Raw genomic sequence first — 57,671 nt, 5'->3', positions numbered from 1 at the left:
ACACGGAGATCGGATGTCCTGGCAACCAGACGCTTCAGGTCAACTACACGCTGCGGCTCGTGTACGACGCCGGGATATGGAACGGCTACTAGACGTGAGGTCAGGCAGGCGCCTGCCTTTCATCCGCATCGTGAGGGGCGCATCGAACGACGGGCCGGGTAGACTCGCGCCGGTTGTTGGAACGCGTGTGGCGAGCGGCGTCGGTGGGCGTTTCATGGTTGCGGGTCGGTCGACGCTGGCGTGACAGGACAGTGGGAGCGTATGGAAATGGCGGACTTTGCGTTTGAAACGGAGCGCTTGCGGGTTCGCCGCTGGCGGTCGAGCGACCTCGCTGCACTGGTTTCCGTCTATGGCGATGCCGACGCCATGCGTTGGGTCGGTGACGGCCAAGCCATCACACGCGAACAGTGCATGCGCTGGCTGGACGTGACGGCAGCCAACTATGAGCGTCGCGGCTACGGCATGTTTGCCGTCGAGCAGCACGCAACGCCCGGTGTCATCGGCTTCTGTGGGCTGGTCCATCCCGACGACCAGCCCGAGCCCGAGATCAAGTACGCGTTCCTGCGTTCCCATTGGGGCCAAGGCTTTGCCACAGAAGCCGCGCGTGGACTCATGGCTTACGGCGCATCCACCTTCCGAATGGAGTTGATCATCGCCACGACGGCACCTGCCAATACGGCCTCGCATCGCGTTCTGCTCAAGGCAGGCATGACACGTGGTGACTTGCGTTGCGACGAAGATGGGAGCCAGACGCAGGTGTTCCACTGGCATGCGACGCTACCTTGAGTGTGCGCGATCCGTACCGATGCCTGGGTCGCTCTTGACCCCGTCTTCCTTGAATCAACCAGAACAACCTCGGTCATTCCGCGCTGGCACGCCTTCGCAAGCCAGCTTTGCTCAGGAACCAAACGCGATGTTCAAGACGCTTGCCCTGCTCGTCCTCGTGCTGCTGCTGGCATTGGCGCAGGGCTACTTCATCTACGCCATGCAGCAAGGTGGCGCCGGCGCGCTCGGCAGTGTCTGGAGTAGTTTCGACATCGCGCAGTCCGGCTACTCGGTGTTCGTGCTGGACTCCATCCGCTGGTGGTGGGCATTGCCGGTGACGGGCCTGCTGCTCGCCGGCCTCTCCGTCTGGAAAGGCAAGCGACGCTACGCCGTGATGGCGGTCGTCCTCAGCCTGCTCGGCACCGTTGCCCTGTATGGGTCGGTGTACGCGCCGTCGCTGTTGATCCAGGTCTGAGGGCGCTCACCTGTTCCGACGGTGGACGCGGACGGCCGCCGGCGGACGGTGACGTCACGATGCGCCGGCATGGATCCGCTCGACGTCGTTCGGTCTCGCGTGGTCTGGGCGTCGGTCTGGGCGACAGGTTGCACCGCGCTGCCTGCGCTTGCCGGGTCGCATGACGCCGCGATGCGATCGCGGCGTCATGCCCAGCCATGTCATTTCGGCCACGCCATTCAAGCCAGGCCATTCACCCGCCCGTCCACACGAAGCGCGGTCAGGCGCTGGTGGCGCCGCTGCCGCTCCGCAACTCTGCCAGCAACTGCTGGGCACGATCGAGGCGGACGTGTCCGTCTGCGACCAGGCGTTCGACCAGGGCGCCGATTTCGTCTTCGTTCGCGCCGGCATTGGCGGCGACGTTGCGGGCATGCAAGGACATGTGGCCGCGCTGGATGCCTTCGGTCGCCAGCGCGCGCAGGGCGGCCATGTTCTGCGCGAGGCCGACCGCGGCGGTGACTTCGGCCAGTTGCACGGCACTGCGGACGGCCAGCAGTTTGACGGCGGCCTGCGCGGTCGGATGGGTCTTGGTGGCCCCGCCGACCAGGCCCAGCGCCAGCGGCAGTTCGATGGTACCAACGAGGTTCCCGTCGGCGTCCTTCTCGTAATGCGACAGCGAGGTGTAGCGGCCATCGCGACAGGCGTGACAATGGGCGCCGGCTTCGATCGCGCGGGTGTCGTTGCCGGTCGCCAGCACGACGGCGGAGATGCCGTTCATGATGCCCTTGTTGTGGGTGGCGGCACGGTAGGGATCGGCGGCGGCGAAGCGGTAGGCCTCGACGATGCCGTCGACGACGGCGGCGCCACCGAGCTTGTCGGCGTCGAACACGGCGCGCGCGCGCACCAGGCGCAGGTCGGCCTTGTTGGACAGGATGCGCAGCAGGCTGCGGCCGCGCGCGATCGCAGCGATGCGCGGAGCCAGCGCCTCGGCCATGGTGTTGACGGCGTTGGCGCCCATCGCGTCGCGGACGTCGACATGCAGGTGCACGACGACACTGCGGAAATCACCGGACTCGACCAGGCGGACGTCGATGTCGCGTGCACCGCCGCCGAGCTTGACCAGCAGCGGGTCCTGCTCGTCGGCAAGGGCCAGCAGTTCATCGCGCACTTCAAGCAGGCGCAGGCGGGCGCCGTGCGGGTCGGCGACGTCCATGACCTGGATCTGCGCGATCATCACCGGCGCCGTCGCCGAGGTGCGGAAGCCGCCATGCTCGCGTGCGACCAGCGCGGAGTTGCTGGCCGCGGCGATCACCGACGGCTCTTCGGTCGCCATCGGCACCAGGTAGTCGACGCCGTTGACCAGGAAGTTGGCGGCCACGCCCAGCGGGATCGAGATGGTGCCAACTGCATTTTCGATCATGCGATTGGCGATCGCGTCCATGCCGGCTTCAGGGCGCTGCAACGGCCGCAGCTGTTCGGCCGGCAGGCCGCTGAAGTCGACGAGCTTCTGGAAGCGGGCTTCGGGATCGAGCTTGTAGAAGCCCGGAATGCGGCTGCTGTTGGTCATGTGGGGCCTGCGGGTGGAGATGGATCGAGACGGGTTGATCGAACGGGTTTGATCAATCGGGAAGATCGGTGGAAATGGCCAAGTCGGAACGCACCCACCAGGCCTGTCCGCTAGAAGACGGGCGTCCGCTTGCTGGCGAAGGCGGCCAGGCCCTTGCGCGCGTCGTCGCTGGTGAAGGCACGCTGGCCCAGCCGCGCTTCCTCGGCGAAGGCCTCGGCCTCGGGCAGATGCACCAGCCGCTGCACGGACTCCTTGATGACGGCCAATGCGGTCGGGCTCAGCGCCTTGATGCGCTCGGCGAGCGCCAGCGTGGTCGGCATCAGGTCGGCCTGCGGCACGACGCGGTTGATCAGGCCCTTGGCGAGCAACTCATGCGCGCTGAAGCCGTTCGCGGTCAGCAGCAGCTCCATCGCATGCGCGTAGGGGATCTGCCGGACCAGGCGCACCAGCGTGCCGCCGGCCGGCACGATACCCAGCGAGGCTTCGGGCAGCGCGAACTTGGCGGTCTCGGAGGCGATGCGGATGTCGGTGCCCAGCATGATCTCGAAGCCACCGCCCAGGCACAGGCCGTTGATCGCGCACAGCACCGGCTTGTACAGGCGCAGGTTCTTCAGATGGGCGTCGTCCCACTGCGAGATGTCGAACTGGTCTTCCATCAGCGCGGGGATCGATTCGCCGAGGTCGGCGCCGACACAGAACGCACGCTGGCCGCTGGCGGTCAGGATCACCACGCGCACGCGCTGGTCGTCGCGCGCCGCGATGAACGCATCGCCAAGCTCGCGGTACATCGACAGCGTCAGGGCGTTGAGTTTGTCCGGACGGTTGAAGCGCACCATCGCGATGCCGTCGGAGACGTCGTAAGAGATTGCCACTACACCACTCCCAGGTCTTTCATCCGCTGCAATCCATCGGCGTCGATACCCAGCAGTTCGGCATAGACGGCCGCGTTGTGCTCGCCGACGCCGGGCGCCTGCCCCTTGGCCTGCGCCTGCGTGCGTGACAGCTTGATCGGCGTGCCGAACATGCCGATCGTCCCTTGCGGGTAGTCGACGTCGACGATCATGTCGCGCGCAGCGATATGCGGATCGGCGACGACCTCGGCGATGTTCTTGACCGCGCACAACGGGATGTCGTCACCGGCCATGGCTTCCAGCTCGGCCTTGCTGCGCGCGCGGAACCAGTCCTCGATGACCGGCAGGATGCGGCGCGCATAGACCTCGGCGTCGAAGCGCTTGGCCATGGTGTCGATCTCGGGATCGGCGATCAGCTCGGGCGTGCCGAACTTGCGGCACGACAACGCCCACAGCTTGTCGTTGTAACCGCCGAAGAAGACATGGCCGTCCTTGCACGGGAACTGCCCGTACGGGCGCACGAACGGATGATCGTTGCCCAGGGGCCCCGCGATCTCGCCGTCGACGGTGTACTTGACCACCGCGTTCTCGGTCAGCGCCAGCACCGCGTCCTGCTGCGAGACGTCGACCATCTGGCCCTGCCCGGTGCGCTCGGCCTCGCGGACGGCGGCGAGCACGCCGATCGTCGCGAACAGCGTCGCCGAAACATCGCCAACGATGGTGCCTACGCGGACCGGCGCGCGATCGGGGTAGCCGTTCATCGACCACAGGCCGCCCGTGGCCTGGCCGCTGTTGTCGAAGCCGGGCTTCAGCGCATTCGGCCCGGTCTGGCCGAAGCCGCTGATCGCGGCATAGACCAGCCTGGGGTTCACGGCGCGCAGGTTCTCGTAGCCGACGCCGAAGCGCGCCATGGTGCCGGGGCGGAAGTTTTCGACCAGCACGTCGGCACGCGCGACCAGCTGTCGCAGCAGCGCGCGGCCTTCCTCATGCTTGAGGTTCAGCGTGATGCCTTCCTTGTGGCGGTTGTACTGGGCGAAGAACGCACTGAAGCGGTCGTCGCCCTCGCCGATGAAGGGCGGGAAGCCGCGGACATAGTCCGGGTCGTCGGGATGCTCGATCTTGATGACGCGCGCGCCGAGGTCGGCGAGGATCATCGAGCAGTACGGACCGGCAACGACGCGAGTGATGTCCAGTACCACCAGCCCGTGCAGCGGGCCGCGTCGTTGCGCGGTGGCGGCCGGAGCTGTGGCGTCGCCGGTGTCGTCGGCGGGCAGGATGCCAGGTGCGCTCATGCTGGCGCACCCGTGCCGGCGGCGGGAATGCCGTCCGCGCGGTCATCGCCGCGCACGGGGACGGTCGACGCGCGACCGTGGCCGCGCGAGGCTTCGATCAGCCCGGCGGGCCGCCCGGCGTCAGCGGATAGCCTTCGAAGGACTTCATGTCCTCCATCAGGAAACTGGAGACGATCTTCTCGACACCGAAGTCGCCTTCGGTCATCTCGCGCATCACCCGCTTCCAGTCGTGCACGTCGCTGACCACCACGCGCAGCATGTAGTCGTAGTGCCCGCTGATGCGCACCGACTCCACCACTTCGGGGGTCCTGCGGGTCCAGTCGTCGAAGCCCACAAAGCGGCCCACCGAGTGCCGCTCGAACGAGACCTGCGCGATCACGATGGTCACCGTGCGGATGCGATCGATCGCCACGTGGGCGCGGTAGCCGGTGATCAGACCGCGCGTCTCCAGGTCGCGGATCCGCCGCAGGCAGGCGCTGGGCGACAGCGCGACCCGGTCGGCGAGCACGCGGTTCTTGATCTGGGCGTCCTCCTGCAGGGCCTGCAGGATCTTGAGGTCGATCCGATCGAGGGCATCTTTCTGGGTCATGTGAACGGGTACCGGGCGCAGCGACTGCCCGGAGTGTCGCCGTTGCGTCGGCGTCCGACAACAATCCGGGCGCCGTGGCCGCCGGAACCGGGCGGCCCGCCACGGGAATGGCTCGGCGAATTTGCGCGTCTTGACGCGTCGCACGCGCGTTTGCGCCCGCGCCGATGCCGAATTGTTGCGTCGCCTCCGCCGCTTGCCTTTTGAAAACAGGGACATAGCCGAAATCCGCCCGCGCTGGCCGCCACTGGACAGCGGACCGGCGCCGGCCTTTCATGACGGCATGGACTGAGGAAATGGTTGCCAAGGGCTGACCTGTCGATAGGACGTTTTTCGAGCGTAGCCTCGGGACCCCGCGACGGAGATGCCGATCAGGGCGGCCACTTAGCCGAAGCGGCCGGGGCACGCGAAGCGTTCACCTGCAGGCAGGGCCTTCGCTCCCGTCCATGGCCCCTGCCGTGTCACGGCAAGGGCCCGCGTACGCCGCCACAGGATGCTGGCAGCCCCGGGCACGACGCGGACACGATGTCCGTGCTCGCGCAAGCCGTGTCGGTGCCATCGCGCCGGTGCGTGTCGCACCCACCCAGACGCCACAAGACGCGTCGATGCAGACAACAAGGTGAAGCCGGATGATCCTCGACGATCGCACCATCGAAGAAATGCTGGACTGTGCCGGGCAGCCGGGCGAGGCGGCGCGCTGGCGCGGCCCGACCGTCAACGAGGGCTGGCGCGAGCCGCTGGTGTCCGGCCACGGTTTCCGCCACCACTACGACGAGTCGGTCGGCGATGGCGGCTGGGTGTTCCACCAGCTCAACGACGCCATGTCGATGGCCGTGGTCGACTTCCGCGCGACCCGGCCGCTGACGCGCTCGCACCGCTGCGACGACCACCTGGTGTTCTGCGCCTGGATCGAAGGCAAGAGCACGATCTCCGCCGACGGCGACCTGTCGGACGAAGAACTCGCGCACGGCTTCTGCACGTTCTACGGGCTGTCGAGCGGCGAGTCGGTGCATACGGTGTACGAGCCCAACCGGCCACTGCGCTGGGTGTCGATCTTCCTGCGCCGCGACCGCGTGCGCGACGTGCTGGGGCTCGACGTCGAGGCCTTGCCGGCGATCTTCCGCGACTACATTGTCGACGGCACGCCGATCGGCCTGCGCCATGTGCCGCTGGGCAGCGGTGCCAGCATCGCCGCGAGCCAGGCCTTCGATTGCCCGTACGAGGGCGAGCTGCAGCGGCTGTACCTGAGCGCCAAGGCGATCGAGATCGTCTGCGCGGTGATCCAGGCGCATGCCGAATCCAACGACACCGACGGCCCGGTGCTGCGCCGCGCCGACGTCGAGAAGGTGCGGCTGGCCCGCCAGGTCATCGAGGAGAACCTGGACGAGCCGCTGAGCGTGGCCGAGCTGGCGTCGGTGGTCGGCATGACGATCAAGAAACTGCAGTACGGCTTCCAGGTCCTGTTCCGCGGCAGCGTCGCACAGGTCTACAAGCAGGTGCGGTTGTCGAAGGCGATGGTCTTGGTCAGCAAGAGCGACATGTCGATGATCGACATCGCCATCGAATGCGGCTACGAATGCCCCGGCAGTTTCACGCGCGCGTTCAAGCTGGCGTTCGGTTCCAGCCCGACCCTGGTGCGCGCGATGGCGATGCAGGGCGTGCTGGCGGAGCTGCCGCGCGAACGTGGCAACCCGCCGTCGGCCTTCGCGGGCGCGGCGCGGGTGAACTAGGTGCCCATGTCCAACCGCGCATGCGCTGCATGGGCGTCACTACCCTGAGAGGAACCATGCCGATGCGACTGACATTCACCACCCTGGCGCTGGCGACCTGGTCGATGGTCGCGACGGCCTCACCGCCCGCACTGCCGGCTGCGGATGGGCCGTATGCCGTTGGCGTCCGCACGTTCGCGTTCGTCGATGCGACGCGGACGCTGGACGGCGATGCCGTCGACGGCAGGCCGCGCACCGGCGACGCGCCGGCCAGTGGCCCCCGGCGACTGCCGGCGATCGCCTGGTATCCGGCCGAGCGCGGGGCAAGTGGGGATGCACCTTACCTGGCCGGCGAGGCCGCGACGGTCACCTTGCCCGCGATCGCACGCAACTTCGGCTATGCGCCCGAGGACCTGCAGGCGATGCGCACGCTGCGCATGGCGGTCCACGCGGACGCGCGACCGGCACGGGCCGCGCGCGGTTTTCCGGTCGTGGTCTTCAGCCACGGCTTCTTTCTCTATCCGCAGCAGAACAGCGCACTGGCCGCGCGACTGGCGAGCCATGGCTACATCGTGGTATCGATCGCGCATCCCGGCGATGCCGCGGACCTGCCGTTGCCGGATGGCCGCATCGCGCCAACACGGCTGGCCGTCGAGGGCGACGATCCGCGCTTCGCGGAGGCCTTGAACGTGCTGGTGACGGGGCAGGATCTCGCGGCGCGCCGCGAGGCGCTGACCACGTATGCCGCCACGCTGCCGGCCACGCGCATCGGCCGCTCGTTCGCGCAATGGCGCGACGATACGCTGGCGGTCGCGCACGCCATCGTCGACGGAAACGAGCCCGAGGCCCTGCGCACGGCGCTCGCCAGCGCCGACCGCAGTCGGTTGGCGTTCGCCGGCATGTCGTTCGGCGGCGCGACGTCGGCCACCAGCTGCCGGCTGGTCGACGCCTGCCGCGCGGCGGTGAACCTGGACGGCCAGAATTTCGATCCGGCGCTGTATGACGGCGCGGTCGAGCGGCCGCTGCTGCTGATGCTCAGCGACTGGACGCAGTTCAGCCTGTTCCCTGGCCAACCCAAGGACGCGGACTTCAGTCCCAACGATCTGGCGTATGCGCCATGGCGCGAGGCCGGGCAGGACACCGACGTGCTGCGCGTGCGCCTGGGCGGCATCCGCCACCTGGGATTCACCGATTTCGTCAGCCTCTTGCAGGGGCCGAAGCGCGATGAGCGTGTCGGCGACATCGATGCCGGCGAGGCGACCGCGGCGATCGGCGATCTGGTGCTGGCGTTCCTGGACACGCATGTGCGCGAAAGCAACGGCGATGGCGCGCGCGATGGCATCGAGCACGCGATCGCACGGCATCCGGCGCTGACGCGGCACGTGCCGACGCGCGTGCGGACGTGGGTGCAGAGCGAGGGTGGGACGCCGTAAAGCGCGACACGTTTGCAGGCGCGCATGCGGTGGGAGCGCTCATAGCTTTGTGGACAACGCCTTGAAAGGATGCCCCTTGCGGGGCATCCACACGTCACCTCAGAAGCGCCAGTCGATGCTGACAGCGTACTCGCGCGGCGGACCGTAGTAGCTCACCGAGTACAGGCTCTGGATGTACTTCTTGTCGGTGATGTTGTTGAGGTTGGCACGCAGGGTGACATCGGGCGTGATGTCCCAGGCGGCGAAGGCGTTCAACAAGGTGTAGCCACCCTGGCGGACCGGTGCGCTGGTGACGTAGCTCTCGTAGTTGGAAATGCGGCCCTGCCAGCGACCACCGACACCGAACGACAACGCCGGGTTGCTGGACAGACGCGTGCTCAGCAGCAGGTTGGCGGTGCGGCGCGGGACCCAGCTGTAGGTGTTGCTGCCATCTTCGCCATCCATCGACAGCTGCGTGTAGCCGAACAACAGGTTGGTGTTGTCGCTGAGCTTGCCGCTGGCTTCGAACTCGAAGCCCTGGGAATCGATGTCGACGGGCCTGGAGTAACCGTAGGCGTAGCCTTCCATGAAACGCGTGCCGACGTACGTCGCCAGACCATCCTGCTTGGCGCTGAACCAGGCCAGCGTGGTCAGCAGGCGCGCATCCAGCCATTCGGCCTTGACGCCGATTTCGTAGTTGGTGCCCTTGCTGGGATCGATGTAGACACGGTCGTAGTCGACGGCGTCCTGCGGCTGGTAGATGTACGAGTAGTTGGCGTAGCCGGTGAAGCGATCGCTGAAATCGAAAGTCACGCCCGCGTAGGGTGCCAGGTTGCGGTCGGTGATGTCGGAGGTCGCGCCGGCATTGTCGACGCTGTCGCGCTGGTACTCGGCCCAGTTGAAGCCGAGCACGCTCTTGAAGCGCTCCGTGAACGCGATGCGGGTCGCACCAAACACGCGGGTCAGGCGCTGGTTCAACGTGGTGTAGACGGCGCGCTCGCCCCAAGCCGGCTGCGGGATCGCGTTGCCGGCATACGGGAAGCCCGGCAAGGCGCCGAAGATCTGCGGATTGCTGGTGTCGGTGGGGTGGTACCAGTCCGTGCCTTCGCTGCGCGCCGTGCTGACGCCGAACATCGCTTCCTGTTCCAGTCCGAAGAGATCGAAGCGGCCATTGACGGTCACGTCGCCCAGGTGCGCCTTGGTCTCATACGGGCTCTTGTAGGCCCAGCCGTACAGGCCGGTACCGGTCACCGGATCCAGGCCGAACAGCGAGTAGCCCATGAACAACTGCGAGTCGTGGTCGTAGACGCGGTAGTTGTACGAGGCTTTGGCCTGCCAGTTGTCGCTGAGCCGGTGGGTGTACTCGACGAAGCCGGCATGCGTGGTCGAGTTCCAGTAGGTCCAGTCCTGCGTGGTCGACGCGCTGCGGTCCCACTCAAGCTGGTTGCCGTTGGTGTCGATGAAGCTCAGCGCGCCCCACATGTTGCCGCTGGTGTCGGCCTTCTGCCAGGAGTAGCCGAAGGCCAGCGTGCCGTTCTCGCCGACCTGGCCGTCGATGACGCCGTACAGGTAGGTGCGGTCGCTCTCGAAATCGCGCAGGTAGGAATCGCTTTCCTCGCGCGCGACAACGACGCGTCCAGCCCAGGTGCCGTCTTCGGTGAAGGGCGTCGAGTAGTCCGCCTCGATGCGGCGGCGACCCTGCGAGCCAATGGTCAGGCCGGCCTGGCCCTGTGCTTCGTTGGTCGGGCGCTTGCGCACGTAGTTGATGGTGCCGGCGGCATTGCCGACACCGGTCAGCAGACCGTTGGCGCCACGGATCACTTCAAGCTTGTCGAAACCGAACGCATCCATCGCATTGGTGACCACGCCCCAGCCGTTGGGCAGGCCGACACCGTCGATCTGGGTGTTCTTGATCTCGAAGCCGCGCGCCAGGTACTGGGTCTGGTTGGTCGAGGTTTTCTCGACCTGGATGCCGGTGGCCAGGCGCAGCGCATCGTCGAGGCTGTCGGCGCCGAACTGGTCCATCTGCTCCTTGGTGATCACGCTGATCGACTGAGGGGTCTCCTTGATGTCGAGGTCCAGGTTGGTCGCGCCGTTGCTGACGCGGCTGGCGCGCTGGCCGATGACCATGATCTTGTCGAGGTCCTGGACACTGGCCTGCGCGGCGGTGTCGGTGGACGATGCCTGGCCGGCCTCGCGAGTGGTCTGGGCGAACGTCGGCGTCGTCATCAATGCGATGCAGATCGCGGTGGGCAACAGCAGGCGAGCGGGTGTCTGTGTCATGCGGGGCTTTCCTTCACAAAGGTGCTTGTCGTCCGGCGGTGGTGACGCTTGTCCCGGTTGTCAATGAACGTACTGCAGCGCCCTGCCGGTCTTCTTGACCGGTCGGAGCGGTTCCTTATCCATTCGATGCCGTTGCTGCCTCGCGTGCGCCGATATCAGCACGCAGGTGGCGCGCGGCCATGACGAAGCCGAAGACCGAGACCGCCGAGCCGGCCGTCGCCGCCAGCATGGCGTAGCGCAGGGAGTCCTCTCCCAGCGCCGGCTTCCACAGGTCGCTGGCCAGGCCGACGAACTGCGGTCCAAGGCCCAGGCCGACGATATTGTCGATCAGGATCAGGGTCGCGACGGCGGTGGCGCGACTGCGCAACGGTACCAGTCGCTGCACCACGGTGATCGTCGGGCCGATGAACGCAGCGGTCAACGACAGCGGCACGATGGCCGCGGCCAAGGCGATGCCGGTGTCCTGGGCGAGGAAGCAGATCGGTGCCAACGGCAGCGGCGCCAGCGCAGCCAGCGCCGGGATCCAGGCGTACCAGCGCTGGTCCCGGCGGCCGAAGCGGTCGGCCAGATGGCCCGCCATGTAGGTCGCCAGCCCGCCGCAGACGCCCATGATCAGCGCCATCGCGATGCCGATCTCGCCGGTCGACATGCCATGGCTGCGCGACAGGAACAACGGGAAGAAGCTGCCCAGCGCATAGGCGGTGAAGCAGGTCGAGCAGGCGCCCAGCGCGGTGTAGCGGAACGCGCGGCTCTGCCAGAGCTGTCGCATGACGGCGCCGAAGGGCGGGGCCTCGGCCTGGGCGACGCGGGCATCGCTGGCGCCCCGCTGCGGATCGCGCACAGTGGTCAGCATCACCACCGTCAGCACCAGGCCGGGCAGGCCGGCGGCGATGAACGCCGTGCGCCAGCCCCAGGCTTCGGCGATCGCGCCGCCCGCGGCGAAGGCGACCAGTACGCCCAGGTTCGCGCCGGTGGCGTAGATCGCCTGCGCCCGGCCGCGCCGTTCCGGCGGATACAGGTCGGTAATCATCGTCTGCGAGGCGGGCCCGGTCCCGGCTTCGCCAACGCCGGTCAGGATGCGCGCGACCGCCAGCTGCCAGAACTGCACGACCAGTCCGCAGGCGATCGTCATCGCCGAGAACAGCGCCAGCGACGCCGCGATCAGCCGACGCCGGTTGACGCGATCGGCGAGCAACGCCAGCGGCAGGCCCATCGTGGCGTAGAACAGCGCAAAGGTCGGGCCGACCAGCAGGCCGAGCACGCTGTCGGACAGGCCGAATTCGGCCTTCACCTGCGGCAGCAGGATCGCCAGGATCTGGCGGTCGATGAAGTTCACCAGGTAGATCGACGTCAGCACGCCGAGCACCCAGCCACGGCTGCCGACGATACGCCCGTGGTCGGTCTCGCGGGCGTCGTGGCTCATCGGCACAGCGCTTCGACCAAGCGGTCCATGAAGGCTTCGCCGGCGGCGAGCTGGTCGAGCGCGATGTACTCGTCGGGCTGGTGCGCCTGCGCGATCCAGCCGGGACCGCAGATCACCGTCGGCATACCGGCGCGTTCGAACAGCCCGGCTTCGGCGACATAGGACGCGGCTTCGCAGTCGGACGAGCCGGCCAGCCGGTAGACCAGCTCGCGTGCCGGCGCCAGTGCATCGCCGGTCAGCGGCGGCACGTCGGACAGGATCTCGGTGGCGATGCCGCAGTCGGCGAAGCGCGCATGGATGTCGGCATGGAGTTCGCGGGCGTAGGCCTCGACCTCGTCGTAGACCGCGCGCGCCTGCGTCGGCGATGGCGAGCGGATATCCCAGATGAAGCTGCACTCGCGCGCGAGGATGTTGGCGGCGGTGCCGCCGTGCACGACGCCGATGGTGACCGTGGTGTGCGCCGGCTGGAAGCCATTGGGGTCACTGGCGACGGCGGGCGAGGCGGAGGCGAGGCGGTCGGCGATCCCGACGATCTTCGCCATCAACCGCGTCGCGACGATGTTGGCGCTGACGCCCAGGTGCGTCTGGCTGGAATGCGCCTCGTGCCCGAGCACCGTGGTGCGCAGGCCCATGATGCCCTTGTGGCGATCGACCACGCGCATGCCGGTGGGCTCGCCGACCACGACCAGCGCCGGTCGCGGCACGTCGGCCATCAGCACCTCGATCAGCGACGGCGCGCCGAGCAGGCCGACCTCCTCGTCGTAGGACAGCGCGAAATGCACGGGCCGCTTGAGGTCGGCCGCCAGCATCGCCGGTACCCGCGACAGGCCGGCGGCGAGAAAGCCCTTCATGTCCGCTGCGCCGCGCCCATGCAGGCGCCCGTCGCGCTCGGTCAGCGTCCAGGGATCGCTGCGCCAGTCCTGGCCATCGACCGGCACGACATCGGTATGACCGGACAGCACGACACCGCCAGCGACCTTGGGGCCGATCGAGAACAGCAGGTTCGCCTTCCTGCCATCGGCGCCCGCGATCCGCGTCGACGGCACACCGAGCGCGTCGAGCCAGGTCTCGACAGCCTCGATCAGCGCGAGGTTCGAATTGCGGGACGTGGTATCGAACGCGACCAGGCGGGCCAGCCACTCGCGCGCGCTGGCAGCGACGGCGGGGGATGCGGGGACGGAGGACGTGGTTGCCAAGGTCTGACCTGTTGCAGGAACGTGTCCCGAGCCTAGCCGCCCCATCGCGCGGCCGGCATGCCGATCAATGCACGGGCTTAGCCGAAACGTCCCTGAAAGCATCGTCAGGCACCAGCAGAATGGACGGGCATGCCGGCAAACTGCCATGCGTGGCGGAGATCGAACACCCGCGCGACAAGCCTTTCCGGCGCATTCCGGTACCGCTTTGGTCAAGAGTGCCTGCGTGGCCATGCCTAAGCTCGGGCCATGAATCGACTCCCGTGGCTCCTCGCCAGCCTTGCCGTACTCGGCATGCCCGCCATCGCTTCGGCCGAACAGCCGCAGGGACCCTTCCACTGGAGTAACGGCGCCGCCGTCGCCACCGAGTACGTCTGGCGTGGCCAGTCGCTGACCGATGGCAAGCCGGCGCTCATCGGCGAACTCAAGCTCAACCACGACAGCGGCGCCTACGTCGGCGCATGGGCCGGCAATCTCGATCTCGGCCCAGGGAGCGATACCAGCATCGAAGTCGATTACTTCCTGGGCTGGGCGAAGCGGATCGGGAAGCTATACGTCAACGCCGGCTATCTCTACCGGCAACGTCCTTCCGACACGCTCTCGCTCGACTTCGAGGAAGCCACTGTGTTCGTTTCGTACGACTTCGGCGTCGCCCGCCTCGGCGCCGGCAGCTACTACGCCTGGGATTACTTCCAGGGTGGGAACTCGACCTATCACTACACCAACCTGAGCGTGCCCCTTGGCAAGCCAGGCGGCGTGCCGGTGTCCGCCGTCGTCGCCGCCGGCCGTCACGACTTCAGCAACCGGAGCATCGGCAACTACGACAACGTCGACCTGCGCCTGGTCGCACAGCACAAGGCCTGGTCCTACTCGATCGGCTACAGCGACACCGATATCGACCCCGAACGTTCTGGCCTGCTGACGCGCAACCAAAGCGACGCACGCTGGCGGGCGCAGGCGCTGGTGATGTTCTGAGCACCACGCCTGCAGGTGCGCAGATTGCTTCTGTGGGAGCGTACCCGGGCGCGATGAAGTGTTCCCATGAAAGCCCGTTCGCGCCCGGGTGCGCTCCCACAGAAGTGAGGCGTGCTGTTGCGGAAGCGATCCGCGCTCCGGACGCCTGACGGACAGACCGATCCTCGAATGTACCGTTGGACCAAGGCGGGCCAGAGCATGTTTCAATGCAGGTCACGCGCGACCCGTGTGCAAGGGGATATCGCCGGCCGCGTGCCGCGGTTGATACGCAACGGGGCACGGCCCGACGGAGGTTCGCCGCATGACAGACTACAGGAGCCAGAGATGATGAAACGCTGCAGGACGATGATCCACGCCGGGGCGATCGCCATCGGCTTCTCGCTGGCCACCGCACCCGCTTGGGCGCAGCAGGCCGGCACGCCTGCATCGGCCGCGACGCCGCCGCCCGCACCGGGCTACACGATGCCGTCCACGCAGGTCTGGGACCTGGCCTCCGACAGCGGCGAGATCTATCGCATCTTCGTGTCGTTCCCCAGCAGTGGCGAGGCGCCGGAGGATGGCTACCCGGTGTTGTACGTGCTCGACGGCAATGCGAGCTTCGCGTCGTTCGCGGAAACGCGGCGGTTGCAGGAATCCTCGCCGATCGGGCAGTCGATCATCGTCGGCGTCGGCTATCCCGGCGAAGATGCCTACGACGTGCGTCGCCTCAACGACTACACCGCGCCGCTGCTGGATCCGCCGCCACGGCAATGGCGCGCGCTGGCGCAGTACAAGAGCGGCGAGCGCAAGCAGTTCCTGGATTTCATGACCGGCAGGCTGCGCCGCGAGGTCTCCAGCCGCTTCCGCACCGATCCCGAGCGCCACTCGCTGTTCGGCCATTCGCTGGGCGGACTGTTCGCGCTGTATGCGTTGTACGAGCGTCCGCAGGCCTTCCACTCGATCGTCGCCGCCAGCCCGTCGATGGAGTGGAACGAACAGGGCATGCTGGAAGACGAGCGCGTGTTCACCGCCAGGTTGACCAGCGGCAAGATCGGCAAGACCAGCCGCCTGATGGTGGTCACCGGCGACCAGGACATCGACGACGATCCCGAACCCGCGCGCGCCCTCGTCGACCGCCTGGACCGGCTGTCGGGCCATGGCCTGCGCGTCCGCCTGCGCCAGTATCCGGACGAGATCCATATCACCGTGCCGGCGCGTTCGGTGACCGACGTGCTGCGGTTCGCGTTCGAGATCCGCTGAGCAACATACGTAGGTAGGAGCGCGCAGGCTCTGTGGGAGCGCCGACAGGCGCGATGGGTTTTCATGGGAAGGCTTCATCGCGCCTGTCGGCGCTCCCACAGGACAACCCGCGCTCCCGGATCGACGGCAACATCCCGAGGGTACGTTCGGCCAAGTCGCGGGGCGGGATGGCGAAGCATCGTGCGGTCGGCATCGACAGCATGAAGCCGACATGATCGATCCCCGACTTCAGCCTGCCGCTTGCGCGGACCCTTCCGCCTCCCTCCCGCCGCTGCGGGCGATGGCGGTGCACCTGTGAGCGGCGCTGACACGCCCGACTTGGACGGGCCTGGCTTGAACAGGCCCGGCCTGAAGCTGGGGCTGGGCTGGCAGTCGCTGCTGGTGCTGGGCGTGGCCAACATCCTCGGCGCCGGGGTCTATGTGCTGATCGGCACGGCCGCGTCGCTGTACGCCGGCCCGGCGGTCACGCTGTCGTTCGTCATCGCCGGGGTCGCCTGCCTGCTGGTCGGCCTGTGCTACGCCGAGCTGGCCTCCAGCGTGCCCGAGTCCGGCTCGGCCTACAGCTACTGCAAGCACATGCTCGGCATCGGCCCGGCCTGGGCGCTGGGCTGGTTGCTGTTCCTCGAGTTCAGCGTGGCCGCCTCGCTGCTGGCGGTCGGCTTTTCCGGCTATTTCGGCAGCCTGCTCGCGGACCTCGGCATCGTGCTGCCGGCCGCGATCTCGACACCGGCGATCCAGTTGCTGTCGGTCGATGGCGAGAAGGCGCTGGCGGTCAGCGGCCACGCCAATCTGGTGGCCGCGGGCGCCGTGCTGGCCGCAGGCGCGATCGTCGCGCTCGGCACGTCACGCTCGTCGCTGGCCAACACTGTGCTGGTCGTGGTCAAGGTGCTGGTGCTGATCAGCTTCATCGTCGTCGGCGCCACCGCCGTCGATCCGGCCAACTGGACACCGTTCGTGCCGCCCAACGAGGGCGGCTTCACGTATGGCTGGGAAGGCGTGGCGCGCGCCGCCGCCCTGCTGTTCTTCGCCTTCCTCGGCTTCGAGACCGTGTCGACCGCGGCGGCGGAAACCCGCAACCCGCAGCGCGACGTGCCGATCGGCATCCTCGGCGCGCTGGGCATCTGCGCGGCGCTGTACGTGCTGGCCGCCGTGGTGCTGACCGGCCTGGTGCCGTTCCGCCAGCTCGACGTGCCGGACCCGATCGCGCTCGCGGTCGACCGCATCGGCTGGCCGCAGTTCGCAGTGGTCATCAAGATCGGCGCGCTGGCCGGGCTGGCATCCGTCCTGCTGGCCAACTCTTTCGGTCACTCGCGCGTCTGCTATGCGATGTCGCGCGACGGCCTGCTGCCGGATGTCTTCAGCCGCCTGCATCCCACGCGCAACAGCCTGTGGATCGCGAACCTGCTGCTGGCGGCGCTGGCGGCGATCAATGCGGCGCTGCTGCCGATCTCGGTGATGGCCGACCTGATCTCGTTCGGCGTCGCCTTCATGTTCGCGATGGTCGCGGTCAGCCTGATCCGCATGCGCAGCACACAGCCCGAACGGCTCGGTCGCTTCCGTGTGCCGTTCGGCGGCGTGCGCATCGGCGGCACCTGGTACGGCGTGGTGCCGGTGCTGGCGATCGTCATGAGTTTCGCGATGACGCTGCCGGTCGCGCTCGACATCTTCAACCAGGCGCGCAACGGCGAGCTGTTGCCAGTCGTGCTGCTGGCCGTATACGCCGCGATCGGCGCGCTGCTCTACGTCGGCTATGGCCGCGCGCGCGCATTGCAACGCGGCGGCTGACACGCCGCACTCCCTTTCCTGCAGCAACACGATGGATCACTGCATGTCCCGCAACACCCTGACGCGCCCGGATGCCTTCACGATCGGCCAGCTCGATGCCCACGACCAGGCGGCGTTGCTGCAGTCGGGCGATATCGATGCCCGCGGCCTCACCGAAGCTGCGATCCTGCGCATCGAAGCCCTGGATCCGCAGCTGCAGACGCTGAGCCATCGCGCGTTCGCACTGGCGCGACGCGAGGCCGCTGCGCTGGACGCAGCCGACGGTGGCGCCGCGGCGCGCGGACCGATGGCCGGCGTACCGTGGCTGGCCAAGGATTCGCTGGACTATCCCGGCATGCCCACGCTGTCGTGCTCGCGCAGCCGCAGCGGGGCGCTGCTCGAGCGCGGACATCCCTATGTCGACCGCCTGATCGCGCAGGGCCTGGTCGCGGTCGGCAAGTCGTCAATGCCGGAGTTCGGACTGCTCGCCTCGACCGAACCGCTGCAGGGCCCGGTGACGCGCAATCCCTGGTCGCTGGCGCATTCGCCCGGCGGTTCCAGTGGTGGCGCCGCCGCTGCGGTCGCTGCCGGACTGGTGCCGGTCGCGCAGGGCAGCGATGGCGGTGGTTCGATCCGGTTGCCGTCGTCGTGCTGCGGCGTGGTCGGGCTGAAGCCGGGCCGCGACAGCACGGTGCGCGTGCGTGGCCGTCATCTGGTCGAGGATCTGCTGGTCGCCGATGGCCTGCATGCACGCAGCGTGCGCGATGCCGCCTGGGGCTTCGCGGCCACCCACCTGCAGCCGGGACGTAGCGTGGTGCAGGGCGCATCGAAGCAACGCCTGCGCATCGCCGTGATCGAGCACGGCCTGCGCGGTGCCACGCCCGACGCCGATGTGCAGGCCGCGATCGCCGGGACGGCCCAGCTCTGTGCGTCGCTGGGCCATCACGTCGAACGCGCCCGCTGGCCGCTCGATGGCGATGCCGTGCTGGGTGCCTTTGAAGACCTGTGGTCGCACCTGGCGGCCGATGCCGTCGATGGCGCGCGTGCGTTGCTGGGCGGGCGCCGGATCGAAGATGCCGTGGAGCCGTGGACGCTGGCCCTGGCCACGCGTGCGAACGCGCTGCCGACCGGTGCGCTGGAAACGATCTACCGGCAGATCGCGCAGCTGCCCGGGCAATTGTCGACGTTCTTCGGCCAGTACGACGTGGTGCTGAGCGCGGTGACCAGCGCGCCGCCGCCGCTGCTGGGCACCTACGCACCCGACCTGCCCATGGACAGCTTGTTCGACACGATGTTCGCGTGGATCGACTACACGCCGCTGCAGAACATGGCGGGTACGCCGGCGATCTCGCTGCCACTGTCGAGCAGCGCCGGGGGACTGCCGATCGGCAGCATGTTCGCCGCCGACCGCGGACAGGAAGACACCCTGCTCGCACTGGCCTACGAACTCGAAGCCGCCGCGCCCTGGGCCGATCGCTGGCCTGCGCATTCGGTGGCCACCGCGACGCCCTGAAGCCGTCCGCGCGTTGCACGGCCTTCCTATTTCACGACCTCACGACCTCACGATTTCCCGAGCAGTCAAAGACCATGTCCAATCCTTCCCCGTTCCAGCCCCTTTCATCGCGCGACATCGTCGACTTGGTCGCCGAGCAGCCGCTCGCCTGGATCGTCTCGGGTGCGGCCGGCGCACTGTCGGCAACGCCGCTGCCGGTCCAGGTCGAATGCGATGCCGATGGCCAGCCGGTCCGCCTGATCGGCCACTTCGCGCGCAGCAACGCGCAATGGCGCGCCTTCCTCGACAACCCGCGCGCGACCGTGCTGCTGATCGGCCCGCACGGCTATGTCTCGCCGTCGTGGTTTGCCGACCGCACGCGCGCACCGACCTGGAACTACGCCATCGCACAGTTCGAGGTCGACATCGAACTGCGCGATACGCCGGAAGACGCAGACCGCCTGCTGCGCGGCCTGGTCGACGACGTCGAGCGGCCGCGGCCCGGCGCCTGGCACGTCGAGGAAATGGGCGAGCGCTACACCGCGCTGCGCACCGCCGTCGTCGGCTTCCATGCGCATATCCGCGAGACCCGCGCCACGTTCAAGCTGGGCCAGGATGAGCGCGATGACGTCTTCGACGACATCCTGCGCGGCCTCTGGGATACCCGGCAGCACCCGCTCGCCGCGTGGATGCGCCGCTTCGACGGTGGCCGTGGCGCCGATGCGATCGCCGCCATCGAACCGCGCGCGCGCCCCATCGACCCGGAGATCGCGACCTTCATCGACAGCGTCATCGCCGAAGGACGGCGCCTGCGCGCCGGCCGCACGCTGGGCTGGCCGGAACAGCGCGAGATCGTCGAGCAGGTGCGTCGCCCCTGGTGCGAAGGCGGCCCGGTACCGGCGCGCATCGAAGAAGTGTTCGCCGAGACCCGCCACGGCCCGGTGCGGCTGCGCATCTACGACCCCGCACCCGGCACGTCCAAGCCCACGCTCGGCTTCCTGCACGGCGGCGGCTGGGCGATGTTCAGCCTGGACACCCACGACCGGGTGATGCGCGAACTCGCCGCGCGCGCGGGTGTCGCCGTCGTCGGCATCGACTACGCACTGTCGCCGGAAGTGCGCTATCCGGTCGCGCTGGAACAGGTCATCGACGTCGTGCGCTGGCTGCAGGCCAACGGCGACGCGCATGGCCTCGACGGCAGCCGGATCGCACTGGGCGGCGACTCCGCCGGCGGCAACCTCAGCACCGGCGCCGTGCTGCAGTTGCGCGACCTCGGCGAAGGCGAGCGCGTCTCTGCCGTGCTCGCCTACTACGCCGGCTACACCCCGGACTGCTCGCCGCATTCGCGGCGCATGTACGGCACCGACGCCGACATGCTGACCGCGGTCGAAGTCGACACCTTCTGGAATTACTACATCTCCAAGCCCGACGATCGCAACACCCCGTATACCCACGGCCTGCTCGGCGACCTCAAGGGGCTGCCCCCGTACTTCATCGGCGTCGGCGAATGCGACGTGCTCAGCGAACAGAACCTCGCGATGGCCGGCAAGCTGCTCGCCTCCGGCGTCAGCGTTGACGTCAAGCTGTATGCCGGCGCGCCGCACAGCTTCATCGAAGCCGTGCAGGTCTCGTCGATCGCGCGACAGGCCCTGCAGGACGGCGCCGACTTCCTGCGCCGGACCTTCAACCTCGGTCCGGCCGTCGCGCCGACCGCCGCGTCATCGACAGCGGAGGCGCCGTCGCCAGTGTCCGCATGACGACGGTTGGATGATCGCCTGACGACAGGCGCCGAACCACCGGCGCCTGCACACGCCAACACCCGCCGCCGGCTTATGCTGGCGGCCATGACCCACCGCGACGCCCTGCTTGCCTTCATCGAGCGCCACCCGCGCCTGTTCGTCCTGACCGGGGCCGGCGTCAGCACCGGCTCGGGCATCCCCGACTACCGCGACGCCGACGGCGCCTGGAAACGCACGCCGCCGGTCACCGTGCAGGCCTTCATGGGCAGCCTGGCCACCCGCCAGCGCTACTGGGCGCGCAGCCTGGTCGGTTGGCCGATGTTCCATGTCGCCACGCCCAACAGCGCGCACCACGCCCTGGCCGCGATGGAAGCCGCCGGCCGCATCGAACTGCTGCTGACCCAGAACGTCGACCGCCTGCACCAACGCGCCGGCAGCCAAGCCGTCATCGACCTGCACGGCCGCCTCGACGTCATCGTCTGCATGGACTGCGGACAACGTAGCCCGCGCGACGCCTTCCAGACTGCGCTGCAGACGCGCAACCCCGCCTTCGCAAACCTCGATGCCGTCATCGCACCCGACGGCGACGCCGACCTCGACGGCATCGACTTCAGCGGCTTCGAAGTCCCCGCCTGCAGCCACTGCGCCGGCGTGCTGAAACCCGACGTCGTGTTCTTCGGCGAGAACGTCCCCCGCCCCCGCGTGCAAATCGCGATGGACGCCCTCGCCGCCAGCGACGCGATGCTGGTCGTCGGCTCGTCGCTGATGGTGCGTTCGGGCCTGCGCTTCGTGGAAGCCGCGACGGCGTTAGGCAAGCCGGTCGCTGCGATCAATCTGGGACGGACGCGGGCGGATGCGTTGCTGGCGTTGAAGGTGGAGGAGGCGTGTGGGATGGCGTTGGAGGAGGTGGTGGAGGCTTTGATCTTGGGGGCACGCACCATAGTTTGATCGAGAACGCTGTCGAGCCATGTTCTGGTTCGACATCCTGGAACATGGAAAGTACGAACGTGGCGTCGAGCGTGGTGACAAGTTGGTGCGGTTGACCGCTTTCGGCCATGAGCTGCGTTCGGGGCTCCGGCTCCTCACGTGCGGCGCAGCAGCACTCAGGAGCACTTGTAGCCCTTCAGCAGGGATTCGGGGACGAACGTCAGGTTGCCTCTTGCGCGGGAACAGGCGACGTATAGTTTATTGCGCGTCTCCGGGTTGATGTCCCGGAAGCTGCCGGCGTTCCAAGCCTTCACATTGCCAGGATTCAGCACTACGCACACGTCCTCGTAGCGATCCATGCCCTTGGACGCGCCCCAGTTCTGTGAGAAGCAGCCGTACTTCTGGTGTTCCTTGTAGAACAGCTTGACCGTCCCAGGATCCCGGTAGATGGCCGCAACCGCTGCCGGGTCGTCCTCGAAGCGCACAACACTGGCTCGCTCGTCATGCGCCTGAATTTCGACGCCGATCTTCTCCGTGATGAAGTCGCAGACGCTCTTGCTGCAGCGCCGGCTGCGCTTTAGGCTGTCGGTATCGACCTTCAGCCGAGCCCTCTCGAACTTCTTTTTGTAGGCATCGTAGTTCTCATGCAGGTTGGCATTGACGTTGCCGTCACGGCTCGTGTCGAAGGTGTGCTGGTGGAAGTCGCCGACGAAGCCTATGTTCACCTGCGCCGCGCTGATGGCCAACAGGAAGTTGAAGTCATGCCCGCCGAAATCCTGTACCTCGTCGACGAAGAGAACGTCGAAGTACTTTTCGATGCGGGCCACCACAGCACCAACCAGGCCAGACTGCTCGATGAACTTGGCGAGACGGTTCGCATAGAGCCAGCGGCTGAGCGACATGTAGCGCCTGTCATCGGTCAAAGGGTAGACCGGAAACCGGTCAGGAGTGTTGAAAGTGATGCCGCGTGTGTCCTTCTTGGAGCGTAGGAACGGCCGGTAGCAGAAGCTGTGCAGGAACCTGAAATAGGTGTAGATCGAGATATTGGGCGGCAGATAGCCGAAGCGCTCGATGACCTTGGCACGCAAGTTATCGTGGTTGGCCTCGGTATACGTGACCAGCAAGAAGCGCCGCGCCTCGTCCAGCGCAGTGACCAAGCGGGTGGTCTTGCCCGACCCGGCGACCGCAAAGACTACGCTCTTATCCATGCCACCGCCTGCTGGATGTAGCCCGGGGCTGCTAGCGCGGCGCCCTTCTTTTCTAGCAGATGGAACGCGGCATCGGTCTTGTTTTTAAGCATGTAGTCCTCGACGCTCAGGGTCTTACGGCCTACCGCGAACAACTCCTCGCAGGCGGTCTGGTTGTCCTGGTACATGCAGACCTCGAAGGTGTGGCGGGCGTTGTCGGGGTCAGCAAAGACCTGGATAGATGCCGACACGTGGTCAGAGTAGTTCGCGACGCAGTTAGCTGCATAGTCCTTGTCGTTGTCGCGGATCGCTGCCACCTTGATGCCCAGCAGCTTGGCAAGTTCGAGGTAGCGCTTAAAGCTGGTGCCATCGACCGATATCACATGGATGCCATCGCCATCCAGGCTGCAACCGGGAGCGCTGATCTTGTAGAGAGCCTCCATTAGGATGAACTCCGCGTCGCCCTCGACCAGGATCGCCTTTTTGCACAAAGCTAGCTCCAGTACGTTGTTGTCGGGCGCCTTCATGAAGAACTCGGCGGTTCCCGGGCTGAGATCCTTCAGGCTGGCCGGTCGCGACGGGTTCTCTTCGCTCAGGATCAGGACCTTGCGGAGATTCAGCCGCGTGGCGATGAAGCTACTGTGCGTGGCAACAAAGAGCTGCTTCTTGACGGAGACGCGGATGCGCTCGATCAACTTGCGCATATGCACCTGGCTGAGATGGTTCTCCGGTTCCTCAAGCAGAAGCACGTGAAGCGCATGCTCCCGGTTGCGCAGCGCGAACTCTGTCTTGATGAAGCACTGGCGCCCCTTGCCTTTGCTGTCCACCGGGATATCGTCCTCGGTGATGATGATGTCGGTCTCAACGCTGGCCTTCGGGCTGGTCCTGACATCGAACTTGTAGGCATCCAGCCCGTCGTTCATCGTCTTGAAGACGTCGTCCTTGAACTTCGCCTTCGCCTTTCGGTACTCGAAGCCGTGCAGATTGCGCTGGGCAACGCTCGCATGCGCGGCATACATTGAGCGAGTGTACTCGCGCGTGGCGTGCTCGTTGTTGATTAGTGAGCTGTCGATCAGCAGGTGCCGCAGCGGCCTCTTGTACGGAAAAACAGCCTCGTCCGTGAACGTCAGGAAATGTACGCCGTAGTACTCGAAAGGGAAGTTCTCGTGCTTCTCCGTGAGGATCGCCTGGATATCCTTCGTGTACTCATCAATCGGCTTGCATACCATCTTGATGCCCAGGTGGTCGGCGCCCTTGCTGTTGTTCCGCCCATCCAGGTCGTGGCGACCCGGCAGATCATCGAAGTAGACCTCGATCAGCAGCTCGGGCAGGTCGACGATTTTCCTGGCGCCAGCAAGGAACTCGGCGATGCAGTGGGCGTTGAACAGCGCTTCGAGCCCAATGCCCTCGACCTTGCTGCGACTAGCGCTCAGTACGATGTCCATCGCCTGAAGCACCGAACTCTTTCCGGCTTCGTTGCCGCCAACCAGGATGTTCAACTCCGGATCGAATTCCAGTTCCAGCGCCCTAAAGCGCTTGAAATTTTTGAGCACCAACCGCCGAATTGTTCCCACGTCCTTTCCCCATTTAGTACTGAGTCAAATCGGAAATGCATGCAGTACCGCGGTGATCTTCGGCCACCGGATCGAACTCGATGCAGACCAAGATGTACTTCTTGCGTGCGTAGTTCAGCATACTAATGAGCTTGGCGGGAATGAGAAATGGACAAAATAGCGGGTCGAACTGAACCCAAAAGGTAAAGGCATTCCAGCCTTACACTCGGTGGCCCTTGCCACGACCGTCGCTGACGACAATCCACAACAAAGGGGCATCCGAGTCGTGGTGGCGAACATCGACAGCCGCTTGCATAGCAGCCAACCGCAACACATGCTCGAATTTCCGCTTTGGTTCGAAAGCGGTCGCTTCGAACACTAACTGTGGGAGATAGCGCGCTGTCTGACGTTAGCGATACGCGAATGCAAGAAATGCACCGGTCGATCCAGAGCAGGCCAGTCAAATCCCTTACTCCACGCCAGGATTCCTCTCCCGCCACCGCGCCAACTTCTCCCGATACTCCTGCAGCTCATCCGCATAGAGGTCATGCACGCAGATCGGGCAGCCGCTGTCGCAGCAGTCCGACGGCAGCGGTGCTTCCGGTGGCTGCGGGCGCGGGTCGTCGGCGGGCGGGACGAGGTCGATGGGAATGGGCGGTGTGGGCACAGTCGGTAGAGGCGTGTTGGGTGTGGCGCCGGTGACGGGATCTGGCGCCGCGGGTCAGGGGCTTGCCTGTTGGATGGGGGCGGCGCGCAGGAAATCCACGAAGACGCGCAGCTTGGGCGGCAGTTGTTCGCGGGCGGGGTAGTACAGGTGGAAGCCGGGGAACGGCGGTTGCCAGTCGTCGAGCACGGGTTGCAGGCGGCCCGCGGCGATGTCGGCGGCAGCGGCGGCTTCGAAGATCTGCACCAGGCCGTGGCCCGCGATCGCCATGCGGCGGCCGAGGCCGCTGTCGTTGAAGACCAGGCTGCCGTCGACCTCGACGTTGAAGTCGTGGCCGTCGCGACTGAATTCCCAGCTCATCAACCGGCCGTTGGTCCGGCGATAGCGGATGCAAGCGTGCGCGGCGAGGTCCTGCGGGGATTGCGGTGGTGGGTGGCGCACGAAGTAGTCCGGCGCGCCGACGACGACCAGCCGCTGCATCGGTCCCAGCGGCAGGGCGACCATGCCCAGCGCCAGCGATTCGCCGAGGCGGATGCCGACGTCATAGCCCTCGGCGACAAGATCGGTCAGCGCGGGCTGGATGGTCAGCTCGACCTGCACCTGCGGGTAGCGTTGGCAGAAGGCAGGCAGGTGCGGCAGCACCAGCCTGTCGGCGGCGATGCGTGGCGCGGTGATGCGCAGGTGGCCGGCCGGGAGTTCGCGCTGCGCTTCAAGCGTCTGCAGGGCGCCGTGGATCTGGGCCAGGCCGGGACCGAGCTCGCGCAGGAAGCGGGCGCCCTGTTCGGTCAGGCCGACACGACGGGTAGTGCGGTTGAACAGACGGACGCCGAGCTGGGCCTCCAGCGCGCGGATGGTCTGCGACAGCGCCGAGGGCGAGACCGCCAGTTCGGTCGCGGCGCGGCTGAAGCTGCCGTGCCGGGCCACACAGGAAAACGCCGCCAGTGCGGGCAGCAGTCGCGCATCCATTGTAGATTCCAGCTTCCTGGCAAGTCGTGGGACCGAGGGTGATGGGACACAATGCCACAGCCTGGACGCAGCGCCGATGCCGTGCGGATGCGCGCCCCTGCATCTCGCCCTGTCCGAGAGGTTCCGCGATGCAGACTATGGCTGCCGGCCCGCATGCGCCGATGGGACGCTCACTGGGCGTGGCCGGCATCGACCGCGATGCGGCGCGTTGCCGCCATTGCGCGGGGCATCCGTGGTGAGCGCGCACGACACACTTGACGCCGGCACCCTCGACGCTGGCGCGCGCGGGCGCCTGCTGGAGCGCCTGCGGACCGTCGTCGGCGAGGCGCATGTGCTGTCGGCCGCGCGCGCGATGCGCCGCTATACGACCGGCTTCCGTTTCGGCGGTGGCGAGGCGGTGGCGGTTGTGCGGCCGGGCACGTTGTACGAACAGTGGCAGGTGCTGCAGGCCTGCGTGGATGCCGACGCCATCGTGATCGTGCAGGCCTCGAACACCGGACTGACCGGGGGCTCGACGCCTGCGGCGACGGGCTACGACCGCGATGTCGTCGTCATCAGCACGACGCGGCTGGATGCCCTCTTCGTCATCGAGGACGGTCGCCAGGTGGTCTGCCTGCCGGGCGCGACCCTGCATCGGTTGGAGAAGACCTTGAAGCCGCTGGGCCGCGAGCCGCATTCGGTGATCGGCTCGTCGTGCTTTGGTGCGTCAGTGGTCGGCGGCGTCTGCAACAACTCCGGCGGCGCACTGACGCGGCGCGGCGCGGCCTATACGCAGATGGCCTTGTTCGCGCGCGTCGATGCGCAGGGCCGGCTGGCGCTGGTCAATCACCTTGGCATCGCGCTGGGCGAGGAACCCGAAGAGATCCTGCGCCGACTGCAGGACGGCGACTTCGACGCGGGCGACATCGGGCATCCGGCGCGTGCCGGTTCGGATGGCGACTACGAGGCGCATGTGCGCGATGTCGAAGCCGATACGCCGGCGCGCTACAACGCCGATCCGCGCCGGCTGTTCGAGGCCTCGGGTTCGGCCGGCAAGTTGATGGTGTTCGCGGTGCGGCTGGATACGTTCGCACTGGAACAGGACAGCCGGGTGTTCTACATCGGTAGCAACGATGTCGCCGAGCTGACCGCGCTGCGGCGCCTGCTGTTGACGCAGGCGAGCGCGCTGCCGATCGCCGGCGAGTACCTGCACCGCGATGCCTTCGACCTGGCGGATCGTTACGGCAAGGACCAGTTCGTGCTGATCGAGCGCTTGGGCACCGATCGCCTGCCCGCCTTCTTTGCGTTGAAGAGCCGTTGCGACGATCTCTGCGCGCGCCAGCCTTGGCTGCCGCGCAATGCGCTGGACCGGTTGCTGCATGCGCTCGGCCGCTGGTGGCCGGATCATCTGCCGGCACGGCTGCGCCAGTATCGCGATCGTTACGAACACCATCTGATCCTGCGCGTGGCCGGCGATGCGGTCGAGGACACGCAGCGGCTGCTGTCGGCATGGAAGGCGGACGGTGGTGCGGATTTTTTCGAATGCACGGATATCGAGGCGCGCAAGGCGTTCCTGCACCGCTTCGTCATCGCAGGGGCGGCGGTGCGCTATCGCGCGATCCATCCGGAGGAGGTCGAGGACATCGTCGCGCTCGACATCGCCTTGCGGCGCAACGATGAGCACTGGTTCGAGTCTTTGCCGCCGGCGCTGGCGCGGCAGTTGCTGCACAGGATCTATTACGGGCACTTCCTGTGCCATGTGTTCCACAACGATTACCTGGTGCGCAAGGGCGAGGATTGCCTGGCGGTGGAGCATGCGATGTGGCGGCTGCTCGACGCACGCGGCGCGCGCTATCCGGCGGAGCACAACGTGGGCCATCTCTACGTCGCCGAACCTGCGCTGATGGATTTCTATCGCGGGCTGGATCCGGGCAACCGCTTCAACGCGGGGATCGGGCAATCGTCTAAGCACAGGGGGTATGCGGGGGACGGCGGAGACCACGTCGGTGACGGCGCGTACGGGCCGGGGTGTTGTGGGCCGGCGCCGACAACTGCATCCGGGGATTCCCGCGGGGCCTGAGGTGACGCGCGGCGAGATCATGAAGTCAGGCTTCATGGTTCATGTGGCGGCCGGCGGTTTATCGACACAGTTTTGGTGTCTATCGTGGGCCACCTTTTGAGGAGATCCCCCATGCAGACCCGAACCCTTGGCCGCAACGGCCCCACTGTCTCCGCCCTCGGCCTCGGCTGCATGGGCATGAGCGCGTTCTACGGCGGTCGCGGCGACGAGGCCGCCGCGATCGCGGTGATCCATCGCGCACTGGAGCGCGGTGTCCGCCTGCTCGACACGGCCGACATGTATGGCCCGCACACCAACGAGGTGCTGGTGGGCAAGGCGATCGCCGGGCGCCGCGATGCGGTGTTCCTGGCGACCAAGTTCGGCGTCCGCCTCGATCCGGGCGATCCGCATGCGCGGGGCGTCGATGGCCGGCCGGAATACGTGCAGGCCGCCTGCGAGGCCAGCCTGCGCCGGTTGGGGGTGGACCATATCGACCTGTACTACCAGCACCGGGTGGATCCGGCGGTGGCGATCGAGGAGACGGTCGGTGCGATGGCGCGGCTGGTCGAACAAGGCAAGGTGCGCCACCTCGGTTTGTCCGAGGCCGCCGCCGACACGATTCGGCGCGCGCATGCGGTGCATCCGATCACGGCGGTGCAGAGCGAGTACTCGCTGTGGTCGCGCGACCCTGAAAGCAATGGTGTGTTCGCAACGGTGCGCGAGCTCGGCATCGGTTTCGTGCCGTACTCGCCGCTCGGGCGTGGGTTCCTGACGGGTGCGATCACGCGGGTCGAGGATTTCGATGCGGACGATTACCGTCGCAGCAGTCCGCGTTTCCAGGGCGACAACTTCGCGCGCAATCTGGCGCTGGTCGAGCAGGTGCGCGCGATCGCGGCGGCGAAGGGCGTTGCGCCCGGGCAACTGGCGCTGGCGTGGGTGCTGGCGCAGGGTGAGCCCTCGCGCTCGGCGAGCACTGCTCGCCGCGACGGCGAACGCCCGGCCACGGACGGCCGGGCCGGTCTATCCGAAGCCGATCCTGTTGTCGCCATGGATGGCAACACGCTGTCACTCGTTCCGATCCCGGGCACGAAGCAGATCGCGTATCTGGAGCAGAATCTGGACGCGCTGGATGTGGTGCTGAGCGCGGACGAGCTGGCAGCCATCGATGCGGTGTTCCCGCCGGATGCGGCGGCGGGCACGCGTTATACGGAAGTCGGGATGGCGGCATTGGATCGTTGATCGCGGCTGTCGCGCCGAGGACCGCTCCGCGGCCCGGCGGTCAGGGCTGCGTTGGCAGTGGCTGCTCCAATGCAGCGGCCTCGTCGGCGCAATGCGCAGGCGCGGCAGGCGCCGACGCACGCAGATCCGCCAGCTCGGCGCGCGCAATATCCAGGTCCGCGCGGAACGCGGGCTCGCCATGCAATCGCGCGACGGTCGCCGCGGCCATCCACTGCCCGGCCTGTACATCGCTATGCCAATGCACATTGCAGACCAATCGGCTCTCACCGAAACTGCGACCGCGCGCCAGAATGGCATCGGCGCGATCGGGGGCCAGTTCGGTCAGGATCAACGCCCAGGCCCAGCCGATCGCGGCATGCCCCGATGGATAGGAGCCATTGCCGGCCAGGCCCGCCTGCTTGTCCGGCGTACAGGTCGGATCGCCATTGCGCATGAACGGACGCGGCCGCTGGTAACGGTCCTTGGCCGCATCGACGGATGCTGCGGCATCGGTCCGGCTACGCCACAACAGCCGATACAACGTTGGCGTGGCATCGGCGGTGATGTTGGCCTGCAGGGCGCAGGAGAACAGTCCAGCGGCCTGGGGAAAGCCGACATCGGCATCACGGATGGCCTGGTCCCAGCGCGACGAACCGCGCAGGTGGCGTGCTGCGCTGACGTCGTCGTCGAGTTGGTCGGCCACGGAACCAGGCGCAGGCGCGGGGACTACCAGGCGGACGCTGTCGGGCAGTGCGCTGTTGTCGAGATAGCCCGCCAGCTTGCCCGGGCTGATTTCCTCCACACCCGGCGACAGGGGCCGCACGGGCTCCGTGGCCATCGCGGCGGCCGCGATGATCAGCGGTAGCAGTGCGAGCAACCGGGCCCGCGACCGGGGTGCGGTCACGCGGGGTCTCGCCATCGCTGCGGTCATGCCTCTGCCCGCAGGCGCGCAGCGATGGTTTGGCGCAGGGCGACCAGGTCGCTGGTGAAGGCGGCAATGCCCTGCTCGAGTTTCTCGTTGGCCATCGCATCGGCCGCGAGATCGGCAGCGAACTGCGCCGCATCGACGGGCGCGATGTTGGCGGCATCTGCTTCCGCCGGATGCAACAGGCGCGGCAGCGGACCGTAGTCGGCGTCCAGCGCTTCCAGCAGATCGGGCGAGATCGTCAGGCGGTCGCAACCGGCCAACGCCTCGATCTGCGCGGTCGAGCGGAACGACGCGCCCATGACCACAGTCGCCGAACCACGACGCTTGAACTCGGCATAGACGTCGCGCACGAAACGCACGCCGGGATCGGCATCGATGCTGGCCGGCACGTCGCCACGTGCGACATGCCAGTCCAGGATGCGGCCGACGAATGGCGAGATCAGGAACGCACCGGCCTCCGCACAGGCGATCGCCTGGCTGCGGTTGAAGATCAGCGTTAGGTTGCAGTCGATGCCTTCGCGCTGCAGCTGCTCGGCGGCACGGATGCCGGCCCAGGTTGCCGCGATCTTGATCAGCACGCGGTCCCTTGAGACCCCGGCGTCGGCGTACATGGAGATGAACTGGTGCGCCTTGGCGATCGTGGCCGCGGTGTCATGCGACAGATCCGCGTCGACTTCGGTCGATACGCGCCCCGGTACCAGCCCCGCGAGTTTGACGCCGACACCGATGGCCAGGCGGTCCACGACCTGCGCCGCAAGTGCATCGACCTCCCCCGACGTGCGACCGACGCCACTGCGATCGACGGCCGCCAGTTCACGCGCGACCAGGTCGGCGTAGATCGGCAGGTCCAGCGCCTTGCGCACCAGCGTGGGATTGGTGGTGCAGTCGACCGGCTTCAGTCGCTCGATGGCGGCGTAATCGCCGGTATCGGCGACCACCACGGTCATGTCGCGCAATTGCGCGAGTTTGGAACGTTCGGACATCGGGGACCTCGGAACCTCATTGCAAAAGGGGTAGACGATCAGCCCAGCGCCGACTCGTCTTCGGACGGCGCCGCCGCTGCGAGCGCGGATGCGATCGTCTCGGTGTGCTGTCCCAGCACCGGCGCGGCGAAGGGCTCGGGACCGGGCGTACGACCGAAGTGGATCGGCCGCGAGACCCCACGATAACTCCCCAGGCGCGGATGTGCGATATCGGCAATCATGCCTTCGGCCAGCACCTGCGGGTGCTCGAACATGTCCTCGACCGGTCGCGCCGCGGCGCACGGCACCTCGTCACCGAAGATGTGTTCCCACTCCAGCGCGGAGTGCGCCTGCAAGGCGGCGTGCAGCCTGCCCAGCAGTTCGTCGGCATGCTCGGCCCGCTTGCGCACGCTGTCGAAGCGCGGATCGGCGGCCAGCTCGGGCAGGCCGGTCTTGGCGCACAGCGCCTGCCAGAAGCGCGGTGTATTGGCCGACACGTAGAGATGGCCATCGCGGGTCGGATGGATGCCGGTGACGCCGCCTGAACGCATGTCGCGACCGATGTCGTGCGACTCGCCCTCGGCCCAGATCATCCGCGCCGACTGCATCGTCAACGCACTGCGCAGCAGGGACACGCCGACGTACTGGCCCTCGCCGCTGCGCTCGCGCTCGTACAGCGCCGACGAGACGCCGGCCGCCAGCAACGCCGCCGCGTAATAGTCGACGACCGATCCGTAGATGATCTCCGGCGTGCCGCCGCGCTTGCCCTGCATCACGCACATGCCGGTCATGGTCTGCAGCACCTGGTCGTAACCGGCCTTGTCCTTCATCGGACCGGTCTCGCCGTAGCCAGTGACCGCGCAGTAGATCAGGCGCGGGTTCATCGCCGACAACGTGTCGAAACCGATGCCCAGCCGCTCGGCGACGCCGGGGCGGAAGTTGTGCACCAGCACGTCGGCCTCGCGCACCAGCCGGTACAGCACGGCGCGGTCGTCGTCCTGCTTGAGGTTGAGCACCACGCCCTGCTTGCTGCGGTTGACGCCGAGAAACGCACGGCTCTCGGCTTCCAGCGTCGACGGGTAGTTGCGCAGATTGTCGCCATCGGGCGGCTCGACCTTGACCACGTCGGCGCCCTGGTCGGCCAGCAGCGTGCAGCCATAGGGGCCGGCGATATAGGCGCTGAGATCGAGCACGCGCACGCCGCTCAGGGGACCGGCGGCGCCACGGCGGCCGCTATCGAAGACGGAACGATTCAACATGACCTCCGGGCGCACCCCGGCGCATCGCAAGAATCCGACAGTCTTGCCGCATCCGGCGCGCAGACCCAGCACGGGCCGCTACCTTCTGCCTCCACAGAAACTTGTTTGAGAACCGCCTCGCACCGCTGCCGCATCTCAGATCCTTCCGCAATCGTCCATGTCGGCGCCCGTCTCCGACGGGGCCAGTCCAAGCCAGGTCAACCGCCAGGTCCTGTCCTGGCGGCCACCGAGCGCGTAGTAGGGATGAAAATCGATCGGCGCGCGATCGTCCAGGTGCAGGCGCAGGCCGACTGCGGCCTCGTCGCCCTCGCCCGAGGCCGGCAGCTCCTCCAGCACGACCTGCGTGTCGTCGTCCGGCAGGCGCACGATCTCGGCGGTCTTGTAGCCGTCGACCAGGCCGGTGGCGTAGACCAGCGCGCCGCGACTGAACGCGACATGCGCGTAGTGCAGGACCTGCTGGCGGACCGGCGAGCCGTCGGGCGCGCGCGATTCCTGGATGTTGCGATAGACGCGGCGGTGCACGCGCGGCCGCAATGGCAGCTGCAGCGACACCGTATCGCCGTCCGCCCAGTTGCGCTCGATGCGTGCGTAGGCCCCTGCGACGAGGTCGCCGCCCCAGGCCTCGCCATTGACCGCGAGCGTCGCGCCCTGCACCCAGGCCGGGATGCGCACGCACAGCGAGAAACGGGCGCTGCGGTCGACGCCGATCCGCAGGGCGATGTCGCCTTCGAACGGATAGCGCGTGGACTGCTCGATGTGGACCGTGCCGGCATCGTCGCGTGCGAACGTCGCCTCGCCGGGGCCGAGCAGGTTGACGACGAAGCCCTCGGCATCGCGCGCATAGGCGACCGCCGGCAGTTCCTCGATCGCCATCGCGCCGCTGGATTTGCAGCAGCGCCAGTAGTTGGTGTGGATGCGGCGACCGTTGGCGTACGAGTAGTAGCACCAGTCCTCGCCGTTGGGCGCCTGCGCGCCGAGCAGGTCGTTGTAGGCGGTGCGCTCGATCTCCTCGGCATGGCGCGGGTCGCCGGTGATCGCCAGCAGTTCGCGGTTGAGCTGGATCCACGCCAGCACCGAGCAGGTCTCGATGTAGGCCTCGGGATCGAACACCGACGCGGGATTGAAGACCTCGCGAGATCGATGCCCGATGCCGCCGAACGGACCGCCGCCCAGACTCAGGTGATGGTCGCGGATGGCCTGCCATTGCGCGTCCAGCGCCTGGCGATGACGCGGGTCGCCGGTGGCGCGCGACAGCTTGGCCAGGCCGACCAGGTTCCAGCACAACTGATACGCCTTGCCGGTCGCGATCTCGGACGGATCGGCGCCGGCCAGCGCGCGATCGAGCAAGGCCAGGCGCGGGTTCGCATTGGCCTGCGCGAGGATGCGCTCGGCCAGCTGCAGGTAACGCGGGTCGCCGGTCAGCGCATGCAGGTCGACGATGGGATCGAGCAGCACGGTGGCCGACATGCCGTGATGATTGCCGACGGTGGTGATGTCGATGCCGTCGACGCAGAACGTCTGCCAGCACAGGTCGCCGATGCGGCGCGCGGTCGCCAGCGCACCAGCCTGCGGGAACTGGCGATGCACCTCGAGCAGGCCGATCAACAGGTAGCTGTGCGTCCACACGTCCCAGGTGCGCAGCGCGGGCTCGCCGTTCCAGCTTTCGGGCTTGGGCGGCTGCGGCACCATGAAGCGCCGCTGCGGCGCGTAGTTGCCGAGATAGCCGTCCTGGTCCTGCACGCTGGACAGGTAAGCCACGACCGCCAGCACGCTGCCGGCGAGCGCGCAGTCGCCGCTGCGGGCGGCGGACTTCGCGGCGGCCGACAGCCACTTGCCGGCATGCTCGCCGTACCAGTCGCCTTCTTCGTTGTGCGCGCGATGGCTGGGATCGAAGATCGTGATCGCCGGGCTGGCGGCACCGGTGATGAAATGCGACAGCCGGCCGCGCCGGTTGGCATCGAGTGCGTCGCCGAGCACGCCACCGAGGCTGACCTGGGTCGGCGTCGCCAGCTGCTGCACGTCGCGCACCGCGCCGTGTGCGGACTCATGCATCGGCGGATGCTCCGGGATGTTTGCCCGAGACCGGTTCGGCATCGACGACGCAGCGGAAGCCGAGCATGCCCGAGCGATCCTTGCTGGGAGCCATCAGCAGGTATTTGCCGTGCTGGTCGAGGCGGTAGGCCTGCGGGAAGTACCAGTGCGAGGTCTGCGGCTGGTAGCTGCTGCCACCACGCAGGACGGCCGCGCGCGTGTGCTCGTCGGCGAACTCGTCGGTCCATTGCCAGACGTTGCCGACCAGGTCTTCGACGCCGAACGGCGACGCGCCCTGCGGATGCGCATCGACATCGGCCGGCGGCAACAGCCGGCGACCGCGATTGACGCGTGGCACGCGGCCTTCGTCCCAGTCGTTGCCCCAGGGATACAGGCGCTCGTCGTTGCCCTGCGCGGCGTACTGCCATTCCCACTCGCGCGGCAGGCGCTTGCCGGCCCATTGCGCGTAGGCGCGTGCATCTTCCAGCGACACCCAGGTCACCGGCTTGTTGTCCCAGCCCGCGCGCGGCGCGCCGTCGACCCAGTGGCGCAGGAAATTGTGCGCATCGCGCGGCGCATAACCGCTGGCATCGAGGAAGCGCTTGAACTGTGCGTTGGTCACCGGATGGCGATCGATATGGAAGGCCGGCAGCGTCATGCGACGGCGATGATGGCGGCGCGCGCTGTCCTCCCACGGGTACTGCACGTCGAGCCCGGCCCAGGTGAAGCCTTCGATCTCGATACCGCCGACCTTGAACAGGAACTCGCCGCCTGGGATCGTCACCATGCCGTCGGGCGCGCGCGCCTGCACGACGGTCGGCGGATTGTCGGACAGCGTCTGCGGCGCGGCGCGCCAGGCACCGGAGTGCGCGTTGATCGGCGTGCGTGCCTGCCCGGCGACGGTGGCCATGAAGGCATCGAAGCCGTCGAGCACGGTCGAGGCGGCCAGCGCCACCACCGCGCCGAAGCCACGCGCTTCCAGCGACAGTTCGATCAGGGCCTGGCCGTCGACGATGCGCGGCTGCAGCGGCTGGCCGTTCCAGGCGTCGTAGTAGCGCGTGCCCTCGACATGCGCGATCGCGAACTGCTCGCCATCGACCGCGTACTCGTTGCGGTTGACCAGGGTCCACAGCGTGCGGCCCTCGCCCGGGAAGCGGCTGATGAAGATGCTGCGCTGCAGGCTGGTCTGGTACGGCGCCCAGTCCATGCTGACCACGAGGTCCGGGAACTGCCGGTAGATCGTGGCGATGCGGCGCAGCGCTTCGGCGTTGCGCGGGTTGAACTGGTTCCAGACGCCCCAGATGTTCTCCCAGGCGTTGTAGCCGATGCCGTTGAAGAAGCAGTACTGCAGGTCGTGCGTGCGGTCGCGGCCCCAGCGGTTCTCGTAGTTGACCATGTGCCGTGGTTCGAGCCACTTCCACTTCGACACCGGCGGCACCGGGCCGTCGGGCGCCTTCTTGCCCCAGCTCTGCACGTTCCAGATCAGCTGTTCTTCGGAGCTGATCGTGGACTCGGGCTGCACGACGACCGGCTGCCCGAGTTTGTCGCAGGCATCGAAGAATGCGCGCGGCACGCCGTTGAAGGTATCGCCGTTGATGCCGTCGGCGCCGACCGCCTTGACGATCTCGGCCAGGCCGTCCCAATGAGTGACGCCGGGATCGCGCGTGCCGTGGTCCCAGGGTTTGGCCGGCAGGAACACTTTGACGCCGCGCTTCTGGAACGCCTGCACCGCATGGCGCAGGCCATCGAGGCCGCCGGGCATGTCCTCGGCGAGATCGAACTGGTTGCGGTCGTCGATGCCGATGTTGGGATAGATGTACCAGATCAGCACCGAGTCCAGACCGCCGAAGCGCGCGATCAGATCGTCGAGATAACGGTCGACGGTGTATTCGCCGGTCTGCGCATCGAAGAAGTAGCGATCCTCGACCATCATCTGCGCGTGCACAAAGTTGCGCTGCGCCCACTGCAGTTCCGGACGGCGGTAGTTGACGTCGTCGTAGCCGATGCGCACCAGGTGCTCGCGGCGCCAGTCGCGCAGCTCGGCCAGCCAGTCCTGCGCGCTGTCGTTGGCGTCGATCATCCACGCGCCGATGTCGGCGAACGGCCAGCCCGGCGCCTTGCCCGGCGTGGGCAGGTAGCGGCCGGTGGTGACGTGCGAGAACTTGTACTCGGTCCGCAGGGGCGCCGGGCCGTAGTCGGGCTGCGCGTCGTCGTCAGGGGTGTCGTAGGGAATGGTCATGGTGCGGGTCCAGCAGGCAAACAGAAGAGGGGGAGATGCGCCAGGGAAAGGCGCGTCAGCGACGATCACCGTCGACCGGCAGGCCGCAGCGTTGCGCCAGCGCCGCGCGCGCGGCGACGTCATCGGTCGGCACGCGCGCGAGCAGCGACAGCACCGCGTCGCGGGCCGGGATGCTCGACTGTGCGCCGAGCGCAGTGCACGCCAGTGCCGAGGCCGCGCTGGCGATGCGAAGCGCGGCGGGCAGGGCCTCGCCCTGCGCCAGCGCCGCGACCAGTGCGCCGCAGAAGGTATCGCCGGCCGCCGTGGTGTCGACGGCCTCGATGCGGAACGCAGGCTGCAGGTGCATCGTCTCGCCAACGCGCGCGATGCAGCCGGCCTCACCGAGCGTGACCACGATGCAGGGCACCGCCAGCCGACGCAGCGCGGCGCCCAGGTCGGCGACATCGCCGGCCAGCATCGCCAGCTCGCCTTCGTTGACCACCAGCACGTCCACCGCGGCCAGCAGCCGCTGCGGCAGTTCACGCGCAGGCGCGGCATTGAGCACCACGCGCACGCCGGCCGCATGCGCGCGCTCGGCATAGGCGATCACGCTGTCGAGCGGGGTTTCCAGTTGCAGCAGCAGGTGGCTGACCGTCGACAGGTCGGGCAGATGTTCGGGCGCCAGCGCGTTGTTGGCGCCGGGCGCGACGGTGATCGCGTTCTCGGCACCATCGGACAGGCAGATGAAGGCGACGCCGGTCGGCAGGGTCGCCTGCCGCTGCACGTGCAGCGTGACGCCGGCCGCATGCAGCGAGGCTTCCAGCGGCACGGCATAGGCATCGTCGCCGAGCGCCAGCAGCATCCGTGTCGCGGCGCCGCCTGCGCGCGCGGCGGCGACGGCCTGGTTGGCGCCCTTGCCGCCCGGGAAGGTGGTGAACTCCCGGCCGAGCACGGTCTCGCCCGGCGCCGGGATATGCGAGGCGCGGACGACGAAATCGAGATTGGCCGAGCCTGCGACCAACACAGAAGAACTCATGGCAACGCCTGATAGACAAGGTTGTAGAAGGGAGCCGACAGCTTCGGCAGATCCTGGCGCCCATGTCCAGGCAAGTACTGCAACAGCAGGATCGCCACCATCCGCTCACGGCGGTCCACGGTGAAGTACGTCGATGCCGCGCCTGACCAGCCGAACTGGCCCTCGCTGCCCAAACGCCCACGCATGGCTGGATCGGTGACGACGTATCCACCAAGACCAAAACCTTCACCACGTGTTTCGCCCCTGATGGCGGGATCGAAACGCGCGAGCTGATCGCTCATCATCAGGTCGATGGACTTGCGCGACAGTAGCCGGACACCGTCGACCTCACCATTGTTGACCAGCATCCGCGCGAAGCGCATGTAATCGCGCGCCGTCGAATAGAGACCACCTGCGGCATTGTCGTAGGCCTTCAGGCGAATGCCTGGCGTGCGCGCACTTGCAGTGTCGGCGATGCGCAACCCGCCATCGTCGGTGGACTGCACGAGGTCGACTACCCGGTTGCGCGCATTCGTCGGCACTTCAAAGCCGGTATCGCGCATATCCAGCGGTACGAACACATGCGCCTGCAGCCACTGGCCGAACGGTTGTCCGCTGACAACTTCGACGATCCGCGCCAGGAGCTCGGTATTGCTGCCTTCGTAATGGAAATGCGTGCCCGGCGCTTCGGCCAGCGGAACCCGCGCCAAGCGACGGGCGACCTCGGTCAGGTCTGCCGCGCCATCAATGCCGGCCTCGCGCAGCAAGGCAGCGGCAACGGGATGGGCGGACGTATCGGCGGCCAGGCCACTGGTGTGACTGAGCAGATGGCGGATCGTCAGCGGTCGCGGCAACGGCTGCAACTCGGGGCGCTCGCTGCTGCCTCCTGCCACCATGCGGATGTCGGCGAACTCGGGCAGGTGCCTGGACACCGGATCGTCCAGTGTCAGCAGGCCCTGCTCAAGCAACATCAGCACCGCGACCGAGGTGACGGGCTTGGTCATTGAATAGATGCGGAAAATCGCATCCTCGGCCATCGGTTGATGGCCGACGGCATCACGGCGGCCCCAGGCCCCGTGGAACACGGGCTGCCCATCCACTTCGACCAGCGCGACGGCGCCGGGATATCCGGCAGCGCCGGTCGCATCGGACAGGAACGCATCCAACCGCTGCCAGCGATCGCTGGCCGCCGCCGTCGCGGTCACGCAAAGTAACACCAAACCTGTGGTCCATGCGTGCCGCCCCCGAAAGGACGGCACGCCGGCGCGCGCTCGTTTGCAAGCGCCCCTGGCCATGCTCAGAACGTGTACTCGTAGGTCACCGAATACATGCGACCACGGCCGGCCCAGTAGTTGCGGAAGCCGGGCACCTGCGACCAGGTCAGGATGTACTGCTTGTCGAGCAGGTTTTCGATGCCCAGCGAGAAACGACCCACTTTTTCCACGCGATAGTTCATGCCCAGGTCGAACAGAGTGTAGCCCGAGGTCTTCTCACGGTAGGAGAACTCACGGTCGTCGAACGCACGCACGTCTTCGCCATACAGTTCCCGCGACAGCAGGGTGGTCGATCCCAGGGTCACGTCTCCCTGCGGCGAGAATTTCCAGCGCGCCGACAGCACGATCTTGTCGGGATTGATGTCAAGCGCACCCATCGGCTTGTTCAGCCCGCCTTCCGCATATCGACCCTCGGTGTCGGAATTCCAGAATGCCGTCTTGCCGCGGATGCGCGAGTACAGGCCGGTCACCTTCCAGTCCGGCGTGATGTTCCAGTCCGCCGTCGCCTCGAACCCCTTGATGCGTGTCGGCGCACGGTTGAGCACGAAATCGTTGGTCGCCGGATCGATCGCCAACGACGTACCGAAGTCGGCCTTGGAGTCGTAGTACGACGCACCGAAGGATGCATTCGCGCCGCGCCAGTTGAAGCCGACCTCCTTGTTCTTCACCACGATCGCCTGGAGGTCGATGATGCCGGCCACGGTCTGGCCAGGATAGTTGATGTTGCGCAGCGGAATGCCGACGTTGGGCAGGCCGAATCCTTCGCCGAAGGCGACGAATGCCGACCATTCGTCACTGATCTGCCAGACTGCGCCGAGGTTCTTCAACGTATCGGTGTACGACAGCGTGCCGCCCTGGACGAAAACGCGATTGCGGTAAGCCGTGGTGGTATACGAATCCACGCGCAGCTCGCCATCTTCGCGACGCAGACCGCCGCTGATGGTGACCGGGCCGATCTCGTAGTCCAGCTGCGCATACGGCGCGACGCTGGTGTATTCCATCGGTGGTACCCACAGGCGGTTGGTCAGGGCCAGCCGCTGGTCGGCGGTGTCGCGCACCCAGTCCAGGCCGGTGTGCAGCTCCAGGCCGTCGATGTTGAACAGGTCCGGGCGCGTCCAGGACGCCCGCATACCGCGCTTGTCCGAGTTGATCTCGGACTGATCCCAGATCAGCCCGTCCGGCCCATTGGGCGGGATGTCCGGATCCTGGCGGTCGCCGCCGTTCTCGGGCGGGTAGCGCATCGCCTGGTCGGCCCAGTAGGCATTGAGCACCAGCGTTCCGTCGAAGAAGTTGCTGTCGCTGTAGAGCAGGTTGAGCTGCCGGAAGTCGTTGAACTCGGCCTTGGTGCCGAACAGGTGGCCGCGCTCAGAGGTGTTCGGGCGCGGATTCTCGCACCAGCCCGGCTCGTAACGGCATCCATCGATCTGGATGTAGTTGCCGTTGCCTTCGATCTTGAAATCGCTGTAGCTGGCCTGCAACCGCTTGTCGCCATTCTCGCCGAAGTTGATGCCGGCCTTCAGGAACAGGTTGTTGGTCACCGAGTCGTTGACCGAACCGCTGGTGTTCATGCCCAGGCGCACGCCGTCGCCGTCGTAGCCCATTCCCCGTTCGATGCGCGACACGCCGACCACGGCATCGAAGTTGTCCTGCTTGTGGGTCATGTTCACGCCGACTTTCCAGCCCGCGCTATCGTCCTTGAACTGGGTCGAATAGCGCGACAGCAGGCGGAACTTGGTGCCCTCTTCCCGCGGCACGGTGGAGATGTAGTTGATGATGCCGCCGGCAGCGCCGACGCCCTCGGAGGCCGAGGGGCCGTTGATCACCTCGATGCGTTCGACGATGCCCATGTCGGTGAAGGTCGCATTGCGGGTGCCTTCACGCAATGGCGATCCCTGCGGGACGCCATCGAACAAGCGCAGCGCGACGCGGCCGCGCAGGTTCTCGCCGGTGTTGCTCATTGCCTGGGACGCTTCCGAGTAGCCCGGCACGGTGCGCGCCAGCACAGCGGTGGCATCCTCGGTCAGCAGCAGGGTGTGCTTGATCTCTTCCGTCGACACGATCGAGATCGCGCCGGGAATCTTGTCGATGGCCTTGGGCGCCCGCGTGCCGGTCACGATGACCTTGTCCAAGCGCTTGACCTCGGCGTCCGTCGCGGCGTCGGGGGTCGCGGTGGCGACCTGGGCGAGCGCGTGCACGGGGAACAGACTGGCGAACAGTGCAAAGCCGATGGCTGCGGAAAGTGGCTTGATCATGTGTGGTCTCTTGGATGGAACCAGCACCACGGGCCCTCCCGGATGGATGGTTCGGAAGATTCGAAAATCCGCGGCGGTCGCCTCTGGCCGTGACCGACGTCTGCCTGCCGCCTACGCCCCGTTCCGAAACGGAATCGCGCCCTTCGACATTGCGCGCAAGCCTATGGGCCGCCTTCCGCCGGTGGAATCGGCTGCACCTATGTTCAAACGTTAGTTTTTATTGCTTACGACGGCACAAATACTTGCTGCTTCGCAACATTGCCGCCGTGCGAACGCCGAGCCGGTCGTCGGCAGCCGGGGGACACCCGCCCGGCGCCGACACGGCGGGTTGGGGGAAGCCGGGCGAGCCGTTGCAGGCCATCCCGGGCCCGGCATCAGCCGGGCCCGGTGTGCCGATGCGTCTGGAATCAGAACTTGATCTGGTGCGTCAGCGAGAACACACGGCCACGGCCTGCCATCCAGTCCTCGTAGCTCGTGCTGGCCTCGGAGGTGGTCAGGATGTACTGCTTGTCGAGCAGGTTCTCGACGCCCAGGGTCAGGCGTCCGAAGCGACCGGTGTCGTAGTTCACGCTCAGGTCCAGCAGGGTGCGTCCGGAGGTGTGCTCACCGGTATTGAGCGTGCGCGACAGCAGCGTCGACGTGCCCAGGACCAGGTCGGCCTTCGGCAGGAAGGTCCAGAACACGTTGAAGCCGATCTTGTCCGGGCTGATGTCGTTGGCGCCCATCTGCTTGTCCAGCGGACCGTCCTTGCTCCACCACGTATTGCCAAGGATGCGCGAGTACAGTGCGTTCAAGCGCAGATCGTTGTTGACGGTGTAAGTACCGGTCAGTTCGAGTCCACGGACTTCCACCGGGCCCCGGTTCATCACGAAATCGCCGGTCACCGGATCGGTGCTCAGGGAGACGCCGAAGTCGGAATAGCTGCGATACACGGACGCGCCGGCGCTGAAGCGCGAGCCACGCCAGTTCACGCCCACTTCCTTGTTCTCGACGATGATCGCCTGCAGATCGAGGATGCCGTCGACGGACTGGTTGGGCACGCGGATGTTGCGCAACGGAATGCCGACGTTGGGCAGGCTGAAGCCTTCCGAGTACGACGCGTACGCCGACAGCGCGTCGGTAAACCGGTACACGGCACCGAAGCTGGGCAGGCTGGCCGAATAATCCAGCTTGCCACCCTGCACGAAGACGCGGTTGTTGTAGTACGTGGTGGTGTAGTCCTGCACGCTGAGCTCGCCATCTTCCTTGCGGAAGCCGCCGCTCAGGGTCACTGGTCCGATGTCGTACGACAGCTGCGCGTAGGGCGCGGTGCTTTCGTATTCCATCGGTGGCACCCACACGCGCTGGGTCAGGGCCAGGCGCTGATCGGTCTTGTCGCGCACGAAATCCACGCCCACGCGCAATTCCAGGCCTTCCACGTTGAACAGTTCCGGTCGCGTCCACGACGTCCGGAAACCACGCTTCTCGGAGTTCACTTCGGACTGGTCGATCAACGTGCCCAGTGGGGCCAGCAGTGGATCCTGGCGGTCGGCACCGTCTTCGGCCGGATAGCGCATCGCCTGGTCAGCACGATAGACGTCGGCCAGGAAGGTGCCCCCGAACAGGTCGGCATGGCTGTACGACAGCGTCATCTGGTTGAAGTCGTTGAACTCGGTCTTGGCGCCCAGTGGCGTGCCACGCACCGAGGTCGAGGTCTGGTTGATCCGGCGGTCGCCATCCACGCCGGTGTAGTTGCCCTTGCCGGTCAGATTGAAGCGGCTGATGCTCGCCTGCAGGCGCTGCATGTCGCCCTCGCCGAAGTTCATACCGAACTTCAGGAACAGATTCTTGGATTCGGAATCGTTGATCGTGCCCGAACCGCGCATGCCGATCTTGCGGCCGTTGGCGTCGTAGGCCATGCCACGGTCGACGAACGAGGTCGCCAGCAGCAGGTCGTAGGCATCTTCCTTGTGGCCGAAGGTCAGGCCGAGCTTCCAGCCATCGCTGTCGCTGCGGCCCTGGGTCGAGTAACGGGTCGTGACCGTGGTCGACGTACCTTCTTCAGGCACCTTCGAGATGTAGTTGATGATGCCGCCTGCCGCGCCCACGCCTTCGGCGGCGGACGGTCCATTGACGACCTCGATGCGGCCGACGATGCCCAGATCGGTGAAGCTGCCTGCACGATTGGTCTCGCGCAGCGGCGAGGTCTGCGGAATGCCGTCGAACAGGCGCAGCGCGATGCGCCCACGCAGCGTCTCACCCGAATTGGTCAGCGCCTGCGTCGACTCCGAGTAGCCCGGGATCATCTTCGACAGCACCGCCGTGGCGTCCTCGGTCAAGTTGAGCGAAGACTGGATTTCCTGGGTGCTGATGATGCTGACAGCGCCGGGGATGCGGTCGATCGCCTTCGGCGCACGGGTGCCGGTGACGATGACGTTGTCCAGGTTGACCGCAGCCGACGCCTGCTGGTCGGGGTCTGCATTGTTGGACTGTTGGGCGGCGGCATAAGGGGCGTAACCGCCGGCAAGCAGCGCGACGCAGATGGCTGCGGATAGTGGCTTGATCATGTGTGCTCTCATGGCCAGAACGCGGCCGACGGGTCTCCCGCTGGTCGAGTCCTTGGCGTGTCTTGGATTGCGGACCGGCCTGTCCGATGGAGACAGCATCCGGGCTGTGTCGTGGCGCGATCACCGGCGGCGATCATGTCCTGCGACATTGCGCGCAAGGCTAGGGGGCTGGCCGGGTCGATGGAACCGGCTGCGCATACGTTCAAACCCTACTTTTTGTTGCTTACGACACGACAAAATATATGCTGCATCGCAACATTGCGTTCATCCGGGCCTGATCGCGCCGTCCTGATCAATCCCCTGCACGCAGGCTGTCGGCCTGCACCTTGGCGACGAAGCGGCACTCCTCGCGCAATGCCGCCACCAGGCGCGTGCGCACCGTGGCGTTGGACCAGACCACGCCCATGCGGCGCGGTTCCGAGGCGTCCGGCAACGGCAGGCGCACGACGCGCACGCCGGCCGGCCAGGGCTGCGCCCAGTCGGGCACCACCGACACCCCCAGGCCGCGGTCGACCATCACCGCGATCGCGTTCAGCGCGTTGAGCTCGAAGCGCTCGCGCGGGACGATGCCGGCGCGGCGCAGGTATTCGTCGGCCTGGCGCCCGCCCCACTGGTGGCGGTCGTAGCGGATCAGCGGTTCGCTGCGCAGCAGCTCGTGCGGATCGCGATGGGCCATGTGCTCCGGCGCCAGCACCACCAGCGGCTCCTCGCGCAGCACTTCCCAGTTGCAGGTCTTGGGCAGCGCGAACGGCGCCTGCAGCACCAGCGCGGCATCGAGTTCGCCCTGCTCGACGTCGCCATAGAGTTCGGCCGAGTAGCCGGGCTTGATGAAGACGTTGATCTGCGGGAGCTTCTTGACCATCCGCGCCAGCACGTCGGGCAGCAACCCGGCCAGCGCGGTCGGGCAGGCACCGAGGCGGAGCTCGCCGGAGATCGCGCGGTCGTTGGCGACGCTGCGCAGGTCGGCGACGTCGCGCAGCAGGTCGCGCGCACGCTGCAGGATGCGCGCGCCCTCCTCGGTGACGTTGACGGTGCGTCCGGCACGCGCGATCAGCGGCACCCCGAGTTCGCGCTCGAGCGTGCGGATCTGCTGCGCCACCGCGGCCGGCGTGATGTTGAGGAAGCGCGCGGCCGCCGCCATCGACCCGCGGTCGACGACGTTGACGAAGGTGTACAGGAATTGGGTATCCAAGAAATCGTCCTCCGGCGAAACCGCAGCTTGCCGCAATGGCTGGCCCGACGCGAGGGCGAAATGGGGGCGAAATGGGGTCAGAGTGATTTTTCGCCCTGATGCCGGATCGTCATCGGAGCTTCTCGATGCGAAAAATCACTCTGACTCCGTTTTGTTACTCCGTTTTGTTCAGGCTGCAGCTTTCTTGGTGTGGATGGTCAGGCCTTCCAGCGAGCGCTCCGTGGCCGGGAAGAACAGGCTGGCGATGTAGCCGATGACGATGCACAACATGATCGAGATGCCCAGGTAGAAGTAGGGATGCACGAGGTTGAACGACCAGGCCAGCAGGGTCAGCGCGATGCTGCCGCCGATGCCGATGGCGACGCCGGCCGAGTTGGCGCGCCTGGTGAACATGCCCAGCGTGTAGGCGCCGGCGAAGCCGCCGCCGAGCAGGCCGGCCAGTTCGATCGAGACGTCGAACAGCGAGTGGATGTCGTAGCGCGACAGCACCAGGGCCAGGCCCATGCCGATCAGGCCGACGACCAGGGTCATCCACTCGGCGAAGCGCACGCTGCCCTTCTCGGTCGGGTTGCGCGCCAGGCGGCCGTAGAAGTCGACCGACAGCAGGGTCGCGACGCTGTTGATGATGCTCGACAGCGTCGACATCGCCGCGGCGAAGATGCCGGCGATGATCAGGCCGGTCACGCCCGCAGGCAGCTCGGCGGCGATGAACAGCGGGAACGTGGCGTCGATCGGAAGCAGCGGATCCAGCCGTTCGGGGTTCTGCCGGTAGTACATCCACAGCGCGGTGCCGATGCTGTAGAACACGAAGCCGCCCGGGATCATGATCGCCGCGAACACCCAGATCGAGCGTCCGGCCTCCTTGTCGGAGCTGGTCGCCAGCGTGCGCTGCATCAGCACCTGGTCCTTGGGGAAGGTCAGCACGACGTCGAACACGACCAGGAAGATGAAGCCCCAGACGGTGGCCTTGGTCAGGTCGAAGCTGAAATCCAGCAGCTTGGTCTTGTCTTCCAGCACCATCGCTTCGCGGACGCTGTCGAAGTCGCTGCCCAGCGAATAGAAGATGAAGATGATCGCGAAGATCGCGCCGCCCATCTTGACGAACACCTGCACGAAGTCCGTCCAGACCACCGCGCGCATGCCGCCCATCGCGGTATAGATGATCGTGAACACGCCCATGATCATGATGCTCCAGACCACGTCGATGCCGGTGATCGTCGCGATCGCCAGCGCCGGCAGGAAGAGGATCACGCTGAGCCGGCTGCCGATCTGCATCAGGATCGCCAGCGCGCTGGCGAGCATGCGGATGGCCGGATGGAAGCGGGTCTCGAGGTACGAAAACACCGACATCAGGTCGAGCCGGCGCAGCAGCGGCACGATCCATACCGCGACGAACATCAGGCCCATGACCGCGATCAGGTTGTTGGTCAGGTATTGCCAGTTGGTCTCGTAGGCCTTGGCCGGGATCGCGATGAAGCTGATCGAGCTGGTGTTGGTGGCATACAGGCTGATGCCGGCGGCCCAGAACGGGATGCTGCGCCCGCCCATGAAGAAGTCGGACTCCGACGCAGTCTGGTCCTTCAGGTAGAAGTAGCCGCCGATGCCCAGCATGGCGACCAGGTAGACGATGATCACCGCCCAGTCGAGCCAGGTCAGCAGGTGCTTGCCGGTCTTGATCTCGTCGAAGCGCAGGCTGCCGTCGGCGCCCTGCCACAGCGAACCGTTGCGCCAGCCGGTGGCCAGCGCGACGCCTGCCGGCAAGGTCACCGGCAGGTCGGCCCAGGAGCCGGTAATGGTGTGGAACAGGCGCAGCTGCGAGGCGGCGCTGCCGGCGTCCGGGTGCAGCGCGTACAGCACGTGCGCCTGGCCGATCGACGAGGCCGAACCGGGAATGATGCTGCCGGGAACGGCGCCGCGTTCGCTCCAGCCATCGGCCGCGCTCCACTGGCGCAGGCGGCCATCGGCGGTGGCGACGTACAGGGCGAACTTCTGCGACACCAGCGACAACGGCGCGGCATCGCCGGGCCAGCCCGGATACTCGCGCCATGCCGCCTGCGGCGCGGTCAGCGACAGGCCCAGCAACTGCGCGCGACCGTCGGCCGACAGGCCGGCGATGTAGACGGTGTCGCCCAGCGCCGCCAGTCGCGGCGACGACAGCACCAGCGGCGGCGCCGGCAGGTCGCGGGTCTGCAGCGTCTGACCCTGCCAGGACAGGCTGGCGACCCGCAAGGTGGCCGGCTGGCCCTGGATGTTCACTTGGGTACTGCCCTGCGTGTCGGCCGGGCTTGCGGCGTCAGCGGCATCGGCTCCGCCGCCGGCATCCAGCAGCAGCCATGCCTGCGTGCCCAGGCTGGCCTTGTCGAGCACGCGCGCGCCGGCGATGCCGGGGATCGTCAGCGGTTGCCACGCCGTGCCGGCGGCATCGAGCGCCCAGGCGCGTTCGCCGGCGGCATCGCGGCCGATCGCCAGCGGGCGGTCGGCGACCACCATCAGCGACTGCGCGCTGGCGCCCGCGGGCAAGGCCGGCACGCTGCGGCTGTCGACCGAGGTCAGGCTCTCGGCCTGCGCCGTGCCGACCGCGCACAGCGCCAGCAGCAGGGACCCCAACGCGGACAACGCACGCATGCCGATGCCGCGAGGGTTGCCGCGCCGCGAAACACTGACCGTCAGACTCATGCCGTTACCTTCATCTGCGATGCCCGAGACCGGACACCTTCAAGCGTGTGGCCCGGCACCGGTCTTCGATGCGGGACAGGGAGACGACCGCGCGCATGGTCACGCCGCCGGGTCGGCGGGCGACGGATCGCGTCGGTCGGCGAATTCGACCAGCCGCTGGGCGCGGCGCAGGTACGGGGCGTCGATCATGCGCCCTGCGATGACGAACACCGCGCGCGATTCCTGTGCCGCCTGTCCGGCCGCCGCCACGATCTCGCGCGCCAGCGCCAGCGCCTGCGGGTCGATCGAGAACACCGCGTGCGCCAATGCGATCTGGCGCGGGTGGATGCAGCTCTTGCCGATGAAGCCCAGGCGCTGCGCCATCCGCGCCTCGCGCTCGAAGCCGGCATCGTCGTCGAGGTTGGCATAGGCGCCGTCGCAAACGAACACGCCCGCCTCGGCCGCGGCCATCGCCAGCGGGAACATCACCGCGCGCAGGTGCTCGGGTTCGCCGCGATCGATGCCGTGGGGCTCGAACAGGTCGCCCAGGCCCAGCTGCAGGCCGGCCACGCGCGGATGCGCAGTCGCGATGTCGGCGGCATGACGCAGCCCACGCGGGGTCTCGATGTTGAGCAGCAGTCGCGCCCCGGGGGACAGGCCAAGCGACCGCTCCAAGCGCTCAAGCATCGAGACCACCGCATGGACATGCTCGGCGGATTCGATCTTGGGGACGTTCAGCAGATCCGGCGCGGCCGGCACGATCGCGTCGAGATCGGCCTGGAAATGCACGGAATCGGAGGCATTGGTGCGCACGATCGACAGCTTGCCGACCGCCGCCGAGGGGTGCGCGGCCAGGAAGCCGGCGACGGCCGCCCGCGCCTCGGACTTGCGCGATTCGGCGACGGCGTCCTCGAGATCGAACGACACCGCATCGGCCGCACCGGCATAAGCCTTGGCGAACAGGTCCGGACGTACGCCCGGGACGAACAGTTTGCTGCGCATCCACACTCCCTCTCTCGCAGCGCAGTTTGCGCAATCCGGACCCCGATCAAAGGCCCCGGTTCAACGTTTAGAAGATAGTTCTGCTTTTGTTTGGTTGCCGTGCCGGGGGATTGTCGGGCAAGCTTTCCATGTTGCTGCGCATCAATGCTTCGCCTGACGGAACCGATCCATGCCCCTGCTCCCCCGACGCTGCCCGCCCCGGATGGCGACCCGATGAAAGCCATGTTGCCTGCCTGGGCGCACCACTGGCTCGACGTGATCCTGCCGCTGGGCCAGGTGGTGCTGATCCTGCTGGTCGCCAGCCTGCTGCGCTGGCTGGTGCGGCGGCTCATCCAGCGCCTGACCGAACGCTACGCGCTGCCGATCGAGGTCACCGTCAGCGCGCGCCGGTTGACCACGTTCCTGATCTCGACCGCGGCCTTCCTGATGATCCTCGAACGCCTCGGCGTCGACGGCATGGTGCTGTGGACCGCGTTCACCGGCTTCGCCGCGGTCGCGGCGGTCGCGTTCTTCGCCGCGTGGAGCGTGCTGTCGAACATCTTCTGCGCGCTGCTGATCCTGACCACGCGCCCGTTCCGCCTCAACGACCACATCGAGCTGCTCGAGAACGGCGAGAAGCCCGGTCTCAAGGGCCGGGTCGTCAACATGAATTTGATCTACATCACGCTCGAAGAGCACCACCCGGGCGGTGGCGAATCGATCCTGCAGATCCCCAACAGCCTGTTCTTCCAGCGCAGCACGCGGCGCTGGCGCGGCGAGCCGCCCGCGCCGGGCAAGCACGAGGAGTGACGTCCGACCAAGCCTGTGGGTGCGCCGACAAGACAATCCACAGAACGTCATCCGGCCAGCCGGCCGCCGCCCCGCGATCGGCTAGCATGTCGCGGTCGAGACGGAGACTGCCGATGCGCACCAAGACCCTGACGTCCCGGACCCGCCCCCTGTGGGGTGCGGCCCTGCTTGCCGCCGCCGGGCTGGCCGCGGTGCCAACGATGGCAACCGCACAGGACAGCGTCAACGTCAGCGATGCGTTGCAGCAGCGCGTCGTCGCCTGGCGTCGCGACCTGCACCAGCATCCGGAACTGAGCACGCTGGAGACCCGCACCGCCGCGCTGGTCGCCGACCACCTGCGCGCGCTGGGCCTGACGCCGCGCACCGGCATCGCCGGCACCGGCGTCACTGCAATCCTCAAGGGTGACAAGCCCGGCCCGCGCGTGGCCTTGCGCGCCGACATGGACGGCCTGCCGGTCACCGAACAGACCGGCCTGCCGTTCGCATCCAAGGTGACGTCGGAATACCGCGGCCAGCCGGTCGGCGTCATGCATGCCTGCGGCCACGACCTTCATGTCGCGATCCTGATGGGCGTGGCCGAGGCCCTGGCCGGCATGCGCGAGGACCTGGCCGGCGAGGTGATGTTCGTATTCCAGCCCGCCGAGGAAGGCGCACCGGTGTCGGGCGACAGTGCCGGTGCCAAGCGCATGCTCGAGGAAGGCGTGTTCGATAGCTTCAAGCCCGATGCGGTGCTCGGCCTGCATGTCTGGTCGCGCCTCAACGTCGGCCAGCTCGGCGTCCGCGCGGGCCCGTTCATGGCCAGCGCCGACGAATGGACGCTGAAGATCACCGGCGCGCAGACGCACGGATCGCAGCCCTGGGCCGGCGTGGATCCGATCACCGTCGCCGCGCAAGTGCTGTTGGGTTCGCAGAGCATCATCGCGCGCCAGATCGACATCACCGCGACGCCGGTGGTGCTGACCGCCGGGCAGATCCAGGCCGGCGTGCGCTTCAACATCATTCCCGAAGAAGCCACGATGATCGGCACGCTGCGCACGTTCGACATGGGCGTGCGCGAGGACGTGATCGCGCGCCTGCGCAACACCGCCGAGCATTTCGCCGAGGCCAGCGGCGCCAAGGCCCAACTGACCGTGGTCAACGGCGCACCGGTGACGCGCAACGATCCGGCGCTGACCGAACGCCTGCGGCCTTCGCTGGAAAAAGTGGCCGGCGCCGGCAACGTCATCGAGACGCCGCTGTACACGATCGCCGAGGACTTCTCGCAGTTCGCCAATGTCGCGCCCGGGTTCTTCTTCTTCGTCGGTACCACGCCCAAGGGCCAGGATCCGACCAAGGCGCCGATCAACCACTCGCCGCTGTACGCGCCCGACGAAGGCGCGCTCGACGTCGGCGTCCGCGCCTTGCTGCAAGCCACGGTCGACCTGCTCAAGCCTGCCGGCTGAGGTCGCCCCGCCGCCACGCCCGCGATCGTCCGCGCGCCGTCATCGCCATCGCAGGCGATCCCAGGGTCGGCCGTCCCGCGACCGACGACATCCGGCCCGCGACCGGCGTTCCGGTGTCCCGGCAAGCGCTACCATCGGGATCCAGGCGGCCGCCGTGCCGCCCGCGACCTTGCCCGCACGCCCTTCGAACCCTGGAGCACGTCCATGTCACGCCTCGCCACCGCGCTGCTTTGTGCCTGCTATGCCACCGTCCCGCTGCTCGCCCTGTCGTCGGCGGCGCAGGCCCAGGAGGCCCCACGCGACGCCCAGCGCAACGAAGTGACGACGGCCGCGACCACGCTGCAGCCCAAGGTGCTGGCCTGGCGTCGCGACATCCACCAGCATCCCGAACTCGGCAACCGCGAGACCCGCACGGCCGCGCTGGTCGCCAAGCACCTGCGCGCACTGGGCCTGACCCCGACCACCGGCATCGCCACCACCGGCGTCACCGCCGTGCTCAAGGGCGGCAAGCCCGGCCCGCGCATCGCGCTGCGTGCCGACATGGATGCGCTCCCGGTCACCGAGCGCACCAACGTGCCGTTCGCCTCCAAGGTCACCACCACGTTCCGCGGCCAGGAGACCGGCGTCATGCACGCCTGCGGCCACGACGCGCACGTCGCGATCCTGATGGGCGTGGCCGAGGCATTGGTCGCGATGCGCGACGAACTGCCGGGCGAGGTGCTGTTCGTGTTCCAGCCGGCGGAAGAAGGCGTGCCCGAGGGCGAGCTGGGCGGTGCCAAGGAAATGCTGGCGCAGGGCGTGTTCGATACCTTCAAGCCTGACGCGGTGATGGGACTGCATGTCGGATCGGCGCTCAACGTCGGCCAGATCTCGGTGCGCGCAGGCCCGATGATGGCTGCGTCCGACAGCTTCGAGATCACCGTCAAGGGCCGGCAGACGCATGGCTCGCGGCCGTGGAACGGCGTCGACCCGATCGTCGCCGCGGCCGACCTGATCGGCACCGCGCAGACCATCGTCAGCCGCCGCACCGACATCACCCGGTTGCCGGCCGTGGTCACCTTCGGCGCGATCAAGGGCGGCATCCGCCACAACATCATTCCCGATTCGGTCGAGCTGATCGGCACCATCCGTACCTTCGACGACGGCATGCGCGAGGACATCTTCACCGACCTGCGCAATGTCGCCGACCACGTCGCCGCCGCGCATGGCGCCACCATCGAGGCGCGCATCCCGATCGACCACAACTACCCGGTGACCGCCAACGACCCGGCGCTGCTGACCCGGCTGCGGCCGAGCCTGGAAAAGGTGGTCGGCGCCGACAACCTGCTCGATCCCGGCCTGATCACCGGCGCGGAGGATTTCTCGTATTTCGCACGCAAGGTGCCCGGCCTGTACTTCTTCGTCGGCGTCACGCCGAAGGGCACCGACGCCAACACCGCGCCGAGCAACCACTCACCGGAGTTCTACATCGACGAGGCGGCGCTCGACGTCGGCCTGCGCGCGATGCTGCAGGTCTCGCTGGATTACCTGCACGGCGGCAGCTGATCCGTAGGAGCGCGCGCTAGCGCACCTCGACCGGATACTCCACGGTCTCAGCCGGGGCGACGTCCTTTTCCCAGCTGCGACGATAGACCAGGGTCAGCGTCGCTGTGCCGGGGCGCACGGCCCGGTAGTGCCAGCGCGCAACGCTGCCGGCCCCCGGCATCGGCGGTTCGGCGGCGACCACATCGGCCGGCAGCTTGGGCAGTTGCACGCGCGCCAGCTGCGGCGCGCCCGCGTTGACGACCTCCCAGCTGTAGCCAGTGCTGGCATTGGCGTGCAGGGCGATCTCCAGCACCTGTCCGACCCGCAGTTCGGTGACCTCGCCGCTCTCGGCCGGTTGGACGCGTTCGATGCCCGGCATGATGTCGACCGGCACCTCGTCGGGCTCGGCTTTCAGCGATTGGCAGCCGCCGAGCAGCAACAGCAATGGCAGGGCGACGAGGGGCTGGCGCATGTCGGCTCTCCGATCCGGACTGCGCTACACGTTACACCGATCCCGGCCGATAGAATGACCGGATGCATGCTCCCGAAACCTCCCTGCTCGGCCGCGAAGTGGCCTATCCCCGGCACTACGACGCCAGCCTGCTGTTCCCCATCGCACGCGCGCAGGGACGCGCCGCGCTGGCGCTCGACGATGCCGCCGCCTTGCCGTTCGGCGGCCACGACCGCTGGCATGCCTACGAACTGAGCTGGCTCGATCCGCGCGGCAAGCCGGTCGCCGCCAGCGCGACGATCACGGTGCCGGCGACGTCGCCGCAGCTGATCGAATCCAAGTCGTTCAAGCTCTACCTGAACTCCCTCAATGCGCACCGCTTCGCCAGCCACGACGAGGCACGCGCGCGGATCGTCGCCGACCTGTCGCAGGCCGCCGGTGCCGAAGTCGGTTTCGCGTTCGGGCTGCCCCCCCTGGCCGAAGCCGGTCCCACCGGCGCCGGCAGCGATGCCGTGGACGACATCGACATCGACGCCTGCACGGTCGACATCGACACCTACGGCCCGCCCGCACCGGCCCTGTTGCAGGCCGACGCAGGCGAGCCTGTCGAACAGCGCCTGCATTCGGCGCTGCTGAAATCCAACTGCCCGGTGACCGGCCAGCCCGACTGGGCCAGCGTGCACGTCCATTACCGCGGGCCGCGGATCGACCCGGCCGGCCTGCTGCGCTACCTGGTGTCGTTCCGCGACCATGCCGACTTCCACGAACAATGCGTCGAACGCGTGTTCAATGACCTGCTGCAGCGCTGCCGCCCGGACTGGCTGTCGGTGGAAGCCCGCTACACCCGCCGTGGCGGCCTGGACATCAATCCCTGGCGGGCCAGCCCCGGCCTGCCGGTGCCGCCGGCCTGGCGCGACCCGCGGCAGTAGGCAGTAGCCGGGGGCCAGCCCGGCAGCCCGCCAACCCGGGCCTGACGCGGCCGTCGCGACGACCTGAATAGGCAACGCCGCCGCTACCAAACCGCGATGTTTTCTTAACACCGGGCCTGTCAGCCTTGGGCGGCAACCCCCAATCCGGGGAGGAGCCCTTCATGAGCAACGACAAGAAGCCCGATTTTTCGAATGTCCAAAGCAATGTCACCAGCACGGAGCAGGAAGCCCCAGCGAAGGCGGATTTCAGCAATGTGCAATCCTCGGTCACATCCACCGAGGAGATCGTCGGCGAGCAGCGCTACACCGTGGAGAAGAACGACAACCTGTCGAAGATCTCCAAGCATTTCTATGGCACCGCGAACCGCTGGCGCGAGATCTACGACGCCAACCGCGACCAGCTCGACAACCCCGACATCATCCAGCCTGGCCAGGTCCTGAAGATCCCCAACACCGGCAGCGACGCCGCCTCTTGAGGGGGCGCTTCCTGTCGGCGATGTCCGGCCTCGCGATCCCAGTACATTCATTCCATCCGCCTGATCCGTCCGACCCGACCCATCGTCGGAGCCGACCACTCCATTCAAGGACTACCACCATGAAGACCCAACGCATCAACCTGCTGCTGGCGACCGCCCTGATCGGCGGCGTCGCCCTCGTCGGCTGCAAGAAGAAGGAAGAAGCCGTCGTCGCCCCGCCGGCCGCCACCACGCCCGCGCCGATGCCCGCCCCGGCACCGATGGCCGCCACCGCGACCGTGACCTCGGTCGACCTGGGCAGCACCGCAGGCGCCGACGGCAAGATCACCGCGCCCAAGACCACCTTCGCGCCGAAGGACACGATCATCGCCGCCGTCTCCACGCAGACCAGCGATCCGATGGCCAGCGTCGCCGGCAAGCTCAACGCCAAGTGGACCTTCCAGGACGGCCAGGTCGTCAACGAGGAAGCCCGCGACTTCAACCTGACCGGCCCGGGCGTCACCAGCTTCCAGATCAGCAAGCCCGACGGCTGGCCGGTCGGCAAGTACAAGCTGGAAGTCTCGCTGGACAACACCGTCGTCAAGTCCGTCGATTTCGAAGTCAAGTAATCGGCGAAGCGACAACCCTTTCCGCCGGTCTGGGCGGGCAAGCAGGGCGCGATGCGAATCGCGCCCTTTTTTTGTTTCGCTGTTCCCGCGCAGGCGCAGTGCCCTGCCTTCTTGGGATTCTTGTCGCCGGACAACGCCGATCGCCGCGAGGCGGCCGTCACCCGCCGCCTGGACCGGCTCTCGCGCCAGTTCGAGCGGCTGGAACGCGACCAGACCATCCTCACCGAAACCCTGGCGCTGCACATCCGCCACTACCTCTCGGTCACCGCGCCGCTGCCCGAAGCGCACGTCGACGCCGCGCGGGCGCAGGGCAGGGCGCGCTTCGAGCAGTTCATCGAACAGCTTGCGCTGCACCTGCAGCGCGGCACGCGGGTGCGCCAGGCGATCGAGGAGCACGTCCCGGACGAATCGGCATCCACTGTGCCCGGGTAGGAGGACGATCCGTGCGCGAATTAGGGCTAGGCGAGCCTTCCGACAGCGCCATCGCTGCCGATCGCCAGATCCGCATGCTGCGCACGGCGATGGGGCCGGCCATCGCTGCGGCGCTGGAGGATCCGCAGGTGGTCGAGGTCATGGTCAACCCCAACGGCGCCCTGTGGCTGGACAGGCTGCGCAGCGGGCGCGAGCCGACCGGCGTTGGCATGGGTGGGCTGAGCTGCGGTAGCGAGACAACTCGGCACCACAGAGGAAACCCCCGAGCAATGGCAGGTGCTCTCACCAGCGCTCAATCTGGATAAGATCCGCGCCCCGATTCTTTTTCAGATGCCGGAGCAAGAGTATCTGATGACATTGGAGTACTCGCTACCGCTAATGCGCCGGCACCAGGGCGACATGTATGTATTCCCAGACGAGCCTCATATCAAGGTTCAGCCACAGCACAAACTGGCTGCTTATCAACGCAACGTCGATTGGTTTCGATTTTGGTTGCAGGGCAACGAAGACACTGATCCAGGGAAATCAGATCAGTACAGGAATTGGCGCAAGATGCGCGAGCGAACGAGTCAGCGAGCACCGGCGGTAAGTACGCCGTAGATTACTTTCGCCCAAGACCGTTGCTTCTCCCGCACGCCGGAGGCAGTAAGCATCACCCTAGGTCACGCCGCGGGCCATCGCGCCGCCGTCCGGCTCGCACGTTCAGCGGGCATGTTCAGGTTCCCGGGCTTCCAGGTTTAGACCGGGAAACCCCAGTGGTACGCACCAGTGGGCGCCACCCCCCACCTCGCTGTCTATTCTGCCCAGAACAGTGAGAAATCACTGGAAAACCGTGGCCATTGGGTGTCAGTCTCTCGTGACACCCCGATAGCCGCCGCAAGCGTGAGCACGCCAGAACCCCTCCTCGAAACCATGGTCGACCTCGACGCCGTCAGGGACGAACGGCTGTCGGTCGAGCAGGCGTTCCGCCGCTACCACGGCGGATTGATCAGCTTCCTGCGCCAGCGCCTGCGTAGCGATGAGGATGCGGCCGACGTGGCTCAGGAAACCTACACACGGCTGGTGCAGAGCTACCAGGATGAGCTGGATCCGCAGACCGCATCCACCCTGATCTTCCGCATTGCCATCAACGTGGCCAATGACCTGTCCCGTCGCCGCAAGACCCATCACGCCGCCGACCACTGTTCGGCCGAGCTGGTCCCCCTGGCATCGGAAGAGCCGTCCCAGGAGCGCCGCATCCATGCCCAACAGCAACTCGATCTGCTGTATGCCGCCATCGAGCGCCTGCCACCGAAGTGCCAGCAGGTGTTCCTGCTCAACCGGGTCGATCGCATGACCTATCCGCAGATCGCCCGCCACTGCGGCATTTCCGTCAGCATGGTCGAGAAGCACATCACCAAGGCGCTGGCGGCGCTGCGCGAGCAGGTGGGTGATGTCCCGTGAGCTGCGTATGACTCTTCGAATGAACGCGATGCCACCCACCGCCGACGCACGCCAGCAGGCCGAGACCTGGTACGCGCGCCTGATGGCGCCGGACTGCTCCCGCCGGGAGCGCGAGGCGTTCGAACGCTGGCGTTCGCAGCCCGGCCACGCCGAGGCCTACGCCGCCACCGAACGGCTGCTGGCTGGCGTAGACACGCTGGCCAGAGGCGATCCGCGCATGGAGGCGCTGATGCGGCGCGCGCGTCGGCCCCGGGTCACGCCGACGCGTCAACCGCGCCGTTGGGGCGCCTGGGCGGTGGCGGCCAGCATGGTGGTCGCGGTTGCGCTGGGCCTGCATTTCGGACCGGCCCTGCTGCCCGAGCCCGAGCCGGTGCAGTACGTGGCCACTGGAGAAGGCAGGACCGTCATGTTGGAAGACGGCAGCCGTGTGCAGCTCGACGTCGCCAGCCGGTTCACCGCCAGCTTGGGCAGGAAACAACGTAGCCTGGAGTTGCTGGAAGGCCGCGCTTTGTTCGACGTGACGCATGATGCCGCGCGGCCATTCGTGGTGCGGGTCGGCGATGGCAGCATCACCGCCCTGGGCACGCGCTTCCAGGTGCAGCGCGAGGGTGGCCGGATCACCGTCACGCTGGCCGAGGGTGCCGTTGCGGTCGTCCGGCAGGATGCACGGGCTGGTGGCCTGCAACAGACTCGTCTGCAGCCGGACGAACAGTTGAGCTGGTCCGGCGGCAACATCGACTGGACCTTGCGCACCGCGGACACCGAAGCCGCCCTCGGCTGGACCCGCGGCCGCCTGATCTTCCGCGGCACGCCGCTGGCCGACGTGGTGACCGAAGTGAACCGCTACTCCGCGCGCAAGCTGGCGCTGTCCGACCCTTCGCTGGCCGGACTGCCCGTGCACGGCAACTTCGTCGCCGGCGATGCCGGCACCGTGGCCACCGCGCTG

General features: G+C 67.2%; 47 protein-coding genes and 1 pseudogene (2 of these 48 cut by a window edge). 24 read left to right on the top strand and 24 right to left on the bottom strand.

Annotation, left to right across the window (positions count from 1 at the left end; genetic code table 11):
* From ACYX7E_RS02865 to ACYX7E_RS02855, 3 genes are all read left to right on the top strand, one after another.
* On the top strand, positions 1-92 hold the final stretch of the coding sequence (locus tag ACYX7E_RS02865) for a hypothetical protein (protein ID WP_462079023.1). The gene continues 442 nt to the left of window position 1, outside the view; only the last 92 of its 534 coding nucleotides appear in the window; the start codon falls outside the window, past its left edge; it ends in the stop codon at positions 90-92.
* Positions 93-261: 169 nt separating this feature from the next.
* Entirely contained in the window at positions 262-786 is a 525-nt protein-coding gene (locus tag ACYX7E_RS02860; RefSeq protein WP_462079022.1) for a GNAT family N-acetyltransferase, read from the top strand.
* Positions 787-913: 127 nt separating this feature from the next.
* Entirely contained in the window at positions 914-1,240 is a 327-nt protein-coding gene (locus ACYX7E_RS02855) for a hypothetical protein (RefSeq protein ID WP_462079021.1), read from the top strand.
* Between the two features lie 259 nt (positions 1,241-1,499).
* Here ACYX7E_RS02855 and ACYX7E_RS02850 read toward each other — a convergent pair whose 3' ends face one another.
* From ACYX7E_RS02850 to ACYX7E_RS02835, 4 genes are all read right to left on the bottom strand, one after another.
* Positions 1,500-2,786: a hydroxymethylglutaryl-CoA reductase, degradative gene (locus ACYX7E_RS02850; protein ID WP_462079020.1), complete on the bottom strand. Its 1,287-nt coding sequence runs from the start codon at positions 2,784-2,786 to the stop codon at positions 1,500-1,502.
* A gap of 110 nt (positions 2,787-2,896) precedes the next feature.
* Positions 2,897-3,658 carry an enoyl-CoA hydratase/isomerase family protein gene (locus tag ACYX7E_RS02845; RefSeq protein WP_462079019.1) on the bottom strand — a complete coding sequence of 254 codons (762 nt, stop codon included), beginning with the start codon at positions 3,656-3,658 and terminating at the stop codon, positions 2,897-2,899.
* Complete coding sequence (locus ACYX7E_RS02840) at positions 3,658-4,929, bottom strand: CaiB/BaiF CoA transferase family protein (protein ID WP_462079018.1); 1,272 nt, start codon at positions 4,927-4,929, stop codon at positions 3,658-3,660. The genes ACYX7E_RS02845 and ACYX7E_RS02840 overlap by 1 nt, the downstream gene beginning before the upstream one ends.
* A 97-nt stretch (positions 4,930-5,026) precedes the next feature.
* Positions 5,027-5,518: an Lrp/AsnC family transcriptional regulator gene (locus tag ACYX7E_RS02835; RefSeq protein WP_462079017.1), complete on the bottom strand. Its 492-nt coding sequence runs from the start codon at positions 5,516-5,518 to the stop codon at positions 5,027-5,029.
* A gap of 626 nt (positions 5,519-6,144) precedes the next feature.
* Between ACYX7E_RS02835 and ACYX7E_RS02830 the strand changes: the two genes are divergently transcribed.
* Together ACYX7E_RS02830 and ACYX7E_RS02825 are read left to right on the top strand one after the other, a co-directional pair.
* Complete coding sequence (locus tag ACYX7E_RS02830) at positions 6,145-7,245, top strand: helix-turn-helix transcriptional regulator (RefSeq protein WP_462079016.1); 1,101 nt, start codon at positions 6,145-6,147, stop codon at positions 7,243-7,245.
* A 62-nt stretch (positions 7,246-7,307) separates the two neighbouring features.
* A complete protein-coding gene (locus ACYX7E_RS02825; protein WP_462079015.1) occupies positions 7,308-8,657 on the top strand; it encodes an alpha/beta hydrolase in 1,350 nt (449 codons plus the stop codon).
* Between the two features lie 99 nt (positions 8,658-8,756).
* On the opposite strand, the gene ACYX7E_RS02820 is transcribed toward ACYX7E_RS02825, so the two are convergent.
* The 3 genes from ACYX7E_RS02820 to argE form a co-directional block, all read right to left on the bottom strand.
* The gene (locus ACYX7E_RS02820) at positions 8,757-10,919 is read right to left on the bottom strand and encodes a TonB-dependent siderophore receptor (RefSeq protein ID WP_462079014.1); all 2,163 of its coding nucleotides are present in this window, start codon (positions 10,917-10,919) and stop codon (positions 8,757-8,759) included.
* A gap of 115 nt (positions 10,920-11,034) precedes the next feature.
* Positions 11,035-12,342, bottom strand: a complete 1,308-nt coding sequence (locus ACYX7E_RS02815) for a spinster family MFS transporter (RefSeq protein ID WP_462079013.1) — start codon at positions 12,340-12,342, stop codon at positions 11,035-11,037.
* Complete coding sequence (gene argE / locus ACYX7E_RS02810) at positions 12,339-13,538, bottom strand: acetylornithine deacetylase (protein WP_462079012.1); 1,200 nt, start codon at positions 13,536-13,538, stop codon at positions 12,339-12,341. The genes ACYX7E_RS02815 and argE overlap by 4 nt, the downstream gene beginning before the upstream one ends.
* A 246-nt stretch (positions 13,539-13,784) precedes the next feature.
* Here argE and ACYX7E_RS02805 point away from each other — a divergent pair, with 246 nt between their 5' ends.
* The 6 genes from ACYX7E_RS02805 to ACYX7E_RS02780 all read left to right on the top strand — a co-directional run bounded on the left by ACYX7E_RS02805 (position 13,785) and on the right by ACYX7E_RS02780 (position 21,692).
* Positions 13,785-14,510 carry a TorF family putative porin gene (locus ACYX7E_RS02805; RefSeq protein ID WP_462079011.1) on the top strand — a complete coding sequence of 242 codons (726 nt, stop codon included), beginning with the start codon at positions 13,785-13,787 and terminating at the stop codon, positions 14,508-14,510.
* 327 nt (positions 14,511-14,837) lie between these two features.
* The gene (locus ACYX7E_RS02800; RefSeq protein ID WP_462079010.1) at positions 14,838-15,749 is read left to right on the top strand and encodes an alpha/beta hydrolase; all 912 of its coding nucleotides are present in this window, start codon (positions 14,838-14,840) and stop codon (positions 15,747-15,749) included.
* 333 nt (positions 15,750-16,082) lie between these two features.
* Positions 16,083-17,534 carry an APC family permease gene (locus tag ACYX7E_RS02795; protein ID WP_462079009.1) on the top strand — a complete coding sequence of 484 codons (1,452 nt, stop codon included), beginning with the start codon at positions 16,083-16,085 and terminating at the stop codon, positions 17,532-17,534.
* A gap of 43 nt (positions 17,535-17,577) precedes the next feature.
* Positions 17,578-19,026 carry an amidase family protein gene (locus ACYX7E_RS02790; RefSeq protein ID WP_462079008.1) on the top strand — a complete coding sequence of 483 codons (1,449 nt, stop codon included), beginning with the start codon at positions 17,578-17,580 and terminating at the stop codon, positions 19,024-19,026.
* Between the two features lie 74 nt (positions 19,027-19,100).
* Entirely contained in the window at positions 19,101-20,762 is a 1,662-nt protein-coding gene (locus tag ACYX7E_RS02785) for an alpha/beta hydrolase fold domain-containing protein (RefSeq protein ID WP_462079007.1), read from the top strand.
* A gap of 75 nt (positions 20,763-20,837) precedes the next feature.
* Positions 20,838-21,692 (top strand): NAD-dependent protein deacetylase, encoded by an 855-nt coding sequence (locus tag ACYX7E_RS02780; protein ID WP_462079006.1) that lies wholly within the window; start codon positions 20,838-20,840, stop codon positions 21,690-21,692.
* A gap of 155 nt (positions 21,693-21,847) precedes the next feature.
* Here ACYX7E_RS02780 and ACYX7E_RS02775 read toward each other — a convergent pair whose 3' ends face one another.
* From ACYX7E_RS02775 to ACYX7E_RS02760, 4 genes are all read right to left on the bottom strand, one after another.
* A complete protein-coding gene (locus ACYX7E_RS02775; protein ID WP_462079005.1) occupies positions 21,848-22,879 on the bottom strand; it encodes a DNA helicase UvrD in 1,032 nt (343 codons plus the stop codon).
* Positions 22,864-24,411: an ATP-dependent nuclease gene (locus ACYX7E_RS02770; RefSeq protein WP_462079057.1), complete on the bottom strand. Its 1,548-nt coding sequence runs from the start codon at positions 24,409-24,411 to the stop codon at positions 22,864-22,866. Before ACYX7E_RS02770 ends, ACYX7E_RS02775 begins: the two co-directional genes overlap by 16 nt.
* 469 nt (positions 24,412-24,880) lie before the next feature.
* Complete coding sequence (locus tag ACYX7E_RS02765; protein WP_462079004.1) at positions 24,881-25,078, bottom strand: oxidoreductase-like domain-containing protein; 198 nt, start codon at positions 25,076-25,078, stop codon at positions 24,881-24,883.
* A gap of 54 nt (positions 25,079-25,132) precedes the next feature.
* Complete coding sequence (locus ACYX7E_RS02760; protein WP_462079003.1) at positions 25,133-26,041, bottom strand: LysR family transcriptional regulator; 909 nt, start codon at positions 26,039-26,041, stop codon at positions 25,133-25,135.
* Positions 26,042-26,276: 235 nt separating this feature from the next.
* On the opposite strand from ACYX7E_RS02760, the gene dld reads away from it, so the two are divergent.
* Complete coding sequence (gene dld, locus ACYX7E_RS02755) at positions 26,277-28,100, top strand: D-lactate dehydrogenase (RefSeq protein WP_462079002.1); 1,824 nt, start codon at positions 26,277-26,279, stop codon at positions 28,098-28,100.
* Positions 28,101-28,211: 111 nt separating this feature from the next.
* Positions 28,212-29,318, top strand: coding sequence for an aldo/keto reductase (locus ACYX7E_RS02750; RefSeq protein WP_462079001.1), 1,107 nt, complete (start codon positions 28,212-28,214; stop codon positions 29,316-29,318).
* 40 nt (positions 29,319-29,358) lie between these two features.
* On the opposite strand, the gene ACYX7E_RS02745 is transcribed toward ACYX7E_RS02750, so the two are convergent.
* From ACYX7E_RS02745 to ACYX7E_RS02690, 12 genes are all read right to left on the bottom strand, one after another.
* The gene (locus ACYX7E_RS02745; RefSeq protein WP_462079000.1) at positions 29,359-30,216 is read right to left on the bottom strand and encodes an acid phosphatase; all 858 of its coding nucleotides are present in this window, start codon (positions 30,214-30,216) and stop codon (positions 29,359-29,361) included.
* Positions 30,217-30,224: 8 nt separating this feature from the next.
* Positions 30,225-31,208, bottom strand: coding sequence for a transaldolase (locus tag ACYX7E_RS02740; RefSeq protein WP_462078999.1), 984 nt, complete (start codon positions 31,206-31,208; stop codon positions 30,225-30,227).
* A gap of 38 nt (positions 31,209-31,246) precedes the next feature.
* A complete protein-coding gene (locus ACYX7E_RS02735; protein ID WP_462078998.1) occupies positions 31,247-32,443 on the bottom strand; it encodes a CaiB/BaiF CoA transferase family protein in 1,197 nt (398 codons plus the stop codon).
* Between the two features lie 138 nt (positions 32,444-32,581).
* Complete coding sequence (locus ACYX7E_RS02730; protein WP_462078997.1) at positions 32,582-34,498, bottom strand: glycoside hydrolase family 127 protein; 1,917 nt, start codon at positions 34,496-34,498, stop codon at positions 32,582-32,584.
* Entirely contained in the window at positions 34,491-36,716 is a 2,226-nt protein-coding gene (locus ACYX7E_RS02725) for a formylglycine-generating enzyme family protein (RefSeq protein WP_462078996.1), read from the bottom strand. The genes ACYX7E_RS02730 and ACYX7E_RS02725 overlap by 8 nt, the downstream gene beginning before the upstream one ends.
* Before the next feature lie 55 nt (positions 36,717-36,771).
* Positions 36,772-37,731, bottom strand: a complete 960-nt coding sequence (locus ACYX7E_RS02720) for a ribokinase (protein ID WP_462078995.1) — start codon at positions 37,729-37,731, stop codon at positions 36,772-36,774.
* Positions 37,728-38,876, bottom strand: coding sequence for a serine hydrolase domain-containing protein (locus ACYX7E_RS02715; protein ID WP_462078994.1), 1,149 nt, complete (start codon positions 38,874-38,876; stop codon positions 37,728-37,730). The genes ACYX7E_RS02720 and ACYX7E_RS02715 overlap by 4 nt, the downstream gene beginning before the upstream one ends.
* Before the next feature lie 131 nt (positions 38,877-39,007).
* Entirely contained in the window at positions 39,008-41,236 is a 2,229-nt protein-coding gene (locus ACYX7E_RS02710) for a TonB-dependent receptor (RefSeq protein WP_462078993.1), read from the bottom strand.
* Positions 41,237-41,643: 407 nt separating this feature from the next.
* Positions 41,644-43,782 (bottom strand): TonB-dependent receptor, encoded by a 2,139-nt coding sequence (locus tag ACYX7E_RS02705; RefSeq protein WP_462078992.1) that lies wholly within the window; start codon positions 43,780-43,782, stop codon positions 41,644-41,646.
* A 292-nt stretch (positions 43,783-44,074) separates the two neighbouring features.
* On the bottom strand, positions 44,075-44,974 hold the full coding sequence (locus ACYX7E_RS02700) for a LysR family transcriptional regulator (RefSeq protein ID WP_462078991.1): 900 nt from the start codon (positions 44,972-44,974) through the stop codon (positions 44,075-44,077).
* 168 nt (positions 44,975-45,142) lie between these two features.
* Positions 45,143-47,650, bottom strand: coding sequence for a sodium:solute symporter family protein (locus tag ACYX7E_RS02695; RefSeq protein WP_462078990.1), 2,508 nt, complete (start codon positions 47,648-47,650; stop codon positions 45,143-45,145).
* Positions 47,651-47,749: 99 nt separating this feature from the next.
* On the bottom strand, positions 47,750-48,631 hold the full coding sequence (locus tag ACYX7E_RS02690) for an HpcH/HpaI aldolase/citrate lyase family protein (RefSeq protein ID WP_462078989.1): 882 nt from the start codon (positions 48,629-48,631) through the stop codon (positions 47,750-47,752).
* Positions 48,632-48,844: 213 nt separating this feature from the next.
* On the opposite strand from ACYX7E_RS02690, the gene ACYX7E_RS02685 reads away from it, so the two are divergent.
* The 3 genes from ACYX7E_RS02685 (at position 48,845) to ACYX7E_RS02675 (ending at position 52,407) form a co-directional block, all read left to right on the top strand.
* Positions 48,845-49,420, top strand: a complete 576-nt coding sequence (locus ACYX7E_RS02685) for a mechanosensitive ion channel domain-containing protein (protein WP_462078988.1) — start codon at positions 48,845-48,847, stop codon at positions 49,418-49,420.
* A gap of 113 nt (positions 49,421-49,533) precedes the next feature.
* A complete protein-coding gene (locus ACYX7E_RS02680) occupies positions 49,534-50,862 on the top strand; it encodes an amidohydrolase (protein WP_462078987.1) in 1,329 nt (442 codons plus the stop codon).
* A gap of 204 nt (positions 50,863-51,066) precedes the next feature.
* Entirely contained in the window at positions 51,067-52,407 is a 1,341-nt protein-coding gene (locus ACYX7E_RS02675) for an amidohydrolase (protein ID WP_462078986.1), read from the top strand.
* Positions 52,408-52,423: 16 nt separating this feature from the next.
* On the opposite strand, the gene ACYX7E_RS02670 is transcribed toward ACYX7E_RS02675, so the two are convergent.
* Positions 52,424-52,858, bottom strand: coding sequence for a protease inhibitor I42 family protein (locus ACYX7E_RS02670; protein WP_462078985.1), 435 nt, complete (start codon positions 52,856-52,858; stop codon positions 52,424-52,426).
* A gap of 62 nt (positions 52,859-52,920) precedes the next feature.
* Here ACYX7E_RS02670 and queF point away from each other — a divergent pair, with 62 nt between their 5' ends.
* From queF to ACYX7E_RS02630, 8 genes and pseudogenes are all read left to right on the top strand, one after another.
* Positions 52,921-53,766 carry an NADPH-dependent 7-cyano-7-deazaguanine reductase QueF gene (queF, locus tag ACYX7E_RS02665; protein WP_462078984.1) on the top strand — a complete coding sequence of 282 codons (846 nt, stop codon included), beginning with the start codon at positions 52,921-52,923 and terminating at the stop codon, positions 53,764-53,766.
* A 161-nt stretch (positions 53,767-53,927) separates the two neighbouring features.
* Positions 53,928-54,242 carry a LysM peptidoglycan-binding domain-containing protein gene (locus ACYX7E_RS02660; protein WP_462078983.1) on the top strand — a complete coding sequence of 105 codons (315 nt, stop codon included), beginning with the start codon at positions 53,928-53,930 and terminating at the stop codon, positions 54,240-54,242.
* A gap of 119 nt (positions 54,243-54,361) precedes the next feature.
* A complete protein-coding gene (locus tag ACYX7E_RS02655) occupies positions 54,362-54,850 on the top strand; it encodes a hypothetical protein (RefSeq protein WP_462078982.1) in 489 nt (162 codons plus the stop codon).
* Between the two features lie 51 nt (positions 54,851-54,901).
* Positions 54,902-55,282: a hypothetical protein gene (locus ACYX7E_RS02650; RefSeq protein WP_462078981.1), complete on the top strand. Its 381-nt coding sequence runs from the start codon at positions 54,902-54,904 to the stop codon at positions 55,280-55,282.
* Between the two features lie 74 nt (positions 55,283-55,356).
* Positions 55,357-55,488, top strand: a pseudogene (locus tag ACYX7E_RS02645) (P-type conjugative transfer ATPase TrbB); the annotation flags it as partial.
* 145 nt (positions 55,489-55,633) lie between these two features.
* Positions 55,634-55,882, top strand: coding sequence for a hypothetical protein (locus tag ACYX7E_RS02640; protein ID WP_462078980.1), 249 nt, complete (start codon positions 55,634-55,636; stop codon positions 55,880-55,882).
* Between the two features lie 168 nt (positions 55,883-56,050).
* Entirely contained in the window at positions 56,051-56,725 is a 675-nt protein-coding gene (locus ACYX7E_RS02635) for an RNA polymerase sigma factor (RefSeq protein ID WP_462078979.1), read from the top strand.
* Positions 56,726-56,753: 28 nt separating this feature from the next.
* On the top strand, positions 56,754-57,671 hold the 5' portion of the coding sequence (locus ACYX7E_RS02630) for a FecR family protein (RefSeq protein WP_462078978.1). Its footprint extends 63 nt past the window's final position; the window shows 918 of its 981 coding nt (coding positions 1-918); it begins with the start codon at positions 56,754-56,756; the stop codon falls past the right edge of the window.

This window comes from Luteimonas sp. RIT-PG2_3 (assembly GCF_054902115.1).
This window is presented reverse-complemented; position numbering and strand designations above follow the sequence as displayed.

What these genes read in the sequence shown, in the direction of transcription:
- ACYX7E_RS02860 (WP_462079022.1), top strand. Translation starts at nt 262, where the DNA reads ATGGAAATGGCGGACTTTGCGTTTGAAACGGAGCGCTTGCGGGTTCGC.
- ACYX7E_RS02855 (WP_462079021.1), top strand. Translation starts at nt 914, where the DNA reads ATGTTCAAGACGCTTGCCCTGCTCGTCCTCGTGCTGCTGCTGGCATTG.
- ACYX7E_RS02850 (WP_462079020.1), bottom strand. Translation starts at nt 2,786, where the DNA reads ATGACCAACAGCAGCCGCATTCCGGGCTTCTACAAGCTCGATCCCGAA.
- ACYX7E_RS02840 (WP_462079018.1), bottom strand. Translation starts at nt 4,929, where the DNA reads ATGAGCGCACCTGGCATCCTGCCCGCCGACGACACCGGCGACGCCACA.
- ACYX7E_RS02835 (WP_462079017.1), bottom strand. Translation starts at nt 5,518, where the DNA reads ATGACCCAGAAAGATGCCCTCGATCGGATCGACCTCAAGATCCTGCAG.
- ACYX7E_RS02830 (WP_462079016.1), top strand. Translation starts at nt 6,145, where the DNA reads ATGATCCTCGACGATCGCACCATCGAAGAAATGCTGGACTGTGCCGGG.
- ACYX7E_RS02825 (WP_462079015.1), top strand. Translation starts at nt 7,308, where the DNA reads ATGCGACTGACATTCACCACCCTGGCGCTGGCGACCTGGTCGATGGTC.
- ACYX7E_RS02820 (WP_462079014.1), bottom strand. Translation starts at nt 10,919, where the DNA reads ATGACACAGACACCCGCTCGCCTGCTGTTGCCCACCGCGATCTGCATC.
- ACYX7E_RS02815 (WP_462079013.1), bottom strand. Translation starts at nt 12,342, where the DNA reads ATGAGCCACGACGCCCGCGAGACCGACCACGGGCGTATCGTCGGCAGC.
- ACYX7E_RS02805 (WP_462079011.1), top strand. Translation starts at nt 13,785, where the DNA reads ATGAATCGACTCCCGTGGCTCCTCGCCAGCCTTGCCGTACTCGGCATG.
- ACYX7E_RS02800 (WP_462079010.1), top strand. Translation starts at nt 14,838, where the DNA reads ATGAAACGCTGCAGGACGATGATCCACGCCGGGGCGATCGCCATCGGC.
- ACYX7E_RS02790 (WP_462079008.1), top strand. Translation starts at nt 17,578, where the DNA reads ATGTCCCGCAACACCCTGACGCGCCCGGATGCCTTCACGATCGGCCAG.
- ACYX7E_RS02785 (WP_462079007.1), top strand. Translation starts at nt 19,101, where the DNA reads ATGTCCAATCCTTCCCCGTTCCAGCCCCTTTCATCGCGCGACATCGTC.
- ACYX7E_RS02780 (WP_462079006.1), top strand. Translation starts at nt 20,838, where the DNA reads ATGCTGGCGGCCATGACCCACCGCGACGCCCTGCTTGCCTTCATCGAG.
- ACYX7E_RS02775 (WP_462079005.1), bottom strand. Translation starts at nt 22,879, where the DNA reads ATGGATAAGAGCGTAGTCTTTGCGGTCGCCGGGTCGGGCAAGACCACC.
- ACYX7E_RS02760 (WP_462079003.1), bottom strand. Translation starts at nt 26,041, where the DNA reads ATGGATGCGCGACTGCTGCCCGCACTGGCGGCGTTTTCCTGTGTGGCC.
- ACYX7E_RS02750 (WP_462079001.1), top strand. Translation starts at nt 28,212, where the DNA reads ATGCAGACCCGAACCCTTGGCCGCAACGGCCCCACTGTCTCCGCCCTC.
- ACYX7E_RS02745 (WP_462079000.1), bottom strand. Translation starts at nt 30,216, where the DNA reads ATGGCGAGACCCCGCGTGACCGCACCCCGGTCGCGGGCCCGGTTGCTC.
- ACYX7E_RS02740 (WP_462078999.1), bottom strand. Translation starts at nt 31,208, where the DNA reads ATGTCCGAACGTTCCAAACTCGCGCAATTGCGCGACATGACCGTGGTG.
- ACYX7E_RS02730 (WP_462078997.1), bottom strand. Translation starts at nt 34,498, where the DNA reads ATGCATGAGTCCGCACACGGCGCGGTGCGCGACGTGCAGCAGCTGGCG.
- ACYX7E_RS02725 (WP_462078996.1), bottom strand. Translation starts at nt 36,716, where the DNA reads ATGACCATTCCCTACGACACCCCTGACGACGACGCGCAGCCCGACTAC.
- ACYX7E_RS02720 (WP_462078995.1), bottom strand. Translation starts at nt 37,731, where the DNA reads ATGAGTTCTTCTGTGTTGGTCGCAGGCTCGGCCAATCTCGATTTCGTC.
- ACYX7E_RS02710 (WP_462078993.1), bottom strand. Translation starts at nt 41,236, where the DNA reads ATGATCAAGCCACTTTCCGCAGCCATCGGCTTTGCACTGTTCGCCAGT.
- ACYX7E_RS02705 (WP_462078992.1), bottom strand. Translation starts at nt 43,782, where the DNA reads ATGATCAAGCCACTATCCGCAGCCATCTGCGTCGCGCTGCTTGCCGGC.
- ACYX7E_RS02695 (WP_462078990.1), bottom strand. Translation starts at nt 47,650, where the DNA reads ATGAGTCTGACGGTCAGTGTTTCGCGGCGCGGCAACCCTCGCGGCATC.
- ACYX7E_RS02690 (WP_462078989.1), bottom strand. Translation starts at nt 48,631, where the DNA reads ATGCGCAGCAAACTGTTCGTCCCGGGCGTACGTCCGGACCTGTTCGCC.
- ACYX7E_RS02685 (WP_462078988.1), top strand. Translation starts at nt 48,845, where the DNA reads ATGAAAGCCATGTTGCCTGCCTGGGCGCACCACTGGCTCGACGTGATC.
- ACYX7E_RS02680 (WP_462078987.1), top strand. Translation starts at nt 49,534, where the DNA reads ATGCGCACCAAGACCCTGACGTCCCGGACCCGCCCCCTGTGGGGTGCG.
- ACYX7E_RS02675 (WP_462078986.1), top strand. Translation starts at nt 51,067, where the DNA reads ATGTCACGCCTCGCCACCGCGCTGCTTTGTGCCTGCTATGCCACCGTC.
- ACYX7E_RS02670 (WP_462078985.1), bottom strand. Translation starts at nt 52,858, where the DNA reads ATGCGCCAGCCCCTCGTCGCCCTGCCATTGCTGTTGCTGCTCGGCGGC.
- queF (WP_462078984.1), top strand. Translation starts at nt 52,921, where the DNA reads ATGCATGCTCCCGAAACCTCCCTGCTCGGCCGCGAAGTGGCCTATCCC.
- ACYX7E_RS02660 (WP_462078983.1), top strand. Translation starts at nt 53,928, where the DNA reads ATGAGCAACGACAAGAAGCCCGATTTTTCGAATGTCCAAAGCAATGTC.
- ACYX7E_RS02655 (WP_462078982.1), top strand. Translation starts at nt 54,362, where the DNA reads ATGAAGACCCAACGCATCAACCTGCTGCTGGCGACCGCCCTGATCGGC.
- ACYX7E_RS02650 (WP_462078981.1), top strand. Translation starts at nt 54,902, where the DNA reads ATGCGAATCGCGCCCTTTTTTTGTTTCGCTGTTCCCGCGCAGGCGCAG.
- ACYX7E_RS02640 (WP_462078980.1), top strand. Translation starts at nt 55,634, where the DNA reads ATGACATTGGAGTACTCGCTACCGCTAATGCGCCGGCACCAGGGCGAC.